Here is a 57,671-nt window from a genome sequence, read left to right on the forward strand (position 1 = left end):
CTGAGCCGAAGAACCCTGCAGGACTACCGAAACAACGGTGTCATCCCGTATATCCAGCTTGGCGGAAAGATACTCTACCGCGAGTCCGACATTCAGAAGATTCTGATGGCTAACTATCGTGAGGCGTACAGAATGAAGGGCTTGTAGGAGAAATACATGTCCTTGATGAGTGGGGTGAAATGAACAAGGCGACAACGTATAACTTACCGAGCGTGGTTGTTATAGGTTGTCGCCTCGTTTTATTGGCTATACCGAGTTGGTCGTGTTTGCCGGGTATCATTTGTGTTATCTGTATAAATCTAATACCATGCTAAAACACACTGCGGTGGTTCGCCCAAGTGGCTGGAGGCGCAAAGCCTCCAAGGAACGTTGCTTTATGGCAGATCTATGCCATTGGATTTTTGTTCCTTTCCCGCTTGGCAATAAGCTTATCCATGTCATTTGAAATCTTCTGCTCCGTCACCTGCGCATAGACCTGTGTGCTTGTGATGTCTGCGTGTCCCATCATCTTGGCTATGCTGCCGATGGGAATGTCCTCGTTGAGCATCAAGACTCCGAATGTATGGCGGCTGGCGTGGAATCCCAACTTATTGCTTATGCCAAGCACCATTCCAAGGGTATGCACATCAAGATAGATGTCTTTCTTCTCACCCAGTGGAAAAACAGGCTTGCTGTCGTCCGTGGTATTGTAGAGCGAAAGAATCTTCTCGGCTATCGGATGGAGTGGCACGAAGAACTCCACGCCTGTCTTCTCTCTTTCCTTGCGGATGAACTTCCTACCCTCGGAGTTCTCACTGATATGGTGAGGGTACAGTTTCTTTACATCTATATAGGATAAGGAGGTGAGCGAGGCAAAAATGAAACATCTGCGTGCAAGCTCCGTTCGCTCGTCAGCCATCGGGGTAGAGAGCATCCTGATGAAGTCTGCCTTGCTGATATGGGTCATCTTCGGGGCTGCCTTCTTCTCATACCCTATCCTGGCTATGGGATTGAAGCGGATAATGCTCCTGTCCACTGCCTTGTACATCAACATGTTCAGCCAGAGAAGGCAATGGTTCACGTAGCTGTCGATACGTCCCTGGTCTCGTTTCAGGAATAGCTTGTATTCCTCCCCGAAATTCTCGTCTATGTCCTCAAAGGCGATGTCGTCCTTATCCAACGAATGGACAAAGGCTCTCAGGTTCTTCTGCCATGTCCGCTTGTGCAGAAAGGTTTGTCTGGCTTTTGAGGTTCGATACCATTCCACGATGGTATCACCAAAGTTCAGCAAGAACCTTCCTGTCGTGTCCTTGTCCTTCAACACAGCCTTCAGCATTTCCACGGTGATGATGCCGTTGGCGACAAGAAGTGCGTTGTACTTGTCCTTGATTTCATCGAGGAAACTTGCCAATCGTCCGTTGTCCCTTGCGTTTCGTATCTCTCCCTTCTTGGCGTTCCACTCCTGTGGGGTACAGGATATGCCTGTGGAAATGGCTGCACTTTTGCCGTCAACGGTGATGCGGCAAAGTATGTTGGCTGTTCCGTCTGCCTTCACCTTCTGTCTGTTGATGTAAGGCAAAATTGAAAATGTACTTCTGCTCATAGTTGTTGTCCTCATAATATAATAATGTAGTTGAAACTGTAAAAAGAAAAGTTGAAAGCCCTGTTCATAATGCGAGAATAAAGTCCTTCCCGGTTGCAGCGATGAACTTGTCCATGTCCTCAAACAGCTTCTTTTGGGTTACTCTCGCATACCGCTGCGTCATCTTCACATCCTTGTGACCGAGCATCTTGCAGATGGTCTCCATCGGCACACCAGCCTCCAGCGTAATGAGGCTGGCGAACGAGTGTCGTCCCGAATGGTAGGAATAGGTCTTGCTCGTTTCCGCCAACTTACAGATGGTGATGAGATCGATACGAACACGATTCGTGCTCAGCAATGGGAAAAGGGTATCTCTTGCCCCGTCCTCGTATTTCGCCATCAGCTCCAACGCCTCGGGCAGGAGTTTCACCCTGGCAAGTGTTCCGGTCTTCTTGCGGTTATAGACGAGCCATTTGTCACCATCCTCCAACACCTTGACATTGGCTTTCGTGATGGAAACGGTGTCTATGAAGGCTGTTCCTGCATAGCAGGCGAAAAGAAACAGGTCACGGCTAACGGATAGTCTCGGCTTGTCTTCGGGCAGTTCCACATCACGGATTTTTATGAAATCAGACATGCTGAGAGCCTTGGGTGTCGTAACCCTTGGAGTGCCAACCCGATAATGGGCGAACAGCAGGTTCTTGCACAAGCCTCGCTCAAAGGCGATGCGGCACATCTTCTTGAAGAGCGACACATAGATGGTGATGGTTCCTGATGAAAAGCCTTTCTCGTCAAGCAAGTAATGGTGAAAGTCACTGATGAAAGGCTCGGTCAGCTGTCCGAAAGCCAAATCAGTCAACCTATACTTCTCCCCGATGAACTCAGCGAGATTCTTGCGAATCTTTCTGTAAGTCCAGACACTGCTCTTCGACATATCGATGCCCTCATGGGTGCTGAGTTCGCTGATATGCTCGTCCACGAAGGAGAGAAGGGTGGTCTGTGTCTTGACGCTGCCCTGCAAAGCCTCCTTGACATCCTTAGCCTCGAAGTCCGTTCTCTTTTCCACAAGCACATCGAAAGCCTTTTGGATGGAAAGCAACAACTGCTCGATGTCCTTGTTGGTCTCCACGGCTTCCTTGCTTTTGCCCTCCAATCGGCTGGCACGAGGATTCCAAAGCGATGGAGTGCAAGACAACTTGCAGGAGAACTGCGCCATAGTCCTGTTCACCGTGATGCGTCCCATGATGGGAGCTTTTCCATTCTTGTCCATTCCGCTCTTTTTTAGGTAGAGCAACACCTTGAATTTTTCGATTTTCATAACGCTTACATTTTGAGTGTGCAAATATAATCATTTTGTAAGCGTTCCGTGATACGCAAAACATTGAGAATCAGCGCAATAAAATCCGTTGATGCACAAAGTTGCCTTTCCGCATTGTTACCTGCTTTGCATAGGTAACTGTGGCTCACGATTTAGTAACTGAACTACTTCAATATTCCTCACTCGCTTGCTTTATGCCGATTTGGCAACTTTGTGCAAATCTACTCATTCCCAACTGTTTACGTTCCAACCTCTCTTATTCTCCTTTGGCTGCTTTAGAGCTTTATGTTAATAAATAAAAAACATTGAGATAGAGAACTTCAAGTTCTTCAAGGATGTCTTTTCCATAAATGTGGATAATAAAAACATTTTACTATATGGTGAAAATGGAGCAGGCAAGAGTTCTATTTATTGGAGTGTCTATACCCATTTTCAGGCATACGCAAAGAATCAACAAGAGGCACAGAAATACTTTACTGCCAATCATGCACAGAATCTTCGCAATAGATATGCAGCAGCAGATGATGATTCTGCTATCAGGATAAGTTTTGATAACGGAAAGGGATCAACCAAAATTGTAGAAGATTCTAATAAATGTTATTATGCTGATGATCCAGTAGTTTTGAGATTCATGAAGTTTACATCGATGTCGAGTGACTTTATGAATTACAAGTTCCTTTCTTCGCTGTTTGATTTTAGAAATAGTCAAGATAATGAAGTGTTTTTCTTGTTCGAAAAAGAAGTTCTTCCATATATAGATTTGGATAATCAACTATGGCTTATAAGTGGAGAAGATGCAGATACTAATAATGCAGGTGAATGGTGGGGATATCTTGTTCGAACATTCAAATCTGATGAGATACCAAGAAGTCAAAGAACCAATAGCTTTGACCAACGGACACCTCTTTATAAAAACTATCAAGATCTTTTGCATCAATTTAATGATTTGCTGCATTCTAAGTTGAAAATGTTGATTGCGAAAGCCAATGTCATTATCAAGAACGAATTTCATTTGGAATCAGAAATAATCTTGCAATATAAGGATGCTTCTTTTAATGACAGATTAGGCAACAGAAGATTTGATGGAGAGCTTCATCGTCCAAAAATATATTTAAAGGCATCGATGATTTCAGATCATCTTGTTGATAAATCCCTTATAGAACATCCTCGTTCTTTCTTTAATGAAGCAAAGATTACATGTATGGCATTAGCTTTACGTTTGGCAATATTGGATAATCATCCTACTACCAATGAAGCTCCATCAGTTTTATTCGTAGACGATCTTCTAATAAGTCTTGATATGTCTTTTAGAAGGAAGATTATTGAGATACTGCTGAAATATGCGGATAAATTCCAAACTTTCATCTTTACACATGATCGGGCATTTTATCATTTGGTATGGAGCGAAATTGGAATAACGAGAAGTCAAAATAAATGGAAGAAATTTGAATTGTATATGCAACATAAAAATGGCATACCAGGGTCTTTCATACTTGAGCCTAAGAAGCCATTAGAAGAGGCAAAAATGCATCTGCATAATTTTGAGATTCCTGCAAGTGTGAATGCTGTAAGACGAGCTGCTGAGCATGAATTGAAAAGACTGTTGCCTGCCAACTTGATGTACGATTTAAAATCAAAAACACTTCTGTGTGACTTGAATGGCCTGATAGATCATTATAGGAAATTTGCTAATAAAATAGGTCTACCAGATGTTATTCCTCATCTCCAAGATGAACGAAAACTTCTGCTTAATCCTTTCTCTCATGATGATATAGATACACCATTCTATCGTACAGAATTGGAGTTGACGATAAATGAAATTGAAAATCTTTCTAAGATAGATAAGAAAATTGTAGTTGATACGGAAGATGTCAACGAAAAAGAATTTGTCTTCAGAATGGAAAAGGATGGAACTGTCTATGAGTTTATAATCATTTTTAAAGAGAGGTTCTGTGAGTATAAATATGAGGGAAACAGATATTGGAATAGTCCCAAAATAGAATTGAAATCTTCGTGTGTCGAAAACATTGATTGCAAAGAATGGGAACTAAATAGGTTCTATGAGAGATTATGTTTGTTTGTGTATCATAGCACGGATGGAACGCCAAAAATAATCGAATGTTTGAGAGATAAGGTTACTGGCGATTTATTGTAATTAAATAAGGTGTCCTCATTAATTTTTCATCCAGCTCTCAGCAAAGCGGTCCCATCCCGCACACCCCTTCTGGCGTAGACCTCTGATGGTCCGCCAACCTTATAGCGAAGCGGTTTGAGCACCGAGTAGGGCGGTTGGTACATCCCCTGTACCCTGAGGGAAAAGGTTGTGCAAATGAGCGCAATGAAAGTTCGCTTTCATATTGCCGAGTGCAGCCAACCTTCTCCATGAGAAAAGGGGCTTGGGGAAAGCGGTGGCCCCTCCCTTAAGGTTAAGGGAGGACTGGTGGGTTTTCGAAAAAAGCCTTCTTTAATGGGAAAAAGCGGTGCCAATGAGCGAAATGAAAGTTCACTTTCAAATTGTCGCGTGCAGCCAGTTTTATAAAAAAAAGGACGGGTTGATTTTAGAAAAAAGAAAAAACACAAGAATCTGATAGAGGCTATCGTAGAAAGCAACCGTACCCGCAAAGACTATATCGCCGATGCCGTATTGCAGAAAGCAGGCTGGTATAGCTATACCGAGAACAACCAGTTTGGTGCCGAAGTCAGTTCATGCGTCATCGGTGTCTATTGCCTGACGATGAAATCCAATTCCGACAACTTCCGCCAGTCTGCCATTCAGGGCATCATGAAGCGTATCAAGGTAAAGGGTGCAGAGGTGATCATTTATGAGCCAACACTCGAAGATGGCAGCATCTTCTTCGGCAGCAAGGTTGTCAATGACTTGGAGACATTTCTTCACATTGCTATCCATGCAGCACTTCAAGAGAGTATCACCATAAACTCCGGTATGCTCAGCAACCAATACAGCATCGCTTGGAAGGGTTTCTAAAAACCTTCCGATACTCTTAAAATTGTTCTTTACAACCTTATGTGAAGGTTGGTTTGATACTTTTTTTGATGTCAAGTCGAAAAAACTTACGTCAAATTTCTCTTTTGCCAAATTTATTCCGTATATTTGCATATTGAATAAAGTTTTTTATAAGAAGGGTGCTCCGTTCTGAGCGGCTACAACTATACTACGAGTCCTGTCTTGTTCTACACAAGCAGGCTAATTTACTCTCAAGCTTCTGCTCAGAAAATATCCAGTTTCCCAAACAGGGCTAAGCCTTTACTATGTTAGAAAGGGCACAGGGTTAACGCTGGATATGGAGTATTCTTCTTTTTTATTGTACTTATCTATTTTCCTGCAAAGTTAACAATAGTTTGCAGATATAAAGATTTTCATCTCTTTATTTTTCCAAGTGCAAATATAATAGTAAGGGCAAAAGCTTTACATATCGCAAAGAATTTTCATTTTTTATTAGGTGTTTTTTAAAGCTTTTGCCCTTACAGGGCGCCAGGCTAACGCCCACAAACCCAGGGCGTTGCCCTGGGCTAAGAGCTTCTTGCCCTTTCAGGGCGTGCTGGTTGTGTAAGCTTCTGCCCCTTCAGGTAGGGTGTTCAAAATCTATTAATTTTCCGACACGTTTTTTGCACCAAAATACAAGTTAATTCACACGAAATCAACGTGTTAAGAATTCAAAAATGTGACATTTTTTAGTTCTGCGCAATATTCGTGTCGATAATTATTGAATATCAGTTAGTTGAACCGATTATTCGACTAAAAAACGTGCCAAATTTTAAACGGATTTTGAACACCCTACCCTTCAGGGCGTGCTGGGTAATTTCAACCGTACAGCTCGCAAGAATTTGAGCAAGAAAGGCTGTTGGCTATAACTTCTAACGGCCGAAGGGAGTGATAACTTCTTTAACTTCTATAACTTCCCTCCCAAAGAAACTTCTATAACTTCTGGACTTGCAAAAGTTTACTCACAATAAAAGGAGAATAAAAAATCCCCCGCAGCGGAGAAAGCTGCGGGGGAAAGTAGATAGAGGTTAGATGTGGAAGTCGATGTCTTCGAGCCAGTCTCGAACATCGAAGCACGGACAGTCCTTTCGGACATTAGGCAGGTCGCGGTGGCCCAGGATCTCGGCATCGGGATAATCCACGCACAGGCTATGCAGCAGTTCCTCCATCGTCACTTTCTGGGCCAGAGTACGGGTGTCGGCGGGATGGCCGTTCGCGTCGAGTCCGCCCTCATAGCAGATACCTATGGAGTGGGCGTTGTAGTGGCGGGCATGAGCCCCTGCGATGCGCTCCGGCCGGCAGGGATAGAGGGTGCCGTCCTTGGTGATGTAATAGTGATAGCCGATGGTGTCGAAGCCGCGTGCCTTATGACAGGCTTCCAGTTGTTCAACAGTGAAGTCTTGGTTCACTCTCGTGGCGCTGCAATGCACCACAATCAGATTGATGTCTCTCATGATATTCGTTTTTTACTCTTTTACCCTTTTACCTTTTTACTCTTTTACCCTTTTACCTTTTTACTTTTTTACCTTTTAAAGGTTCTGACAGGAGCTGACGCAAAAAGCGCTGGTTATCGCTGTGAGTACGGTGATGATGAAGTTGATGACTGCTTTCCAATTTTCTTTTTTCATGGTGATAAATGTTTTAAAATGTTTAATGTTTAATATTTAATATCAGGAAGTTAAAGGAGTTAAGGAAGTTAAGGAGTTAAGACGTATGTCTTGCTGCTTAAAAAACTACGCCAAAAAGACTGTTGTCTTAACTCCCCTCTAATTTAACTTCTGAAAGTCGGGCGATGGTTATTCACCCTCGCCGCCTCCGGGATTGTCGCCTCCAGCAGATGGGGTGTCGCCGCCTTGAGAGGTGCCGCCGCCACCTGATGGAGTGCTACCGCCACCCTGAGAGGTACCGCCGCCCGACGGAGTAGAAGGAGAGACCTTGTCGGTGGTGCCGTCACCAGTGAGCGCAGTAGCCTTCTTCAAGGTAGCATCGAGGTTGAGCTTGTCGCTCATCAACTCGCCAGTGGCACGGGCACGGAGCTTCACGCCCTCGATGTTCTTGGTGATGGAGAAGTCCTTCTCGGTGTCGGCACCCAGCTTGTTCTTGATGCCGATGGAGAAAATCGCCAGGTTGTCGATCTTCACGGCGATGCCTTGCAGGGCAAGTTCCCTGACGCAGATCACCATGTCGGTGAGCATGCCCTTGATGGCACCGGGCGAGAAAGGCGTGTTGTGGCCCGACATGTGGGTGGCAAGACCGTCCATTCCGATGGTTTGAGTTACAACAGGGTATGCGTAGTATTTGCCGTACGCATTCGGCATCTTCTTGTTCTTGTTTTTCTTTAAATTGTAGAGAATCATGGTGTTAAGTTATAAAAGTTAATAATATTTAGCGACAAAGGTCTGCGCGCTCGTCCCGATGTTTCGCTAAGTCACTCTCTCTGAATGACGATGCAAAGATACGACATTTTTGCGAGTCAACTATACGCTAATGGGCATAGGCCGAAAAAAAGTGCAAAAAAATTATGGATCACCTATAAAATCGTAAATAATCTCTCGCTGGACGGGCGAAAAGTACCGTTTCTTGGTGCGATAGCCACAGGCCCGCAGCTTCTCTACGAGGGGAGGGCAGCGGTTGATCCATCGCATCAGGTGGTTGACAGCTACGTGGCGCTCGGCGTCAGGGAAATATTCGTGGGCGAGGTCGTGCTTGCTGATGTAGTCTTTCTTCATGATAGATGTTTAATTTCTTCGTTAGCAATATAATGTTTGTCATGTCTCAGTAAGTCACAGAGAAAGCTCAGTGACTTACCGGGAAATCTCTGTAAGTCATTGGCTGGCGTCCTGTTCCATCTTGTCGCTTGCACAATAGAAGGCTTCGCTGTTGATCTCGGCCCCCTCCTTCTCGACGACAAACCATCCGTTGCCCTTGCGGCGATGAGCCTTGGGGAATCCCAGCCTTGACATGATGCTGCCGATGCTCTGGTATTCAAAGTTCTTCCGCATGACAGGGTTGGTGCAGATGCGCTCCACAATCTCGGCAGTATAGCGGAACTTGATAAACCGCTCAGACGTGTCGGGAGTCGGAACACGATAGAAACGCTTGATTTGCTCCTCAGCATAGTTGGGCACCATGAAGAGCAAGTTGTGCTGTTGCATCTCGGCGATGTCCTCCTGTGTGAGCCAATACACCCATCCTTCCTCGCCACGCATCTTTCGCTCCTTCACCTCCTTGCCAAGAGCCACGCACTGGGAGTAGATGCCCACATAGTCCAACGGCTCGTCTCTCGGGCTCACGATGCTCTCCGCAATCCAGGGCGAGTAGCGTCGGTTCTCCGGGTCGGTGATGATCTGCTGGTTGTTGGTGGTACCCGCCACTGTGGCACGATGGTCCAGGTCGCTGCGGAATCGGTCGTAGGGCCTTCGGATGGAGAAATGCAGTTTGGTCATGTTGCTCTTGAAGGCATTGAGGTTCTTGCCGAAAGCGGTGTCGAACTCGTCGAGGCACATCAGAATCTTGCATGAGAAAGCCTCCATGAAGTCCTTGTCGGTGTATATCGCCGCCGACTCGTTGAGGTAGTAATCGCGGAGCTGCGGCGGCAACAGGTAGTTGAAGAACGTGCTCTTGTAGATGCCGCCCTTTCCCACCAGGATGAGCATCACCTGGTTGACCACCTCCGGAGTGACCCATCCCACCACCATCGCTACGATCCACTTGCAGAAGTATTTCTTGAAGGTGGCCTGGTCGTGGTGGTAGCCCTGATGAGGGATGATGCGTATGCGGTCTGCCAGTTCGCCGATGTAGTCGCGTTTGCCGTCCCATGGTGGCAGCGACCGGAGGTAGTCCTCCACAGGGTCGCACTGCACGGCAAAATCGCTGTGTATGACAGAGATGAGCTTCTGCATGTTGATGTTCATGCCCTCTTCCTCCATCTTCACCCAGAGCGAGTTGAGGATGTTGTCATCCAGGTTCACCCACTTCAGAAACTTAGGATTTCCCGCCATGCGGCTCATTATCTCGTGCCTGCCGGTCACCATGTTGCGCTGTATCTGGTATCTCATCGAGAGCCACTGCTTGATATACTTCACGGAAGTTTGCCCACGATACGACTCGCCCTCTCTGAAATAGTGCCAGGAGCCGAACCGCTCCGTCTTCTTGTAGCACGACTTGATGACGGCAGCCGTGTCGGGATATTCGTGAGAGAAATGAGCTTCTGCATAGTCGAGAGCCTCCCTGAATTCGATGCCATAGCGGTTGCAGATGCTTCCGAAGTACATCACATACTCGTTGTGGCGGTGCGGTTCGAAGACGAGCCCCCAGTTGTGGAGCGTTTCCAGTACATGCATCTTCACCTCCTCCATGGTAGGTTTCTCCGCCGACAGTTTGATGCCATTGGCTTTGCTTCCCCTGACCACTTTGGAGCGCTCAGCAGCCTGCTTCTTGCTCTTCTTCTTGCGCAGCAGCGAGGAGGTGAACTTAGACAGTTCCTTGTCGGTGAGGACTATCGGTTCGGCATCCCAGTTGAAGAAGGCCTGTTCGTCGTGGGCGAGTCCCGACAGCCGTAGAAAGTCCACGCACTGCCGGTCGGCCTTGATGCCCAGCAGGGAGTCGAACAGCGCCATCGCCTTCTGCAGCATCGCCTGGTGCAGTTCCACGAAAGACAGTTCACATCCCTCGGGTCGCTGATAGCCCACGATGATACGCAGCCCATTGCCGCTGATGGTGCGGTAGGCGATGAGGACGTGGGGAGAATGTCTGATGAGTTCGAAGAGAATCCCCATGGTCCCGGAGGACAAATGGTCGTAGTCGAGTCCCAGGCATCCCACTTCGCCCATCACGTTTTCCAGCAGTCTGCCCCTGCCGTCCAACTGTGCGGCGAAACAGATGCCGGTCGACAGAGGTTTTACTTTGCTGTCGGCAAGTTGCTTACTCACGGCCAGGGCCTTTCGATACGACTCAGTGATGGCAGCCAGTTCGTGGTTGCGCAAAATCAGATCCTCCAGCTCCTGACGGCAGCTTAGTGGGCGGCTCATCTTAGAGTCGAGCTGAGAGAAGACAGATGGCATGAAACCATCGCGTGACGTTGTGAACGCCTTTTTAAATATATTCATTCTTTTTTATATGTTTTATGGCATTACCCATATAGTTAAATTTCTTTCTTTATTTAATTTCTTTCGCGTATGCGTGTGAAAGTAAGAAACGAGGGTTCACCCTTCACATCAGCGTCGGAAGTCCGATAAACAGACGGGTTTCGGGGCGTGACCCCACCCTTCACAGGTATTCACGGAGATGTCACAAATAGCGTCAAATGGTGAACCCTTGGTGCAGCAAAAGTCCGAAAGGTGAACGCTCTTTATATAGGGAGTTTTCCAATAGGAAGTATGCTTAGACAGGTAGATTGTAACCGATGACAAAGATAAAATTAAATACATAAATAACCAAAATCTATATGTTCTACATGTAGAGTATAAAATTAACAAAAATTATGGCTTACATCAAGCATTTTACAAATCTTAACGCCTTTTTCGGGCATGTTTTGCACGCAGAAAAGCCCGGATTCGATAGGCGACGTAAGGAAGACCATGTCCGTCCGAAGACAATTAAGCGAGTCTAAGACGGAAAAGTTTTAGAGTTGGCCCAGGCCTATCTGCTCACCCGTCATACCCTCAAGACCGTATCGACGGACCGCCAGAAATTTGAGAAAATCTGCGAAATCCTCGACGCCTTGGAGGCCGACAACCAGGCAGCCAATCCTGGCGACGATCCCCTGTTCGAAGGCGGTTATCTGGCCGCCTTCCGCCGCCTGATGACTCAAGTCTGGGATAGATGATTCCGATTCAGGGATGGTGTTCAGAAGTTATCATTATGGGGAGTTAAAGAAGTTATCCCATAAGCATTCGTTCTGAGCAAATTGATGACAGCAGAGCAAAAGTACCTTTAGCTGGCATTGAGGAAAATAACTTTTTCCCAAAAACATTTGGAAGTATCACAGAAAAAGTATATCTTTGTATGCAAAGTTTAATTATAAGGAGGTTAAATATGAACATAGAAGAAAAAAAAGCAGATTTTATGCGTCGTTTCAAGGCTTCGAGGGAGCGAAAGGCTGAATACATAGCGCAAATGGAGAAGCGTATGCGTGAGGACTATCGTCGCAGAACAGGTAAGGAAGCAGAATCATTTTGTGTGTTGTAATAATGAAGCAATTAGATTTAGTGAAGATTAATAGGTGTGCACCTTATTTTGGTAGATGAATATGGAATAGACAATGTTGCTGCTGTAATCATCAGAAATGACAATCCTAACCTTGGTAAAGTATTGGCAGAATTTGGAGAAACAATAGAAATGTTTAGCCATAAACCAAGTATAGGTTAATAATGCAATATTCTTCATTCGAGTTTTGATAAGTGCAGAGCTATAGGCTTTGAGGAACCAAAATAACTTTTTCCAAAAAACTGATAGGTATCACTGCTTGTATTATAGTGTGGACTGTCAGTCTTGGTGTAATACTGTTGGTGTATCAGCAAGGTGGTTCCATAATCCTCCTTCATCGTATCCCTGCGTTTCCATAAGCGGCTCTTCAGCAAGGCGGGTTCATCCCCGCACAAAAAACCGCAGCTCCGCTGCTGGCGAAGACCTCTGATGGTCCGCCAACCTTATAGCGTAGCGGTTTAGAGCGACGAGAAGGAGCGGTTGGCACATCCTTTCCCTTCTGAGAAGGGAGAGGCTTGGAGAGAGATGTGGAGCCTTCCTTAAGGGTAAGGAAGGACGGGTAGGTTTTCGAAAAAAAAAGCACCGAGTAGGGCGGTTGGCACATCCTTTCCCTTCTGAGAAGGGAGAGGCTTGGAGAGAGATGTGGAGCCTTCCTTAAGGGTAAGGAAGGACGGGTAGGTTTTCGAAAAAAAAGCACCGAGTAGGGCGGTTGGTACATCCCCTGTACCCTGAGGGGAAAGGGGCTTGGGGAAAGCGGTGGACCCTCCCTTAAGGGTAAGGGAGGACTGGTGGGTTTTCGAAAGACTCTTAAGGTTTAAGGAAGGACTGGTGGGTTTTCGAAAAAAAAACTTATAATCCTTTGGCTTTTACGCAGAAAACCCTTATATTTGCACAGAATTTAAAAAACAGGAGGAATTATGGAAACATTGAATAAAGAATTTTGGGAGAAGCGTGATGCTGCAATGAAAAGATTCATGGCATCAAAGGAAAGAAAAAGAAAGCGTATGGCAGAGTTAGAACAGATGCTCCGTCAGGATTATCTTGCTCGTACAGGAGAAGACCCAAAGTTTGTAAATGTTTGGTGAAATGAAAGAGCTTTCTTTGAAAATGATTAATGCCTCTTCACCGTATGATGTTATGATGGTAGATTCAAACACTTATCGTTTCGTAACAGATTATGGCGTAGAGATAGCTATTAGCTTTGATCTTGATGACTTGCTGGAACATTGCGAGGCATACATGTTTAATATTACGAATGTGAACAAGCATCGTTCTCCTCGTGATATGAAGGTAAGAGATACAGTAATTGCTGTAATAGACAATTTCTTTGAGACAAACGAGTTTGCTCTCCTTTATATATGTGAAACGGGTGATAGAAAGCAAGCATTGCGAAATCGCTTATTTGATTCTTGGTTTGCTTATGCTAATGGCAAAGAACAATATGTAATTATGGTTGCTAATATCCAAGACTTAGAAGGAGTAAATAATTATGCAGCAATGATTCTGAGAAAAGATAATCCAAATTTTGTAGATTATGTTTCTGAATTCAACAATACTGTTAATTTATTTATGTTGAAGCCAGAGCATTAGCAAGATGGCCCCAAAGCAGCAAGCCTCTATTCGTGTCCCTGCGTCCCCATAAGCAGCAATCTCAGCAAGTTGCGAGCAATCAGCATCGAGCATTCTTCATCGTATCCATGCGGTTCCATCAGCATCGAGCAAGCATCCTGCATCGTATGTCCTTGCGGTTTATCCCGCACAAAAATCCGCAGCTCCGCTGCTGGCGAAGACCTCTGATGGTCCGCCAACCTTATAGCGAAGCGGTTTGAGCACCGTTTCTGTCCCCTACAAGGGGAACCGAAGGGGTCGTAAAGACTATTGAAAGGGCGGTTGGCACATCCTTTCCCTTCTGAGAAGGGAGAGGCTTGGAGAGAGATGTGGAGCCTTCTTTAATGGTAAAGAAGGACGGGTTGATTTTAGAAAAAAACTTAAGGGTAAGGGAGGACTGGTGGGTTTTCGAAAAAAAGCTAATAATTTCTTTGTAATTACGTAAAACAATCGTACTTTTGTCGCTATATTAGCAATAAAAATGTATGAATATGGCAAACGATAATAATATACAGCCAGTGGCTGACGATTCACAGATAGTGCTTTATCAACCAGATGAAAGCATCTCTCTTCATGTAAAAATAGATGGAGCTTTCAAAACAGTGTGGCTTTCTATAGACCAAATGGCAGAGCTATTTGGACGAGATAGGAGTGTTATAGGTAAGCATGTGCGAACTATATTTAAAGAAGGAGAATTGCAGAAAGATTCAGTTTGGGCAAAATTTGCCTACACTGCCTCAGACGGCAAAACATATCTGGTTGATTATTATAATTTAGATGTTATAATATCTGTTGGTAATGGCGTAACGAGTCTCATGATCGTTGGCTCATTATAGATGATAGTCTCTATCATTGTGGTCATTCATTAAATGCCAATGGTGGTCACAAGATTTCCACCATAGCCCTGATGGGAACCTCTCCAGAGTCGATCCTGTCCAAAGTCGAATAAAAAGTATTTTCATCACCTATCAAGGCTGTCCCTAAGCAGCAAGCAGCCCTTTAGCAAATCCTTGAGTGAAAGCGGGTTCATCCCCGCACAAAAAACTGCAGCTCCGCTGCTGGCGTAGACCTCTGATGGTCCGCCAACCATATAGCGTAGCGGTTTGAGCACCGAGTAGGGCGGTTGGTACATCCCCTGTACCCTGAGGGGAAAGGGGCTTGGGGAAAGCGGTGGACCCTCCCTTAAGGGTAAGGGAGGACTGGTGGGTTTTCGAAGATCTCTTAAGGTTCAAGAATTTACTTTTATTTTTTCGAATGTCAAGAAACTACTTTTAGGCTTTCGAAAAACCTCCTTAGCATTAAGAGAGGTTTTTCGAAAGCTTTTTTTAAGCCCTATTTCCTAAAAAAATAGCATATTTTTAATTTATAAGTAGAAAAAAGATAAAATCTTATACGTAATCCAACATAAATTAGTATTTTTGCAATAAAATCACACTTTTCATAAAAAAAGTGTGACGAAAGTAAAAGTCATGTGCATAGGCTGCGTGCCAAATAAAAACTCAATTATACAATTCAGATGATGCACATTATGAAAAAAGCGACAAAGCTACGACAACCATCATGTATGGTTGCAGCAAAAGACATAAAGTAGAAAGCGAATATGACGCAGGATTGCTTGAATTCTCCTTCTACAGCCGACGTAAGCTACCGCTTACCAAAGGGCATCCACGTTACTGGGGCTGATGACAAATCGGATCCAGCTATAGAAGGAATGTCCTGGAGCCATCTGCTCATTTTTGGTGATATACAGATTTACCTATGGAATAGATACGTTAAAATCCGATGAGTTGAAGGAGTGCGCTTAGTCAATCCTTCACCCTAAAAGATAATGCAAATGAACGCAATGAAAGTTGGCTTTCAAATTGCCGAGTGCAGCTTATCTTCTGCAAAACGATAATAAAATAACTTTTTTCAAAAAACAATACGCGTAACTGCTTGTAAAATAGTGGGGACGCTGTAATGGTGATATACACATGATTGCAGCTGGAAGAAGGGAGTATGCCTTGATGACAAAGGCACTTTTAGTTAAACCTGTTTAAAAATCAGAAAAGTCCAATTACTTAAAATACTCTGTATCCCCAGTAAACACTGGTGATGGAGTTGTATTGCCATAGGGGTTGGATGCTTACTTTATATTCTCTATTTGATATTTATTTAAAACGAAACTGATAGGCGTGGCTGCTTGTAAAATGGTGGGGATGCTATGTTGGTGATATACAAGTACAATTATGGTAGATATTTCTGTTCAGTTAAGTGAACAAAAGCGTAAAGTCGATTTTAAAACCTATGATATATCTGTTAAAGAGCTTATATCAATGGTTAATGATGGGATAGTTAATGTCTCACCAAATTATCAGCGTAAGTTTAGATGGGGTGATCAGCGTCAGTCAAAACTTATCGAATCTATTTTCTTAGGAATTCCTGTACCTTCATTATATATGGCAACTAATTCGGATGCAACGTGGGAGGTTATTGATGGATTACAGAGAATTAGTACAATCATTCGTTTTGCTGCAGATTTGGATTCTGAAGCAAGAAAAATAATAGGAAAACTTGATTATCTGAAACTGACAGAGTTAGATAAATTGAGTATGATGAATGGTATGACCATATCAGATATGGTACCGACATTAAGATTGGATTTTTTGTTGAAGCCATTGAAAATAGTAACGTTAAGCGATAAAAGTGATGCGCAAGTCCGTTTTGATTTGTTTGAACGTCTTAATACTGGTGGAATCAAACTATCTGATCAAGAAATTAGAAATTGTGTTTATCGTGGGAGATTTAATGATTTCATTTGTAGGCTTTCTGAAGATCCTCGATTAAGAAGTTTGACTTCTAAACCAAAATCTGCATTAGAGGATGGAACTTATGAAGAACTTGTCCTTCGTTTCTTTGCTTACCTTTATGGTAGAGATAAGTTTGTTCACGATGTTAAGGACTTTTTGAATGACTTCATGAATGGCCACTTAAATAAATTTGATGAGATTGAATACGAATCAATCTTTAATAAGGTTTTCGAACAACTGTCAAGATTGGAACATGGTATCGTTAAAGCTACAAATCGCAGACAGACTTCGACTGTTTTTTGGGAAGCCATAACGGTCGGAGCCGCTGAGGCAATTAAAAGTGGAAAAACGAATCTTAATCTTGATGATTTTTATATCTGGGTTGCTGATGATGAATTTAATAAATTAGTTACTGGTGCAACAAATTCTTCTCCGATGTTAGAGAAGCGTATAAAATATGCCAAAGATAAATTTTGTAGATAATTACTATGTTTACAGAAGTATCTTTAAGTTCGACGAAAAGGTTGTTGGAAGCAAAAAGATTGATGGAATTATGCTCTAATGATAAATTTGATGAGGAGCAAGCCACAACTGATTCTGTATTAAAAGGCGTTGTCTATGTTCTATTGTATGGAGCATTGGAGTTTACTATAACACATTGTGTTTCTAGAACTATAGAAATTTTAAATGATAAGACATTGAACTTATATGAAGTTTTACCTTCCTTGTGGGGACTTATATATGATTCCGCTTGTAAGAGGATAGAAACAGCTGGTACTAATAAAAAATGGGAAAATAGATATAAACTGTTTAAGGAACTTACTAAAGATAAGGTCATAGAACAGATTGAGTCTACTTTATTTCCTTCTTCAAATGGAAATATCAAAGAGCAACAACTTGATAGAGTTTGGAAAACATTTGGTCTTAAGGCGCCAATGTTTGAACCAGAGCATATGTCGGTTAAGCAATGTTTGTTAGAATTGGCTGAAGGAAGAATGGCTATTGCTCATGGAAGGGAATGTGCTTCACAAGTTGGTTCTTTGAAAACTGCAGGTGATTTAGAAGGATTGTATGATTCTATAAGTAGATATTGTTCTTATTTAATAGAATGTTTCACTCAATATATTAATCAAGAAGAGTATCTTCAAAAATAAGCTCTAGATGATAGAAAATATCAGGCGGTCCCATCCCGCAAAATATTTTAAATTGTCTTTAATAAAGGCGGTTCAGGGGATGTATGGAAATATAGATGGCTAAAACAATATTATTATGAGATTAACAAAATTATATCTACACAATATAGGTCCTTTTCAGAATAGTGAAATGGAACTGTTGGCAGAGGAACAGGTTGAAGCTTTGAAGAAAGATCCATCCTTGCCTTTACCTGTTGTTATAATCACAGGTGAAAATGGAACAGGTAAATCTGTATTCTTGGATGCAATAAGAACGGTCTTGAGTGGAACAACCAAGCTGGAACGTGATATTATAGCTGATCATGACGACTTCAAAATAAGCCTTGATTATCTAGAAAAAACTACCCAAAAGAATGTTTCGTCTGATTCTTTAACTCGATATAAAATTTTGGGCGTTGATACAAATGATAGTCGGTTGAATAAAATTGTTACAGATCAAGAAACTGCAGAGAAGGTTGACTGGATTGTTGATTATTGGAGTCCTGATCTAGATACAGGAAGCTTCAAAATCTCTAATCTCTCAACTATTAATCTGCAGGCCCAGATGAATAGTCCTTTTCAGAAAACTTTTGCAAACTCGAAAGTGAATCAATTTATCTGCAATCTGGATTATCTTCGTGGTAGCGATAAAGAAGAAGAAAGACAAGAGGGGCAATATCTTTATGATTTGCTTGCATCTATGCTTTCTGATTGCTTAGCCGACGGTCATTTTCTCTATGTGGCTAGAAAAACTATGATGCCAATGGTTGAGGTTAGAGGTAAGGAATTGCCATTAGATAAGTTGAGTATGGGTAATTTGTTACTCTTCAATCACTTTGTCAGCACTCTTTATCGTATGTATATTGTCAGTCAAAGATTGCATATACCTATCGAACAGGTGAATCGTCTTCATGGTGTTTTGCTTATAGATGAAATTGAGAACCATTTGCATCCTAAATGGCAACGTAAAATCATAGGTTTAATCCAAAAGTATTTTCCTAATCTTCAGTTAATAGTAACTACTCATTCACCATTTGTGGTTACCGCCGTTGATAATTCGAAGGTGTTTGTTTGTGTTTCAAGGACTGATCATTCTGAAATACTTGATGTGACTGAAAGCTATTCTAATCTTCCTGTAGATGAAGTCTTAAGTGGTGCGGTTTTTGGAGAAGTAGGACCATTTGGTACTCAAATAGCAGACTTGCTAAGAAAGAGAAAGAATGCAGCAGAAGAAGGGAATAAGGAAGAGCAGAATAAGATTGAAAAGAAGCTGTTAGAGTTAAATTCCTCTTATTTCGGCTTTTTGGATTTGTCTAGTATGTTAGCTTAAGCAGATATGAGACATATTGATAGATTGGCAGAGCCTGGAATACTAACTAAGAAGAAAGCCCAATGGTTAGCTGACTTTTTAGCTAGTGGTAAAAATAGACCGGATTCCAGTAAATATGGCCATAAAGATATTTTGGCAGCATTGAATAATATGTCCTACAACAAATGCTTTTACAGTGAGGAACGTTTGGTAGCCAAGTCAAAGAATGTCGATCATTTGATGGAGGTAGCATTAGACAAAACTAAAGCATTTGAATGGAGTAATCTCTATCTCTCATCTCCGGAATGTAATCAAGGTCGTCCTGATAACAATGATATTCCTATAGCTGATGTTTTGGATCCATGTAAGGATAGTGATGCTGAAATCCAGGCTCATATAACTTTTGATAATGAGTTAATCCAAGCCAATAATGGCTCTAAGAAGGGCTTGGATACGATCAGAAAATTTAAACTGGATAATGAGGCTTTGACATATAAAAGATGCAAATGCCTACAAAAAATTGCAGATTTGATTCTTTCTAAGAACAAAACTCGCGAGGCTGAAGGTCGGGTTTCATTTACTGATAGTGAAAAAAAAGAGATAAAAGCCTGGGCTAGCCCTGACCGTGAATTTAGTCTTATGGTAGAAGTGTATCTAAAAAAGTACAATTTTATATAAGAGTATATTCGGATGGACTATGATGGTAAGGTAGTAGTTCAAGGCTTGGATGGTTATGTCGTAGCCAATAAGCATGGTCAGCTTCTTCTCTGCTCATGAAAAAGAACAGAGAATTAAAGAATTTGGAAAATAAAAAATCAGAATTATGGCAAGTTATGATGTATTGCATGTTACGTGTCCTGTCTGTAATACAGACTTGTTGGTGAAAATTTCGTATGGAATTTATCCTGCAAGAAGTATAGAAACAGCGGATTGTCCTGTTTGTGGAAAGGAAGTACTTCGTAAGAATATCAATGGAGATATTGAAACCGAAGTTGAAAGTTTTGCTAATACTAAGAGTCAATATAAAGAATCATTTAAGAATGGAAAAAGACAATGAAAGGAATTGTATTAGCTGGTGGTAGTGGTACAAGACCGTAATACTCCATTCTATATCAATGTTGATTAGTATAAGAATAGGGAGTTGTAAACAGCCTACACCAGGCGGTCCCATCCCGCACAACCCCTCTGACGTAGACCTCTGATGGTCCGCCAACCTTATAGCGAAGCGGTTAAGAGCGACGGGAGGAGCGGTTTCCTCTTCTTCCCTGAGGTTTCTGTCCCCTACAAGGGGAACCGAAGGGGTCGTAAAGACTATTGAAGAAGACCGAGATGAGAGGTGGAGCCTTCCTTAACGGTAAGGAAGGACGGGTAGGTTTTCGAAAACAATACAAAAAATACAAATCAAATCAGAATATAACGACATAACCATAAATTTATGTGTGGAATAGTAGGATATATAGGACAAAACGAAGCATATCCAGTCCTGATAGCAGGACTGAAGAAGCTCGAATATAGAGGATATGACAGTGCCGGAGTAGCACTCGTCAATAGAGAGGACGAACTCAATGTCTATAAGACAAAGGGCAAGGTGGCAAACTTGGAAGAACTCGCAGCAGACAAAGACTGCGGAGGCCATATCGGTATAGCCCACACCCGATGGGCAACACATGGCGAACCTTCAGCCGAAAATGCACATCCCCATGTCAGTATGAGTGGTGACCTGGCTTTGGTACATAATGGCATCATCGAGAACTACCAGGTGCTGAAAGAACAACTCATAGTACGCGGTTATCAGTTCAAGAGCACAACAGATACCGAGGTGCTGGTACAGTTGATAGACTCATACTATCAGCAGAATGGTAAGGATTTGGTGTCAGCCGTTTGCCAGTCACTGAATGATGTCGTGGGCGCCTATGCCATAGCAGTCATCGAATGCAAGAACCCCACTCACATTGTGGCAGCCCGCCAGTCAAGTCCATTGGTGGTAGGCGTAGGAGCCGACAAGCAAGACTTCTATATCGCCAGTGATGCCACTCCTATCGTAGAATATACCGACCAGGTAGTCTATCTCGAAGACGGTCAGATAGCAGAAATCAGAATCGGCAAGGATATAGAGATGATCAATCTCAACCATAAGTTATGCGATTATGACATCAAGACTGTAGACCTCGACATCTCCAAACTCAGCAAGGGAGGCTTCGACCATTTCATGCTGAAAGAGATCTACGACCAGCCCCAGTGCCTGAAAGACTGTATGAGTGGTCGCCTGTTTGCGGATAAGGACAATCCATCCAACAATCACATCGTGTTGTCAGCCCTTACAGACTATAAAGACCGACTCATGTCAGCCAAGCATATCATCATCGTGGCATGCGGAACCAGTTGGCATGCCGGACTTATCGGCAAGCAGCTCATAGAGAAGATGTGTCGCAAGCGAGTAGAAGTAGAATATGCCAGCGAGTTCCGTTATGGCGAACCCGTCATCGAATCCGATGATGTAGTGATAGCCATAAGCCAGAGTGGCGAGACAGCCGACACCTTGGCAGCCATTCAACTTGCCAAGCAGCACGGAGCATTGATCTTCGGCATCGTCAATGGCGTAGGCTCATCCATCGCCCGAGAGACAGATACCGGCATCTATATTCATGTAGGACCCGAGATAGGCGTAGCGAGTACCAAGGCCTTCACCGGTCAGGTCACCGTCCTTACCCTTTTTGCCTTGGCGTTAGGTCATGAGCTTGGTACCCTTTCCGAAAAAGACTATGTAGAGACCATCGCCGAGTTGGCAGAGATACCCGGCAAGATGGAGAAAGTGTTGGAGCAGACGCCATCGATCTCCCGACTGGCTAAAGTATTCACCTATGCACATAATTTCCTCTATCTCGGTCGAGGATTCAACTATCCCGTAGCATTAGAGGGAGCCTTGAAGCTAAAGGAAATCAGCTATATCCATGCCGAGGGCTATCCTGCAGCCGAGATGAAACATGGCCCGATAGCCTTGGTAGATACCGATATGCCGATTGTATTCCTTGCCACACATCACCAGTTGTATGAGAAGATCATCAGCAATATGCAGGAAGTAAAATCCCGCAACGGACGCATCCTGGCTATTGTTACCGAAGGCGACAAACAAGTCAAGGCGATAGCCGATTCTGTGATAGAAGTACCGCAGACCGTCAATACTTTAGTCCCTCTTCTCAGCGTCGTTCCCCTGCAGATACTTGCGTATTATGTGGCCCTTTACAAAGGCTTGAATGTAGATATGCCAAGAAATCTGGCAAAGAGTGTGACGGTAGAATAAAACATTAGAAAAAAATGAATCAGCGTTTATCAAACATAGAATTGTTGAGATGTCTATCTATGTTCATGGTGCTACTATTGCACTCTTCTTTTATGATATATGGTATGCCTGGCAGTTTGGAGATTAATAATGCTCCAGGATTCTGGGGGGGGGCAAAATCTTACAGCAAGGTATAGGAATTGTAGCTGTTGATGTCTTTATTTTGATTTCTGGCTGGTTTTCAATAAAACCACGAATCTTAAGTATTTGCAGCTTTTTATTCCAAATATATTTTTTGAAGTGTTTAAGTCTGATCATCTTTGTTGTCTTAGGTAAAGTAAAATTTTGCAATGAAATATTTGCAGAGTTACTAATGCTAAAACCAGATCAGGGATGGTTTATTAAAGCATATTTGTTGTTGTATATAGTATCTCCAGTTTTAAATAAATTCTCAGAGAATACTCGACCCAAGATATTTTCAAATGTCTTGATAGCTTATTGGGTATTTCTTTTTTTATTTGGTTGGATAACGGAGTCAACAGCTTATATTAATAATGGTTACTCTATTGTTTCATTTATAGGATTGTATTTGTTGGGGAGGTATGCTAAAATATACCACCCAAAATGGTCTGATTATTCTGCAAAAAAATATCTGTCTGTTTATATAATTACAGTCGCATTCTTTTGTTGTATGATATTTATTGCAGGATTATTCAAGTTGAGACATACAGACTTGATAGCATGGAAGTTTTGTAGTTATATAAGTCCATTAACAGTTATTGGTGCAATGAGTTTATTGCTATGCTTTTCGAAGATTAACCTTCCTTACAATAAATGGATAAATATTTGTGGTAAAAGTTGTTTCTCTGTTTATTTGTTGCATGCTATGTGGGGATATTGGTTTGATGTATTAAAAAAAATCGATAGTCTATTTGAGGGATTTAATTATATGATTGTAGTATTTGCATTTTTGCTTGTTGTTTATTTGGGTTGTATATTGTTAGATCAGTTAAGATTACAAGTCTGGAAACCTATAGCAAAATGCTTTTTTGATGAAAATGGAAAATAATAATATTAAAGGTAAAACGATTACAGGTTTCTTTTGGCAATTATCTCAAAAAGTGCTGTGCCAAGTAGTAAGCTTTGGAATTTCTGTGGTTTTAGCTCGTATATTGCTGCCAAGTGATTATGGTGTGGTAGCTATATGTAGCATGTTCTTGATTTTGACTGGTATATTTATTAGCGGCGGTTTAGGAACCGCCTTAATTCAAAAGAAAGATGCCGATGATTTAGATTTCTGTACCGTTTTTTATTCAGGTATGGTCTTATCTTTGGTTGTTTATTTTGCAGTTTTTTTTGCAGCTCCTTTCATCGCAGATTTTTTTAAAAATGACCAAATAACACCTGTTATCAGAGTTTTAGCTTTAGCAATGCCAATTGGCACATTGAGCGGAGTTCAAAATGCATTTGTGTCAAGGCAGATGATATTTAAGAAGTTCTTTTATTCATCTCTGATTGGTACATTTGCTTCAGGAGCTATAGGTTTAGCTATGGCTTTAACTGGTTTTGGTGTTTGGGCTTTGGTAGGACAAAACTTAGTTTCTACTATTACGAATACGTTGGTTTTATTCTGTATCATAGACTGGCATCCCAAATTGAGATTTTCTTATGAGAGGTTTAAAGTACTGTTTTCTTTTGGTTGGAAAATGGCAGTAATTAATATTTTAACAACATTCTTCTACCAATTGAAGGGATATGTTATTGGATATAAATATTCGGCAACTCAACTTGCTTTTTACAATCGAGGAGAGGGGCTTCCCGGAATACTCTATAATAATATAAACGGAACGATTTCAGATGTTTTATTTCCTGCCTTATCGAAGTTACAAGATGACAAGGAAGCATTAAAAAGAGCCTTGAGTAGGGCTATGCGTATAAGCAGTTTCTTTCTAATGCCAGCATTATTTGGTTTGGCTGCTGTATCAAATAATCTTGTGATAATTATATTCTCAGAAAAATGGGCAGCTTCCATTCCTTTTATGCAGGTTATTTGTTTGATTTCATGTTCTGATATATTAGGGATGGCAAACTATCAAGCAATTAAAGCTGTGGGTAGAGCAGACACTTTATTGAAAATGGAATTTATAAAGCGTCCAGCAATGTTCGCTATATTGATTGCAACCATGTTTATTAGTCCTCTTGCTATAGCAGTAGGACAATTAATATATTCTATTCTGGCTTTTGTGGTGAATGCTTATCCAAATAGGAAATATATAGGTTATCCTATTAAGCAGCAGTTGAAAGATGTAGGAATGAACTTTGTTTTATCATTAATAATGGCTATAATAGTTTATTTGGTAGGATATGTTGTCAATAATATGTATATTTGTGTTGCACTTCAAATAATAGTAGGAATTTCCATATACTATTTCTTGTCTCGTGCATTCAACAAAACAGATTATGGCTATGTAATGGAGTTTGTAAAACATAAATTAAAAAGGCAATGATTTCTTCTTTACAAAAGAAACAATATATAGGACACGCTCGCCATGGTGGTCCTTATATGGAAAATAGTTTAGCATTATATCATTATTTAGTCGAAGAATTAAAGTATGATATCATAGAAGCGGATATAGTGTTCACTCTTGATGGAGTTCCTGTTTTGAATCATGGTGTGGATAAAAACTTTATCATTAAGGGGAAAGAAAATAAGATTAATATAGCAAATCATACATTTGAAACACTGAAGACTTTTGTTGGCTCTGCAACCTCCAACTATCTAACAACAGTAGAAGAATATATTAAATATGGTAAGGAGAAAGGGGTTATCATCATGTTTGATTTGACTTTCCAAAAATATACTTATTCACATTATAAGACATTATATGCATTGGTTTCAAAATACGATATGTTAGATAATGTGATATGGGGCGATGCTGATATTTTGAGATTAGCATTATTGAACCGAAACCTAATAGTTCAGGTTGGTGGCTCATGGGGAAGGAAATTATTATTCAAGTCTTTTGTCACTTCATTTTTTTGTAAGACAACTATTATGTCATTCAGTTATTATGGAGGGAACATTGAAAGTTTTCAAAATATTGTAAGATGGGGGCATCGTTTAGGATTTATAATGAAAGTTGCTACCATCAATGATTTGGATACAGCTAACCGTTTTTGGAAAATAGGAGCTGATTTAATTAATACAGATAAATTAATAAACACAAATAAAGCATATGAAAAAGGTTTTGACAGTAGGTGTATATGATCTTTTACATATAGGTCATGTTAATCTATTTAGAAGAGCTCGAGCAGTAGGTGACCAATTAGTCGTAGCCGTACAGGAGTCGGAAGTAGTTTTAAAATATAAGCCAGAAGCAAAACTTGTATATACAACCGAGGAGCGAATGTATATGGTAAAAGCTATCAGATATGTTGACGAGGTAATAACCTATAAGGCTGTAGATGATATTGTTCAGACCGCAGATTTTGACATTTTTGTAACAGGACCAGATCAGAATCATGAAGCATTCCAAAAAGCAATTAAATGGTGTAAGGCTCATGGTAAGGAACATATTGTTTTGCCCCGAACTGAAGGAATATCCTCTTCATGGCTTAAGGAACAAATTAAGACTATGTAAATGATGAAAGAAAATATGAGAATGGAAGATATCCAAAGAGTTTCGTTGGATATCTTAAAGCAGATAACAGCTATTTGCGAGAAAGAGAGGTTCCGTTATACGCTTGCATATGGCACATTAATAGGAGCTATTCGTCATAAGGGATTTATTCCATGGGATGATGATATTGACATTCAGATGCCTCGACCAGATTATGAGCGTTTCTTATCTTACCTGATTGAACATCCGTGCCCACACCTTAAGGTATTTAATCATAAATATGTAAAAGGTTATCCGCTTGGGATCTCTCGTATAGCTGATATGCGTTATAAAATAGAAGAGAAAATCTTAAAGGGGCACTGTGATATGGGTATTTTTGTTGATGTTTATCCTATTGATGGTCTTGCTGATAGCTATGAAGGAGCAAAGAATGCTTATGCCTTAACAGATAGACCACGAGCAAATTTACTTCGCATCATAGATAAGGAACAATATAAAATTAAGTTTAAACAATTGTTTTCAGATCCAAAATATTTTATTTCGAATATAATATTACGTCTGAAAGGATTAGCAAAAATTCAGAAGGAATTAGAGGAAACAGCAAGTTCTATTTCTTTTGAGAATAGTAAATATGTAGGAATTCCTAATTGGAACTGGATACAACTTGTATATAAAAAAGAATGGTATGAGAATTTTATCAAAGTACCATTTGAAGATTCAGAGTTTTTTATTTCAAAATTTTATGATGATATACTACGTGCAGAATATGGGGATTACATGCAACTACCTCCAGTAGAAAAGCGTGTTTATCATCATGGTTACTTAGCATATAAAAGATAATTATGAATAAAGCAAAAGTTAGAGCAATAGCATTTTACCTTCCTCAGTTTTATCCCACACCAGAGAATGATGAGTGGTGGGCTCCAGGATTTACAGAATGGACTAATGTAGGAAAAGCTAAACCATTGTTTCATGGACATTATCAGCCTCGAGTACCAGCTGATTTAGGCTATTATGATCTTCGCGTACCAGAGACTCGTGAAAAACAAGCTCAATTAGCCAAAGAAGCAGGACTTGAAGGATTCTGTTATTGGCATTATTGGTTTAATGGACGTAGACTTTTAGATCGAGTATTTCGAGAAGTTGTAGAATCTGGTAAGCCCGATTTTCCATTCTGTCTTTGTTGGGCTAACCACTCATGGTATGCTAAGACTTGGGATCCCAATTCGCCAGACCGTCTGCTCATCAAGCAGACCTATGGAGGTGTGGAAGATTTCACTGCACATTTTAACGCAATGTTGCCTGCTTTCAAAGACGAAAGATATATAAAGGTTGATGGTAAACCTGTTTTTGGAGTCTTTGATATTCATTTCTCAGATTTTAAACTTTTTAAGGAAACATGGAATCAACTTGCAAAGGCGAATGGATTGGGAGAGTTCTATTTCTTTGGCTTGTGTCAGCAGACGTATGAGATTCCTGCAGCTAAAGAAAATGGTTTTGATCATATTGTTGCTGGAACTTTAGTCGAGGCTCACTATTTTGCAGATTCTAAGATTCGTCGTCGTTGGGGATTCTTTAAACGTAAGCATTTTAAAGTTCCTTATGTTGTGGAATACCGTAAATATGTTGATTTTGCAATAGATTATTATAAAAATCATTACGAACAATCTCCATGGATGATACCTTGCATAGAGCCAGGATTTGATCATTCTCCGAGATCGTCTTATCGAGGTACTGTATTCAACCATTCCACTCCAGAAGAATGGGGGCGTTTATGTCACAACGTCATAAATATAGTCGATTCCAGCAAAAAACATGAAGAGAAGCTTCTGTTTGTCAAGGCATGGAACGAATGGGCTGAGGGCAATTACATGGAACCCGATATCGTTTATGGTAAGGGCTTCATAGAAGCAATGGCTAAAAGTATTTTCTAAAGATAGTTTATGATTTCTATAGTTATACCTTTATATAATAAAGAGGCCTCTATTAAACAATCTCTTAAAAGTGTTTTATCACAATCTTATGACGACTTTGAGGTTGTGATAGTGGACGATGGTTCTGCGGACGGGTCGGTTGCAGTTGTTGAGGCAATAAACGACCTGCGCATCCGACTGATTAAGCAGGAGAATGGCGGACCGAGCAAGGCTCGTAACACTGGTGTGAAGAATGCTAAGGGCGAGTGGATACTGTTCCTTGATGCAGACGACGAGATGTTGCCAGGGGCATTGGATTTCTTTAGCAAAAAGATACAGAAGCATACTAATGTAGATATGTTTTTGGGCGAGGTGATTGTCAACAATGGTAAGGCAGTGCACTTAGCAATTGAATACAAGGAAGGCGTTGTTAGCAATCCGTTCAAATCTCACGTTTTAGGACGTTTGTTTCAATGCTCAGGCACTACAGTATACAGAAAATCCATTGTAGAGGAAAATCCATTTGACGAGCGAGTGCGTCGATATGAGGATCTGCAGCGAATTTTCAAACTGTATCGCAAATACAGACTTTATCTCTGTCACAAACCAGTTGCAAAGATCAACTTGGAGTTCTCCGCTGCCTCTCGTGCCCGTAAAGACATAAAAGAAGATTTCTTGGGTCATCTTGATTTCACAGGCAAATCGTTTTGGGAGAAGATGGCGTTGTATGCGCTTTATCTCGGTGAGCGCAACTATTATCCAGAGCAATGCAGAAAGCTGTATCCTGGGCTGCATCGCAGATACGATTGGTTGTTGCTGTATAAGTTAATTCACTTCTTAAAATAGAATGACAAAATTATTAGCAATAATAAAGAAGTTGCCGGTTTTAAGTCATCTGCTCCTCTATTTATGGCAGAAACGGCATAATGGGGACAAGGTTAAGTTCTGGTACTCTACACATATATCCTATCGTTGTGGTTTTGAGGGAATGAACATGGTCGGTCCACATACCGACTTCTTTGGTTTCTTAGGTTACGGCTCTTACATCGGTGGAGACGGAATGGTTAGTGCTGAGGTAGGGCGCTTTACGTCCATCGGTCCCAACTGCCGATACATCAATGCTACCCATGCTTGTAAGGCGCCGTTCGCTACAACATGTCCTTTGTTCTTCTCTAAAAGCAACGGGAATAATCCACGAGGCAAGACTTTCGCCAATGAGCAGATGATAGAGGAGTTCAAGTTCTATGATAAAGCCAGTGAACTTGTAAACAAAATCGGTAACGACTGCTGGCTTGGTTCCAACGTCACTTTAATTGGTGGGGGAGAGATACACGATGGAGCGGTAGTCCTTGCCAATGCCGTGGTTACAAAAGATGTTCCGCCATACGCAATTGTAGGAGGTGTACCTGCAAAGATTGTTGGTTATCGGTATGATGAGGAAACAATAATATTCTTAAATAAGATAAAATGGTGGAACAATAATCCTGAATGGCTTGAGAAAAATTGGAAATTGCTTTGTGATATTGATAAGCTAAAAGGGTATTATGGTGGAGACAAATATAATAGTTAAGTAATGATTAGAATTTAGATCTTATATTTGTTGATTTGTATATATCAAATTTAATTATCAAGTATCACTAGTGTCCGGATAAAAATCTCAGAAGAGGTTAACCTCTATATATTGAGACTCTGGACTATTAATACTTAATTCTTTAGTTACTTTGAATATGGAATGGATATCATCTTGCTTAAACAGAAGCGGACCAATAGACTTAGATATAGTGTGAAGTGACTGTGGAATATTGAAGTGCTTCTTTGCTATGATAAGTAGCAGATAATCGCAAACAGCAATCCACAACTGAAGATAAACGGCATTCTCTGTAGTGCCATAAAACTTCTTAATATGTAGATGTTGCTTAATCCAGCGAAAAAACAATTCGACACTCCATCTTTCTCTGTAAAGTTCTGCAACAGTCAGAGAATCAATGGTTAAGTTGTTTGTGAGAAATCTATATACATTGCCTGTAACGGTCAACACATTTCTGGAAGTCATAACGAGAAACCAGAGACATAATCTGAGAAAATATGGTCTTTTTGTACGCATCACTGCAAATCAGAGCCATTTGAGGCCCGTCTGCGAAAGTACAAAATTTAATCCAAAAATTCAAAGAACGATATACTTAATTAATTTTCAATAACTTAGGCTATATGTTCCGGATTTTTATCCGGACAGTAGTGATATAAATTATATAGATAACTTTTCATACATAGATTATGGCTATTTTTGTAATAACGAATCAGCCAAGAAAACTCTTGGAAGATTTAAAAAAAGAAATTAATGATAAGAAAATAGATACTTGGCTATATGATAATGATGGCGATTTTTATCATGTGCCAAATCAATGGAAATTTAAAGCTTGGTTGTCACCTTTCGTGGAAGGCAATAGATTAGTCTTTGGTATTATTGGGCAAAAAGAGATAAATTTATCAACATTAGCATACGCTGTTTATCATGGACGTTTTGTCGAGATGTTGTTAAATCATTTTGACCAACAGTTTTCAGAAGTAAATATTAGTTCTCAAAAAACGCAATATGATAGATTCTAAGAAAAATAAAAGACTTATAGCTGCTCTTTTATTATGGGGCATCTTAATCTTAGCTTCTGCAATTTCGTTGTGGAAACTCCAAAAATCAGTGGGAAATTTTGATGTCAGTGAGATGTTTCCTTATGTAGCTGTATTATCTTCAATCACTGGTTGTATTTCTTTTTTATATTTGAGCAGAAGCGATAGAGGAAAAGAAACTAAAATAAATGATGACTTTATGTATTCTGAATCTCTTAGAAAAAGTATGTATTCTCCTCAAAAACAAGACAAGAATCCTAAGGAGGAGGGACGAGTGAATACTTCTGGTAGCATACATGAAAAAGATGTTGATGACGAGAATACAGCAAACGAAATCAAACATTCCTTTTTAGCTTCCGAGGAACGTATAAATAATGAGATTAAAAATTTAAAGAGAAGAGCTACAGTAAATTTGTCTTGGGGGGTAGTGCTATCAAGTGCGGCTTTGCTTTTCTTTTTCTTTTTGATTTATAATGAAGAAATTGGCAAGAATTTAGAGCAGGTATTTCTACATTTTGTTCCAAGATTGGGGTTGGTTGTTTTTGTAGAGTTGTTGGCTTATTTCTTTTTGAGACTTTATAAAACGAGTCTTGTATCAATTCAGTACTATCATAATGAATTGACTAATATTGAAACCAAAAAAATAGCTGCGATAGTTGCGGTAAAACATTGTGATGAGGCTAAAATATGGCAAACAGTAGAGTGCTTGTTGAAAGTTGAGCGAAATGTCTTATTAAAAGGAAAGGAAACAACGATTCAAATGGAAATGCTTAAAATGCAAAATGAGTATGATAACAATATGATAAATTCGATGAAATCGATGTTAGAAAAACTTATAGATAAAGTGTCTGTTTAAGATAGATATGAAAAAATCAAAGTCACCTAACGAGTGGATTGTTGTTAATCAAAAGTGTAATAATCTTGTTAAAGAACTGCGAAGAGAAGTTCTTGAAAAGAAATCCACAATGGCGAGTAAAAAGGAACGCCTTCTTCTAGGCATTTTAATGAGGCAATGTTCAAATTTGTCTGCTATCGCAGTATTGACGAAAGTATCTGTGGGCATAGGTAATTCTATATTATTCAAGTTACCGATAGGACTTCTTTTACGCAATTGTTATATGGATTGCTTACTCGGTCTCTATCTTGCTAGTGTAACGGAGGCTGATGTGTTAGAAATTTCAGAAGTTTTGCATATTGATTATGCAAAGGCTCTTTTTGATGAGTTTGAGGTATATCGAGATAAGGTAGGTGGTATTTTGCCATTTAATGATGAAATGTTGGAAAGTATTTATACCATGAATTTGGAAGATAATTTTCTTTGGGCTTATGAACCGAATAAGGATTATGATCAGATAGAATCATGTGGAGAAAGGTATTTATGGAAGGCAAGAAACAAAAAAGAGGTGAGGAGTCTGATTCCCCAAAATGAAGTTAAAAATGAGTTGAATATTAAAGTGATATTTGAAACCTTAAAAAGAATACCCCAATATTCAGAATGTGCAAAATATATATATGCTTACTATAAATTCTTTTCTCAATATGAGCATTTTTCAGAAAGTGGTTTTGGAGATGCTATAGCTGATTTTTCTAATGACAATGTGAATTTCGAAATGGCACTTGTTAGATTGGAAGAATCTATTACTGTGATTCAAGAAAAACTTAAAAATGATGAATAATACAATAAAGATTTTAGCTTACGCCTCCCAATTTCAGGAGATGTTCCTCTCCAAGGATATCTTCTTGATACCTTATTATATATGTAAGGAGCTGGGAGGCAAGTGCAAATATTTATATACCCAAAACTTGGGTAATACGGAAATCCCGAAATTGCATCGAGGTGTGACTATTGAGCGGACGAAGAACAAGAATGTATGGAAGGTGTTCTTGACGGAAATCTTGACACATGCCAAAGACATCGACGTTCTCTTCCTTACAGGTAGCAGTGCAGTTCATATGTTGGCGACTTTCCTCTATCGGAAATTGAACCCGAAAGGAAAGGTGGTGGTCTTTGGTGATATGGAGGAGCCGCAGGCACTTGAACTTAATCAAAATGGCTTCCATTATTCTGGAGGTTTGGCAGGATGGCTGAAGGATAAATTGACGGACTATTTCTTTCGTCATGTTACATATCTTGTTGCCAACACCGCAGCTTATCATCTGATGGATGACTTGTGCCAGCGTAAGCATTGGACAGGGTTGCTTCACTTTTATCCTTGTTTGGATGATGAAAAATTCCTTTCATATGGTCTTAGTCGCAAGCCTTTTGTGGAAAAGGAGAACATCATGGTTTGTGTAGGGCGTATCGGTTGCTATCAGAAAAACACCGAAATGCTTTTGAATGCTCTGCGCAATGTGGATTTGAAAGACTGGAAGATATATATGCTTGGTCCTATCACAAGTAGTTTCAATCTAAATGAAGGCGATAATTTTCAGAAAACGATAGACACTTTTTTTGAAGAATATCCGCAACATAAGGGTAAGCTTGTTTTTACGGGTATGATTTATGATCAGAAGAAAGTGTTTGAATATTACAATCGGGCGAAGGTGTTGCTTGCAACTGCAAGACATGAAGGTTTTGCTAATGTTTACAGTCAGGCTGCAGCATTAGGATGCTATGTGATAAGTACGGATGTCGGTGGTGCTGATGTGTGTTCTAATGATTGGAAGTATGGAATCAAGTTGAGGCAAAATGATAGTGTCGGCTTGGCAAATGTACTTGCTGACTTGGTTTGCGGTAAGCTTGAAGTGCCTGAAGAGTATGCTATACCTTTTGCTGAAATGAGTTATAGCTACCGAGTAAAGCGTGTGTTGTTGCCGAAGATGGGTTTAAAACCTGATATGTATAAATTGTAAGTATGGTAGCAAAGAGAGATATAACATATGATTTAATGAAGGGTCTTGCTATTTTGGCGATGCTATGCGGGCATTGTATAATTCCTAATGTTTTGCACAGCTTTATTTATATTTGGCATATGCCTTTGTTTTTCGTAGTCTCGGGTTATTTTTATCATCCAAGATCAAGAACGAAATGTTTGAAATCTTCATTTTTCGGCTTACTTGTGCCTTACTTTATTACATGTGGAGTCGCATTGGGAGTTTCGTTGGTGTTGTCTATGGAAAATTCACAAAAGATATTCTTTGGAACATTGGGCGTGTCCTCTGAATGGTTTGGAAGTAATGCCATGGTCGGATATGGAGGTAATGGTCCTCTTTGGTTTTTGATGGCTCTATTCTGGTGTCGTATTATATATGATGCATTAAGGAGGATAATTACAAATAAATGGCTATTCGGGGGGGCGATTCTATTTCTATCGGTGCTGAGTGTAGTTGTTGGAAATAAATATTATGTACCTTTTTATATAGCTCATGGAATGGCTGCACTTGTTTTTTATTATGTCGGTAATTTGGTACATTTGATGAATGTTGACAAGCGTAAATGCAAATCTATGTTCTTAATACAGATGCTTTGTGTAATGGCTTTAGGAATGATGGTTGGAGAACCATATTTCTATGCATTATATTTTCCCAATTGGATAGTAAATGTTTTGGCAGCTCTGTCAGCTTGTGCTGTCATATATTATTTGTGTAGTCAAATTAAAAACAACAAGTTTGCTCATATGTTGGCCTATATAGGAAGATTGAGCTTATTGTTATTGTCAGTACATAGTTTAGATTATATGTTTTCTTTTTCGAAAGCTATAGTATATACTAGGCTTTCGCTTGAAGGAAAAGGGGCAAGCTTATTATTTGATTCCATGCTTTTTATAATTCCACTGTTTGGAATTGTATTTTTGCCTAAAATGAGTTTAATTAGAAAAATTTTCAAAATAGCATAAAATAGATGAATAATACATCTGATATTAAAAAATGTTATGGCTGTGGAGTGTGTGCAGTTGCCTGCCATCGCAATATCATCCGAGTCAGTTTGAACAAGAAGGGGTTTTATGAGCCTATAATTGTTGATACAGACAAATGTACTCAGTGTGGTTTGTGTCGTGAAGTATGTGCATATAGTCATAATGACTTGGCTTTGAAATCACAGAAAATTCATTCTTGGGCATCTTGGAGTAATGATGAACAGGTGAGGAAAAAATGTTCAAGTGGTGGTATTGGTTTTGAAATAGGTAAGCAACTTCTTCAAGAGGGTTATAAGGTAGTTGGATGTCGCTATGATGCTACACTCCAGCGTGCGGAGCATTATATTGCAACAACAGTAGAAGAACTGATTCCGTCTATAGGTAGTAAATATATACAAAGTTACACAGAAGAAGCTTTCAAGAAAATAGATAGAAAACAAAAATATCTTGTTACGGGAACTCCTTGTCAAATAGATTCTTTTAGGAGATTTATTCGTAAATTCAGATGTGAGGATAATTTCATCTTGATGGATTTCTATTGTCATTGTGTTCCTTCTATGCATGCTTGGAAAAATTATTTAAAAATATTAAAGCCTATAGTTGGTGAAGTAACTTATGCGAGTTGGCGAAATAAATTTGAATATGGGTGGCATGATAGTTGGCTTATGGGTATAGATGGAGATAAAACATCCAAGGCCATAAACTGGCATGATTCTTATAATTTGTTAATAAAGAAAAAAAAACCTTCGTACAAAATCGAATGTCCCAAGGAGATTGGTTTTATAAGATGTTTTTAGGACATTATTGTTTAGGCGAACAATGTGTAAAGGCATGTAAGTACAAATATGACAAATCTTCTGCCGATATAAGAATAGGTGATTTATGGGGAAACACCTATAAGGATGACGAAAAAGGGGTAAGTGCTTTGGTTACATTTACAGAGAAAGGCAAGTTGTTAGTTGAGAGTTTGAATAACGCAACTCTTATAACTCAACCCCTGGATGTTGTTGCAGAAGGGCAAATGAAAGGCAATGCTCTTCCTGTCCCAATCAGTTCCCTCGTCATGTTCTTATTTGAGCACAATATTTATTTGAGTCTTAAACAATGGAATATTTTATTGGCATTATTTAATAAGCCTTTTCGAGCATACGCAAAATTAAAAAAAATATTTAAAGTATAGGAATATGAAGATAGGAATTATAACAATGCATAGAGTTCCAAACTTTGGTTCTGCTCTGCAGGCTTATGCTTTACAGCATAAATTGTTTCAACATGGAATAGATAATAAAATCATAGATTATATTTATTCTTATGCAGGATATGAGCCAAGTTTTATTCGCTATATATATGATAAGTTAAAGTATTATGCAAAGGTGATATTAAGGAGACCTGCATCTATGACTCGTTTTTTCTTTTTTCATAAGAAATATCTGAGGACAACTTTCCGGGAATATACAAGAAATGACTTGATGTATAAAAAAGCCCCAAATTTTGATGTATATATGACTGGCAGTGATCAAGTGTGGAATTGTAAGTTTACAAAAGGGGACACCAATTTCTTGTTAAAGTTTGCTCCTGCTGGTTCGGTACGTTTATCTTATGGTTCTTCTTTTGCAAGTTCGTCCATACCGAAAGAATATCAACAGGTATTTAAGGAGGAATTGGAAAAGTATGAAACAATCTTGGTGAGAGAAAAATCGGGTGTAGATATTGTGTGTGATCTGATTGGTAAAAAGGCTGAGGTTGTCTGTGATCCAACTCTTTTGCTTTCAGACAAAGAATATCATGCTTTGGCATTAAAAGGTAAACTGCATCTAAAAGATTGATATATTTTAGTTTACGTCTTGGATTATATGTACAATCCTTATCCGCATATTTATGATATTGTGAGAAAAGTAAAGGACGAATTGGGTTATAAGGTGGTTTATATTGGAACAAATGCAGTCGATCCTTCTGATGTTGATGCCATCTATATGGGGAATCATATTGGGCCATTAGAATTCCTACAACTCATGGAAAATGCCTCTTTTGTAATAACAACATCTTTCCATGGAACTGCATTTGCGACTATATTTCACAAACCTTTGTTTTCTGTGGTCCAGGATACGGAGTCTGAAGATGGTAGAATGCAGACTTTGCTTAATGCATTGAGCCAAAAGGACTCGTTGGTATATTATAAATCTGAAGTTTCTGCATCTTTGATTCATTCTGATACTATTATATCAAAAGAAGAAAAATTGAATGCGATCAGGCAAAAATCAGAGCATCTGCTAATAGACTCTATAAATACTATTAATAAAAAATGTCATGGGAAAAATAATTAAGGCAGTAAAGCCATTCATATATCAAAACAACAGCAACTTCAAGTTGGCTGTATATCAAAAATGGGAAGAATGTGGAGGTATAGTTGTCTCTTTAAGATCATTGGAAAAATATTATGAGCGTTTGTCCTATCATTTGGACTTGCCATCATTGTGGCAAAGTTCCAAAGAGGCTCGTTTGAGATTTGTTGAGGGAGCAAGTCTTAGATTTGACACATTCCCTGATTACTTAGGTTATGAAGTGATACCTATGGTTTGGGATTGCTGGCCAAGATATGTAAATAATATGGCAAGATGGTTTGAAAAGCATCATGTGCGCACTGCTTTTTTCACATCTTCACAGACTGCGGATAAAATGAGTGAGCTATGTCCTAAGGTTCATATCTATCATTTGCCGGAAGCCATAGAGACGGAACTTTATCATGCAGGGAAAAACTTGGCAGAGCGTTCCATTGATTACTTGGAATTTGGTAGATGTAGCCGAATCTTGGATTCATCGAACTTTGATAAGTCGATAAAGGTGTTGAGTAGTCGAAATGAGGCTATGGGACTGCATACTCGTGCCCAGTTGGCAGATGCGCTTGCAGATTCAAAAATAACCTTGGTGCTTACTCGCTTGGACAATCAACCAGAGTTGGCAGAAGGTATTGACACTTTGACTCAGAGATACTGGGAATGTATGTTGTCAGGAGTAGTCATTCTTGGTAGAGCGCCAAAAGAGTTGATGGATATCATAGGTTATGATCCTGTCGTTCATTTGGACAAGGAACATGCTAATGAGCAAATATTGGATATCTTAGCTCATATTGAGGATTATCAAGAGTTGGTGGATAGAAACCGAAAATCAGCTTTGGAAAAGGGGGACTGGAAACTACGAATCCGACAGATGATGGAGGTGTTGGAAGGGTTAGGTTATGAATGTAAATAGACAATGAAGAACATAGAAGATATTAAATCATCATTGAAGCGTTCTAGCTCTATTGTTTCAGGTTTGGTATTATTGACAGGTTTGGATAGAGTTTACGAGAAAATTCATGATAGTGAACTTTTAGAATATGTACCGATTAAAATTGTATCCATCATGGAGGAACATTTTCGGCAAATATATAAGGATATAATCGATAATAAAGAATATCGAGGCAACTTAAAGAAGGTGAAGTTTCTAAAGGGATTAACTTTTGATTTTGACGTAATTGAGGCATTTCAAAGCAATGAAATTTCATTGGGAGAATACTTATCATATCATTTCCCATGTACTTCTGTCAATCAAATCTTTGAACATTTAGGACAATTGCTGGGTGTTGATTTTAGACATAAATTGATTGATAAGATAATGCAGTATGAAGGTAAAGTAGATTTGCCAGATGAAGAGGCTCGAAAGAATATCTCGTATTTTTTCAAATCTGTAGAGATAATTTTTGAAATTAGACATATACTCTGTCATGAAGGTGGATTAACTAAGCCTTTAGATAATAAATTTATTATGCAGATGATTTCTGATTCACAGTTGTTTGTCCAATATGCTGACTTTTTAATTGATGATATTATGTATCCTGACTTTGATTTTACACAAGCAGCTATGAATGAAGATGCAAGTCAATCGTTTGACCAAGCAGAGAAACAACTTGAGGACATAATAGAACATCTAAAAAGCAAAGATAAAAATGGCATTTGGGATTTCTCATATCTGGAAGAATGGAAAATATATCGAGAAGCGAAAGCGAAATGTGAATCAAAGTGTTGTGAGGGCGGTTCTATGTATCCCACAGTGTATATGACGAGTAAGGCCGGTACAACAGCGAATATGATTAGCCAATTGAAGAAAGATTTTCGCTTGTATGATTGGGATGATAGAGGCATAAGTGACATTTAATCTATAAAAATGGCAAATTTTATGAATCATAGAATAGATTTATCTGACTGGATAATACATTTTGTGCATGACAGAAAGTCTGCTGACGATATGTATGCAATGGCGAATCTTTTTAAAGAAGAAAGTGATGAGGATATATCTTTGGTTTCTTATTTTGACAAGAACAGACAGCCTGTTGATTTGTCTGATAAATATTTAAATGACGAATATCCAATAGCTGAAGATGAGCCAGCGTTTGGTGTTTTAGAAAAAATACTTCATGATGGATTCATTCGAAGTGGTTGGTCGTATAGGAATTTAACCCCAACTATTTATGGGCCATATTCTGCTGTCTGCTTTACGGAAATGCCACTTTATGCTTTGATAGAATATGCTAAGGATAGAGGGGCGTGGTCTGGTTATGTGGGTAACTATGGCATAGCGTTTAGAAAGTCTGAGCTGTTTCAAGCGGGTGCTCGTCAAGTTATATATGGATTATCCTCTTTACATAAGGAGACAGATGAAAATGACTCTTATTGCGGATATGGTTTAAGAACATTAGATTCATCATGTGGAATTGGATTGGAAGAGCAGTATCGTTACGTTTATACTCGTTTAGGTGGAAGCAAGCCTATAGACTGGACTCATGAGCGTGAATGGAGGTGGGTTTTAAAAGGAGGTAATGCTGGTATTGATGGTATGCCATTTTTGCTTAGTGAAGATTATGGTTTTCAATTTAGTGAAATTGTAGTGATTGTCACATCTGATGAGGAACAAAAAGATATACTGGAACAGTTGAAGATGATGTATGATTCTGGGACAAGAGAGTGTGGCATACCCTATAACAAATCATTATTGCAATCCATAAAAGTTCTGTCTTTAGAATCTTTATCAAAGGCTAACATAAATCGAAGTAGTGTCAGAATTGAAGATATTCCATATTTGCAGATACCTGTAAAAACTGATATTGAAGTTTCTGAAGAGGTTCGTTTGAAAGTTGTTAATGCTATAAATAAAGCATATCAAGTTTCAAATGAAGCTGTTGCCAATTACTTAAAAAATAATCCTGCCTACAGAACGCCAGAATTCAATTATGGCACTGCATATGTTTATACAACAGAAGTATCAGAGATTACTCAAGCTTTGTTAAATGAAAAACTTGCTACTATTTCTGGCAATGGAAAATATTGGCTGCATATAGGAAATTATATATATGATGACATTGATTTGGAAGAAATTGGAGCAAAAGCTGCTGCTGATTTTTTAAGTCAAGATTTAGGTCAGTCATTTTCTTATTATCGTCAGTGGGATTAATTCTGTTCATAAGTTGAATTCTTTACGAAAAATACATAAAATGATACCAAAGATTATTCATTATTGCTGGTTTGGGCGAAATCCATTGCCTGAACTAGCACAGAAGTGCATTGCTTCTTGGAAGAAGTATTTGCCTGATTATGAGATTAAGGAGTGGAATGAGGACAACTTCGATGTCAATAGCATTCCTTATACGGCAGAGGCGTATGCTGCAAAGAAATATGCCTTTGTGAGTGATTATGCAAGATTCTGGATTCTATATAAGTATGGTGGAATCTACTTTGATACCGATGTGGAAGTGATTCGACCGATAGATGACATCATTGCCAAAGGTAACTTCATGGGATGTGAGATGGACGCTAGCGGGAGCGACGCTGCAAGCGTCGCTCCCGGCCTAGGGCTGGGGGTGAACCCCGGCCTAGGGCTGGGGGTGAACCCCGGCCTAGGGCTGGTGAAAAAAATGCTAGATTATTATGAAGGACAGCATTTTGTACATGAGGCTGTAATGCGCAATCAAATTACCGTGGTTCATATTGCTACAAAGGTGCTGCTCGACAATGGTATGAGAAATGTGCCTGGTATTCAACAAGTGGATGAAGTCTGGATTTATCCTTCCGAATACTTCTGCCCAATCAACGTGAAGACTGGGCGAATCCATGTCGAGAAGAATACTAGAACGATTCATCATTATGCAGGAACATGGGTGGATAAGAAGTTCTCTTTTAAGGAGTTCGTCAAAAAGATATTGCCTGAGAAACTTATTGTTGCTATCATTGAGCGTAAGGCTCGTGGAAAGCAAGGATGATGTTCTAGATAGTATAATCGTCTAATATTTATTACAGATACTTTAAACGCAAAGAAAGTGAAAAATATATCTCGATTTTTTACCCTTTATTGGATTATTTATTTTCCTACATGTATTGCATACAATGATCTTCCGGGTTTCTCAAGTATTGATGAAATCATGATGGGAATCTTGTTTGTCTATACTTTTATGAAGTATAGTAATCGCAGTATCAACAGGCGCCCATGGAGGGAATTTATGGTGTGCTTGAGTGTTATCGCATTTTATACACTTTATTCATTAATGTTTGGAGTGAATGTAGCTGGCGGTGTATGGTTAGATCTGTTGCAAGAGATTCGACCCTATTTCATTATTTTCTGTACATGGATTTTGAATCCGAGGTTTACAAAGAGGCAGAAGAAATGGATGTTGGGAACGATGGTTTTAACATTGTTCTCTTGGATAGCTTATCATCCGCAGACTTTAGATACTCAGGTAGAAGCTGAATTTCCTGTTCTCGGTCAGTTGGCTATATGTACAGGTATGTCATGGTATCTCTTTACTAAAGAAACAAAATGCAACCGAAATATCGCTCTTTTGCTGGTATTGACAGGAATGATGGCACCTAAGTTTAAATTCATGGGCGAGGTGGTTTGTTTTATAGGTTTCGTCTATTTTGTTAAAAACAGATTGAATTTTAAGTCCCCAAAAACTATTATATACGTAGTTTTGTTGGTAACTGTCATCTTGATGGTAACGTGGACAAGATTTGATGCTTATTATGTATCTGGATTAAGCAACGATAATTTAGCACGACCTATGACTTATAAGACTTCGTTAGTGATTCTTGGAGATTATTTGCCTTTCGGTTCCGGTATGGGCAGCTTTGCATGTAATGGTGCTTGGAAGTTTTATTCTCCTTTATATTATAAATATAATTTAAATGGTATCTGGGGATTGGATGAAGGAGGTGGTTTTGTCTGTGATGCTTATTATCCAACTTTAGCACAGTTTGGTATTGTTGGTGTATTTTTCTTTTGCTGGTTCTGGAAGCGTAGGTTAGTAGCTTTCAATCAGATAGTAGATATGCGATATTATCGTGTAGCGATGCTTACTTTCTGTTGTCTTGCTATTGAGCAAACGGCAGACTCATCTTGGCTTTCTGGTAAGGGTATGGGATATTGTATGTTGATAGCCCTCTGTCTCAATGCCAATCGTAACCAGATGATGGAGATAAAAAAACAGCAAATATTGAAGCGAAAGAAGGAGTTGCTTTTGGAAGAGAAGAGAAAGCAGATGGAAAGTAACAGTTGAGACATAAAATCAAAAAACTGGAACTTCATGGAATCGCGATTTATGCATAGGTGACAACGCTTAAATTTTATGGGGTTTTAACTTTTTGATATAAAAAATGCTAAATTACAAGGAATAAAAATCGTTGTTTAAGATTATTTCTTAATTTTGTAGCATTAAAGATAGTTGTATGACGAGCAAACAAAAAAGAAAGCGTTTCGAAAATAAACGCAAGCGAAAAGAGCATAGAAAACGACAGAAACAATCTGCCATGAAGTTAGCTTATAGTGAATATTTGACCCCATTTGAAGAGGTTATTTATAAACAATATAAGCCAGATGATATTTCACTTTATCGTTGGGTACATAATCCTATGGTAGAGGATGACTTCAAACCGCAGATTTTTCAGTCTGTGTCCTCCAAATCTGTAGATGAGTTAGAGGTTCCAGATGTTTCTGTTCCAGATGGTGTGATTTTGGAGTATACATCTTGGTTCACTTTGTCGCATTTTAGCACATTGGAACAGGCCATAAATATGTGGCAAAGTAGCTTGAGAAAGATTTTAAAGAAATACAACAATCCAGATAAAAAACAAAAAGAACTTCAAAAATGGATAAATAAGAAAGGGCAATTTGTTGTGAAGATTGATTATACAAGCGAATCTGGTTTGATAGGTCCACAATCTGATGGAATTCATAAGGAATTGTTCCCATTTGAAGGAGTTGATGTTGAGGCATTAGTAGATAAAACGTTTGAACCTGTAAAGATTGAGATAATATGATGCAATTAAAACTTTTAGGAGTACTTCAGGATTATGATAGTCCTTATGCTTCCTTATATAGAGACGATAATAGCCAAAAATTATATTTGGCTGTGGAGCAAGACTCGGACAAACCAAAAGAGTTTTGCACATTGTTGCTTCATGTGTCTAAAATATTAGTCGAATATTATTTGCAGAATAAAATTGGCCTTCGAGAAATCTATAAGGATGTGAAAAATAAATATCTTTGGTTTCGCAAAAAAGGTCAGAATGGTACATTGGTAGATGTAGGTAATGAAGATGTGTCTAAATACATAGATATTGATGATGATATGTTTGATTCTGATTTTTGCAATCATGAAGCTAGCATAAAGTATTATTTAAACAAGTAAAATTATGGACAAGATAAAATTTTTAAATGCTCTAGAGAGTGACTTGAAATATGATCGAACACTTGATTTCAAGAAAGCCTTAAAAAATAAAGAGCTAGAACTTGGCGTTGGTGCAACTTTGTTACAACCTAAGGAGAAGGACATTGTGGGTATGCTTTTCACCATGGATATGAAATATAAAGGTGAGGATGCTCTTCGCTACTCTGTAATTGTTACATATTTTGTTGAAGGCTGGACTGCCGATATGCATAAAGCTAGTGAAGACTCTATTAAAGACAAGGAAGAAGTAAGAAAAATGTTAGACGTAACTGTTGGCTTTTTGCGTGGAAGTATGTTTGTGCATACGAAGGATTCACCATTAGACGGTTTAACAGTTCCTATTATTTCGATGGACGAATTGCAAAAGAAGTTGAAAATAGAGAATGTCAAACCGTAGATTATAGAACATTCTTGCCATTGGGCAGGTATTGAAAACCTGCCCTCCCAGTTACATTCTATACAATGAATTATACACACTAAAAAAATAAAAATATTTCTGTTTATTCTTCCTTTGTAAAGAATTCTGGCAATATTACTTTTTAAATTTATTAGTGAACAATTAAAGCAATAAAAGGTTTAAGCTTTGATTAAAATTAAATGCAAGACTCACGATTATACTCTTTGGATTTCTTGAAGTTTGTAGCAGCTCTGATGATTACAAACTCTCATTTCCAACCGCTTTATGAAGACGTTTCGCCTTCTCTTGCTACATATGGAGTGCATGGTAATGCCTTATTCTTCTTTGTCTCAGGCTTCTTGTTAATGATGGGATTTGAGAGGAAGAAGGCTCATGGATTCTTGAATTGGTACAAGGGGCGTATGAGAAGACTTTGGCCTGCCGTGTTCATTTGGGTGGTTGTCAGTGCTGTAGTTTGGAAACAGACTCTCACGATTGGTAATCTGCTTCTTTTTGATGGCTATTGATTCTTGCAAGCTATTGCCGTGGCATACATTGTTTTTTATGCCTTGACAAGACCTATTAAAGTTATTCTGGGGGGCAAGATTAGACAGATGTAATGTCTTTTCGTTTTGTCTTTAACCGTCTCTGTGTATATTTCTTTATGATGCCGATAGCTAGTGGCTCGCCTTTTCATACTAGTTTTCATTACGTTTGTCATTTTAGTGTGATGGTAATGGGCGTGTTGTGTTACTCGCTTAGGGATAAGATTAAATGCATGTCAATTACGAGAGATATGCTTTGGATGATTGTTTCTTTCATTGCTTATTTTGTCATTTTAAAGATAGGAAAGGGTACAATGGGTATTCGATATGATATTCAAATCACGGCTTTGATTCCGTTGCATATCTTTGTGTATTATCTCTATAAGGTCGCCTCTTACTCCTGGTGTAAGAAGGCTTTTTGTTCAATGATAGTAGGAAAAATCATGTCGTGGATTGCCGCCTTGACCTTGGAAATCTATATTGTGCAATTCTCATTCGTTACCAATCAATTTAATTCTCTTTTCCCTCTCAACGTTCTTCTCGTTTTTGCCATTATCGTCTTGGCTGCTTATTTATTGAAAGTTATGACTTCGCTGTTCTTGGCAGTGTTGTCTAAGGAAGACTTGGAATGGAAAGAGATAGTGAGATTATAAAGTTAATATGTCAACTAGAAAACAAAAAATACCTTTATGAAAATGATTAAACAAACCTTTGTAAGATGTTTCGCTGCTTTGCTTATCATGGTAGCGTTGTTCACTTTGTCAATCATCGCTGTGCATTGTATTCCAAAAAGTGTTGTGGCGGAGAATTTGTATTCTTCCACAAAAGTGATAGAACAAGAGGGACTTTACAGGGAGTTCTTCCATTTCAAGTTGTTCCAAATGGATAACTTCACCGATTGTTATATGTTCAACCTGATGGCATCCGCAGATGCTGATGAGCCTGTTCGCTCAGCCATGCTGAATGATGATTATAAGTCGAATGACTACATGAGTCTGGCTTATGATACGGAGAATGTTATCAAGGGCGATTTCAAGGGTCTCAGCAAGGAGAGCTATGGAAGATATTGGCATGGATACCAAGTGACATTGAAGCCATTGATGACTATCATGGATTATTCTGCCATCAGAATCCTCAACTATATTCTGTTCTCATTGTTGATTGTCGTATGCTCTTGGCTGATATATCGAAAGATAGGTAAAGCTGCATGCGGGTTGTTTGTCTTGTCTTTGGCATTGATCAACTTCCCGATTGTTCCTCTCTCTCTTCAATTCTCCACATGCTTCTATCTCTCCTTTTTGTCAATGATAGCAGTGATGGTCTTTCCACGTCTCGTAGAAAAAGATGATAACTTGTATTGCACGTTTTTTATAATAGGTGGAATTACCAGTTTTATGGACTTCTTGACAACACCGCAACTCACTTTGGGATTGCCAATGATAGTATGCTTGTTGATGAGCAATCGTAAGGACAAATGGAAGTATGTTATTTATATCTCCATCGCATGGGCTTTGGGTTATGGCTTGATCTGGGCTTCTAAATGGCTGGTTGGCTATTTGCTGACAGGAACGAATATTTTGGCGGATGCCATGGAGAGTGCCAAGCTCAGAACTTCTGATGTCTATAAAGGTATGCACATGACGATAGGTGGCATCTTGGCTTTTATCTGGCAGGCTGTGGAAAGGAAACATTTAGTCTTGCCTTTCTTTGGAGCCATTGTCGTTGTTGTGGCTTTGATTTTATTATATATCAAACTGATAAAGAGCAAAAAGGTTTTTAGTGAGAATGTTTTCTTGCTGTTGGTTGTCATGATTGTACCAATATGGTTTTTGGTCATGAGAAATCATTCCATTCAGCATGGATGGTTCACTTGGCGAGCTGGACTTCTCTCACTTTATTCTCTTCTCTTATTGGTCTATTATACCGTGGATTGGAATCGTTTCATTAAAAAATAATCAAAATCATGAATAAAATAGCTGTATTGATACCTTGCTATAATGAGAGCAAGACCATTGCAAAAGTGGTGAAGGACTACAAAGAGGCTCTGCCTGAGGCTGACATCTATGTCTATGACAATAATTCTGTGGATGGAACTGACAAGATAGCCAAGGAGGCAGGTGCTATTGTGAGATATGAGCGTCGTCAGGGAAAAGGCAATGTCATCAGAAGTATGTTCCATCAAATTGATGCGGATTGTTATCTGATGATAGATGGCGATGATACTTATCCTGCGGAAAACGCTCGACAGATGTGTGACGAGGTTTTAGATGGGGGGGCAGATATGGTTATAGGTGACCGCTTGTCTTCCACTTATTTTGAGGAGAATAAGCGTCCTTTCCATAATATAGGTAATGTGACTGTGAGATATTTGATCAACAAGTTATTCCATAGCAACGTGAGGGACATTATGACTGGTTATCGTGCCTTTAGCCGTGACTTTGTGAAGATGTTCCCTGTTTTGTCAAAGGGATTTGAGATTGAGACGGAAATGACTATTCATGCTTTGGACAAAAATATGTTGCTCAAGGAAATCCCTGTGACATATAGAGATCGACCTGCTGGAAGTGTTTCAAAACTGAATACTTACAGTGATGGCATGAAGGTGATTTTTACCATTTTCCGTCTGTTTCGTGACTACAAGCCGTTGCTGTTTTTCTCTTGCATCTCATTGGTGCTGTTGGCGGTGGCTGCCATCTTGTTTGTGCCAGTCTTTTATGAATACCTACAAACAGGGCTTGTGCCTCGTTATCCAACATTGATAGTTTCTGGCTTCATCGTTTTGTTGGCTATGCTGTTATGGGCTTGCGGCTTGATATTGGAAGTGCTTGTAAAAAAGCATCGACAGATGTTTGAGATATTGAGGAACAAGTAGAACTGAAGGATTGAAAATGAATAGTTTTTCTTTGGAGAAGAATGGCAAGGGCATCTTGCTTATGATATGCTCTTCCGTCTTGGCTTGTTTCGGGCAACTATTGTGGAAATTGGCAGTGGATGGAAATCTCTTGTTGCTGTTGATGGGATTCATCCTGTATGGCATAGGAGCCATTGTCATGATTGTTGCCTACAAATTTGGTAGCCTGTCTGTTTTGCAGCCCATTTTGAGTGTCAACTACATTTTGAGTGTATTGCTCGGCTATTTTGTGTTGGATGAACAACTCACGATGGTGAATATAGCAGGGGTGATAGCTGTTTTTATCGGTGTAGTCTTAATAGCTAGAGGAGAATAGAAATGGCTTATTTGCTTTTGTTGGTGATGACTTATCTTGGTGCGCAAGCATCCGTGTTTTTTAAGAGGTTGGCAGGTGAGAGCAATATTCTTGGCATATTGTCTTCACCTTATTTATATTTAGGTGGTGGCTTATACCTTATAGCCGCTCTCCTTAATATCTATGTCTTGTCTTTGATGGAGTATTCCAAAGTTCTTCCTTTGACTTCTTTGACGTATGGTTGGACTATGCTTTTGTCATATTTGGTTTTCAAGGAGAAGATAAACATTCAAAAAATAGTGGGATTGCTCTTTGTAATAGCTGGAGCAATCATGATTGTTTCTAAATAAATAATGACTAAAGTATTAATGGTCGGCTCTGCCGAACAGAGTGGTGGAGGTGTGGCGAGTGTGCTGCGCCTGATGAAGACGATGCCTTTCTGGGAGAAGTATCATTGCGGATGGCTTGGTACGCAAATCCAGAGAGGATATGGTGTGAAGTTGTGGTATGCGGCGAAGGCTTACTTCAAGGCGCTGTTTACGATATGGCAGTATGATATTGTACATTTCCATACGGTGCCTGACAAGATTTGCCTGATTATTCAAATGCCTGTGCTCCTGTTGGCATTGCTCGGCAGGAAGAAGATAGTCATGCATATCCACATGGGTAATCAGTTGGAGGATCATACGCATAATCGGTTGTTTATATGGTGTTTGAACCGAGCTGATTGTGTGGTGCTGTTAGCAAAGAAATGGCAGAAGTGTTTTGCTGAGTGGTTTCCTTCTGTGAAAGCCAAGGCTGCTGTTATCTATAATGCCTGTGCTCCGACTCCTGCCGTGGATTATTCTGTCAAGGAGAAGAGTATCATCATGGCTGCCTTTCTGAATGACAATAAGCATCCTGATTTGCTCCTGAAGGCATGGAAGAATTTGAAAGCGGATTTTCCAGACTGGCATGTTACCATCATGGGAAATGGTGAAGTGGAGCGCTTTCAGGCTATGGCTCAAACTATGGGATTGAATGACAGCGTCACCTTTACTGGTTATATCACTGGCAAGCAAAAGGAGGACGTTTGGAATAAAGCAAGTGTCTATTGTATGTGCTCCCGCCATGAGGGCTTCCCTATGGTAGTGTTGGAAGCCTGGGCAAGAGGTGTTGCTGTAGTGACTACTCCTGTGGGTGGTCTTCCTGATGTGATAGAAGAGGGGAAGAACTGCCTTACTTTCCCATTTGATGATGCTGATGCTCTTACCATGCAGCTTCGTAAGCTGATGGAATCTCCTGAACTTTGCAGGGATATGGCTGAATATTCCAAGAGTTTCGGAGAGAGGGTATTTGCTCCTGTTATGGTAAATGAGAGCATAGAGAAGTTGTATGAGGAGATATTAAATGATTAATATTGTTTTTTAAGTATCAGATTAGAGAAAAAGGTTATAGTTATGTCCGTTGCATCAACAGTATATGGTTATCATGTTCAATATCTCTATACGTTGTATAGAATGTTAGAGTCTGCTGATTCTAAAGAAGTATTCGTGCCTGAAGGAAGAGAAGATTTAGACATATATTTGAATGACCAAATTGTAGAAACCATACAGGTGAAGTGTTATTCTGGGACAATCGTGTATTCCGATATGTTTTCCAAGGGCAAATCTACTTCTTTGTTTTCTCGTGGTAAAGATAGTTTAGATGAAAATTCAAATGTAAAGATATCATTCGTGGCGGTTGGACATGGCAATGATAAAGGAGTGATTTCTGATAGATTGACAAAGGTGCCCTCTCTTGTAAAGTCGCTCAAAAAAGAGGAAACTCTTCATTTGGATTATGCTTCTTCCAAGGAACTTGCGGCAAAAATATTATGGCAGTCTAAATCGCAAGCAGAGTTGGAAAATTATGTAGAATCTGTTTTAAAGAATCGATTTCCGTCTATTGATCCTTTAATAGTAAAGGATTACTTGGTACAGTGGATTTGTTATCTTGTGATAAATGAAAAGTCTGCTACTTACGATGATTTATGTTGCCAGGTAGGGCTGATTATAGAGTTTTCTGTGCGCCAAAAGGCATTCTTTACTCAATTTGGACTAACAGTAATTCCACTTTTTCAGTCCGTTTGTCAGGAAGATGTTAATTCTGAAATATCTTATTATCAAGGTATATCTGCTAAGGAAATACATATTGCAAGAAATTTTGATGTAGTAAGAGAAGAAAAGTTGCATCAACTCTATGAGAAGCAGAAAGACAATAATCTCGTTTTCATAACGGGTGTCTCTGGTTCAGGGAAAAGTAGTTTGGCATATCGGTTTTTGAAGATTTGTGGTATTCCTTTACGATATGAGATTAAATATGTAAATCAGAATAATATATCGCAGATTATTGCAACCATCAAAGATATTTCGAAAGGCTTGAAGAGTGAAGCTTTTGTATATTTAGATGTGCTGCCATATGATACTTCATGGATTCAAGTGGTAAATGAAATAGAGGATACTCCTTTTGTTAAATGCTTAGTAACAATCCGGCAGGATGATTGGAATAGGTGTAAAAACAAAGTTAATGAAAAACTTCATTACTCTACTCTTGCTTTAGATTTAACCGAGTCTGAGGCAAAGGATATCTTCGATCATCTAAGCGAAAGAGGATTGTGCCATATTGATATCTTTGAAGAGGCTTGGAATAATTCTGGACATCCTCAAACATTGCTTGAATATGTGTATTTCCTGACACAAGGTGTTCCTCTAAGGGCAAGAATCTCAGAACAGATAGGAAGACTTGATCATGTAAATGCCTCCTTTCTTCAGTATATATCTGTCTCGAATGTCTTGCAGGGAAATATCTCTGTGAATGCCATTCGGAACTTGTGTCATCTTTCTCCAATGGACCTGTCTCGATGTATAGACCAAATGAAAGGTGAATTCTTTGAGTATAATGGTGAAGGATTTTCTGATGTTCACCCCATTAGAACTCATATCATAGTTGAAGAGATATTTAGGAATTATAGAAATGGATTAGGAGAAATCGGTATGGAATTATTCGAGCATATTAATGAAAACACAAGTCCTCTGTTTCTTATGGCCCTTATAGATGAAGGAAAATATACGCCTGATTCTCTTTTGCGTGAATTGGAGGGTAAGAAGATAAACTCTATGCAAGCGTATATTGTGGCAAGAACATTGGTATGGTGTGGTGTTAAGCATTATATAGATAATAATCAAGCAGCGTTTGACTGGTTAAGGCAAACTGCGCCTCTTTGTTGGCAAGCGTTAGTGCCAGTTAACTTTACGGAAATCGAACTAGATGAGTCTATTGATAAATTGTTTGGTAGCCAAATAGGTATTACGATGGATGATGTAAGAAAAAGATTTTCTTCGCAGACTGAGGTCTATTTCTATTTATGTAGATGGCTCGATTGTTCCATTTCTTTGGAAAAGCCTAAAGAGTGGCGTGACTATTTTTGGTTGGCAAAATTCTTAACGATATGTAATTTACAGCTTTCTTATAAGCCTGAGTTCTCTGAATTTAGGATAGAGGCTAATTTTCCTGATGATTTGGATGAGATGGCGGATGTGCTTCTTGGACTGAAACTGGCTGGTTATGATTCTGCCACATTTAATCAACTGGAAGAAAACTTCGTTAAACAATTTCGCATCCAGAATAACATCTTGGAGTTTGATATTTGTGAAAATGAGGTTAAATGTCTTACCTTCTTAGACTATTTTACTGCAGGGAAACAATTTGAAAATGGAGATGGGGATATAATGCATCGCATTAATATGCATCATATTGATTTGCTGAGAAAAGCATTTCCAAATGCAGATGTATATCATTCAGAGATAATAAAAGATGAGATTTTTGAAGATATAGATTTGACTTTTGAAAAGCATATTAGTAGAGAAAAGTTACCGCTTGATGATATGCAAGAACCGCGCACAATGATGGTGCATTTGTATGAAAAAAGCTATGTTCTTCCTTCCAGAAAGGCTTATTGTAATCAATTGATAACTTTGCGTAAGCTATTTGTTGATGTAATAAAAGAATATTGGCAAGGCATTGATGACATTCATCGAGTAGGAAAGGTGCACAATGCCAAAATGGACCAAGTTTCTAATGAGGTGTGTGATAAGATTATAAATACTCACATAGAGTTGCCTGCAACTGAAATAAATAGATTCGGATTAGGTTATGTAATTAACAAAGAGGAGAATGAAGGCCAAAGTGCAAAAGATAATTTGAAGGAATTAAACTCCTTTTATTCTCATTATTCTACTGATTTGACTATCTTCTTCAGACAGTGTTATCAGCCTTCAAGTGGCTTCATCAATGATGTTCAAAGAATGACGATGATATTGCTGGATGCACAGGATAAGTTGAAAAAAATGCAAAGCTTATTTCATCAGGTTTTTGATGGTTATGTTGATATCGTTGAGATTAAGCAACTTGATGAGAGAGAAAACCAGCAGATGATGTGCCTTATTGCAGTTTATAATTCGTTGGCTCAAAATCAGCCTTATATGTCTTGCAGGCAGTTGTTAAGGCAGATAAAACCTAAGAAACTGACGGTCACTCAAAGATTTGAAGTCAACGATGAGGTTGTTGATAATCCGTCTCAAGCTTTAGTTGACACTATTGAAGATTTGGAAAACCTTCGGAATATGCAATTGAAAGATATTTATAATAGATGCTCTCATCTTGATGACTTATCTAAACAAATCGTTGATAAGTATATAAAACGCTATGATGATACTATAGAGAATATGAGAAATTGTAGTTTATAGTTCACTGTATATCTTTCTTTGCTATTCCAAAAAGATTTTTTTTGGCGGTTTAATGAAAATACGGATGTATGAAGATATTAATCAATGTATATGCTTGCTTTCCCAGTATGGGGAGTGAGCCGGGAATGACATGGAACTGGGTGAGCAATCTCGCCAATAATTTTGAGTTGTATATATAATATTGACTTTTTTTAGAAATCATGAACATTTTTCAGATATTACAAAAGATAAGTCTTGTGCCTTCATATTTGTGGGACAAGATGTGGGCTCCTGTATGGAAGCGGTGCATGAAGCATTGTGGCAAGGGGGTATATATCCGTCCGATGTCTTCGGATTTCAAGGGTTTGTGGAACCTCTCGGTAGGGGATGGTACTTCGATTCCTAAGGGGAGTACTATCTATTGTACGGATGCACCATGTACTATTGGCAAGAAGGTGCTCTTCGGTCCAAAACCAACAATTATCTCTGGTGATCATCGTATTGACATTTTGGGTAAGTATATGGCGGATGTTACTGTAGAGGAGAAATTTGCGGATGGGGTGAATGTATATGACCAGCCTGTCGTCATCGAGGATGATGTGTGGTGTGGTGCGAATGTTACTATCCTCAAAGGAGTCACTATCGGGCATGGTTCGGTAGTGGCTGCCGGTGCTGTGGTCACTAAATCCTTTCCTCCTTATAGTATTATCGGCGGTATTCCTGCCAAACTAATCAAAATGAGATTTACGGAAGAGGAGATAATGGAGCATGAAAGAATGTTGGCAGACAAAATGCGATACTATGACTAAGGATCGTTTATATTCATTGGACATGATGAAGTTTGTGGCTGCTATCTTCATCACCAATTCTCATTTCCAACCGCTGTATGAGGGTGTGAATACTGCCTTTGCTACTTTTGGGTACAAATAGGCAGCGTATAAATGGACAGACAGGTGTGTAGGCAAAAAAGCCTTGGATAAGAGAATATCTTTTGTAGCCACTTTTACGTTGGAGATTTAATTTGTAGATACTTTAACTCAACTTTGAGTTATAAAATTGTTTCACTAGTGTCCCGTTTAAACGAGACACTAGTGATAATATATAGTCTTTTGAGAATATTTAAACAATAGTAATATGATGACTAAATTTATAGAACTTCATAGTGTCGAAAATGAACCTATGCTTGTGAATCCTTCCTCTGTGGCTTTTATAGAAAAAGCAGAAAATGAAGACGGGTGTTTGGTAAAATTTGCCGTTTCAAACATGGATGGTTATTTTGTGATTGTGCATGTAAGAGAAAGTTATGAGACTTTAAAGAGTTTGCTATGCTTATGAATAATGATGATATAATTCCAGTTGATGATGCTATAGAGCGGTTTCAAAATCACTTGTTATCGCATGATAGAGTTATACTGTCTGCCAAATTTGGTGATGGAAAGTCTTTCTTTTTAAATGAATTCAAAAAGAAATGCGAAGATAGTAAAGATTCTCCTTTTAAGTTTATCACTCTTTATCCTGTGAATTATCAGGTATTGGAGAATAAAGATATCTTTGAAATTATTAAGCATGATGTTCTGTTACAGATGTTAATGCTTAGAATGATTGACGTGAATTATGAGATTACGAATGAGATGGCTCTTGCCTTCTATCTTCAAACTCATTTTTCAACTGTTGCAGATTCCTTCTTTTCAATGCTACATCTGATTGGAAATGCAGACCCTCAAATAAAAGGACTCTTTGGTATTTTTAAGTCAATTAGTTGGGTTAAGTCTTTAAAAGATAAGGTAAATGCTGTTAAAAAGGAAATTGATCAATCAGATTATTTGGACTCATATTTAGCTACGTTTGACGAGAAATCTGTATATGAGAATGATGTTGTTACAAAAATTATTCGAGATAATATAGATACTTATCAAAAGTCTAATAATAAAAAAGTCGTCTTGATTATCGAGGATATGGATAGGCTTGATCCTGCTCATCTCTTCCGAATCATGAATGTGTTTTCGGCCCATATGGATTATGGATATCGTAGTCTGCAGCCTATTGACGACTCGCTTGTTGACAATAAGTTTGGGGTTAGTAATGTGGTCTTTGTTATGCATGAGCAGAATACTAAAGCCTTGTTCCATCATTTTTATGGAGATTATGCTGACTATGAGGGATATATGTCGAAGTTTTACAATAAGGACATCTTCAATTTCTCGTTGAATGAGGAAAAGGAAAAATATGCTTTATACTTGATTGTGAAAGAAACAGGGTTGTCAGAAGATAGGGTAACAGAAATATTTCCTAAAAGTTTCCTTGCAAATAAGACTATGCGCCAGATAGTATGTGCTATGGACAAAGTGAACGAACAATTTGAATCTATAGAGGTAAAGCCTGGTGTGAAGGCTAATCCTCTGTTATTGAAACTAATTGTTATTGCAAAAAGATTAGGTGTGTCTAACGAACATATTAGTTCCGTGATAATAAGACGTTTAAAACTTCTTGATCAATTATATATTAAATATCTACTTCCTGTAATAGCTTTAAACCCCAAAACACGTATTTTAGAAATTGTCAACGTTGATGTTGATAGGACAAAAACGTATATAATAGGCTGTCAGAAAATAAATGATGACGGAAGTTGTTCTTTTGGTATTGGACAAAATTTTGGGGATAATGAGGATAATAAAGTATTGCAAAGTAATATAGAGCGTATGTTGTCCTTATTGGGTTACTAAATGTTCTTCTAATTAGTTTTCCCAGTCATTTAAGGATGGGGAATTTGATTGGAAGAAAATGGTGAAGTTGTAATCGTTTAAAGAAATGTCTGTGCCTCTACTTTGGTATAACTTAATGAGTTGAAAATATTGTTATTAGTAAAAACGTATTTAAATAGTCGAAACAATGAAAATAGAAAAAGCTATTTTTGTAAATCGTGCTCCTTTTGAAAAAGTCGAATTTGATTTTCTGGAAAGTGGAGTAAATGTACTGTCTGGTATTAACGGTAGAGGAAAAACTATGGTTATCTCTCATATCGTAGATTCCTTTTATGAAATGGCAAGATCAAGTTTCTCGAATTCTTTCGAAGGAAAGGAAAATAAGTTCTACCGTTATTCTTCTGACTTGTTTAATAATGCTGGTTCTTCATATTCTTTATTTTATGCTCGTTTCAAAGATGAGGATAAATGTATCGATTATTTAGATTGTCGAGGAACAATGACTGAGGAGGAATATAATGAGAATGTCCTTCTTGAAAATAAAATTCCATATGAAAATTTTTCTAATTTGTTAGAACGTAATAACTATATTAAAAGTTTTCATACAGTAAAAGATGATGAAGTGGTTAAAATATTTGGCCATAATATCTTAACCTATTTCCCTTCTTATAGATATGAACAACCTGGTTATTTGAATGATCCGTATAAAGTTAATATTAGTTTTAATATAAATCCTCTTTTTTCTGGAGAATTGCCCAATTCTATAGAAGTTGTTTCCGACTTGAATGGTTTGGCGATGTGGTTTATGGATGTTATATTGGACAGTGAATTGTATAGTAATCGTCAAGCTTCACAGCTTCTAATCATTAATTTAAATAGGATAGTTTCTGCTTCTTTGAAAAGTAAAACTGGAATTGAAACTAGGTTAGGTATTGGACGGAGAGAAAATACAGCCTCTCGAATAGCTATTACAAAACAAAATGGAGATATATTATATCCTACAATCTTCAATATTTCTTCAGGCGAGAGCGCGCTTATCTGTATGTTTGGCGAAATCTTGAAGCAAGCTGATAAACTTGGAATGGTTATGGATGTTCCTGGTATTGTTCTTATTGACGAAGTTGATAAACATCTGCACATAAAACTGCAAAAAGAAATATTGCCTCAATTGTTTGAACTTTTCCCTAATATACAATTTATAGTAAGTAGTCATTCGCCATTCTTGAATATGGGGCTTGCTGATAATTCTATCAACAGAACCAGATGTTTTGATCTGGATAATAATGCTTTGGAGTGTATGCCTGTAAATAACCAATTGTATTCTGAGGTATATGACATGTTTGTTAATGAAAACAACCGCTATGCTGAAAAGCTTAAGTTGATGGAGGCTAAAGTTGCAGCTTTGTGTAAACCTCTTGTTATCACAGAGGGGAAAACTGATATCAAGCATATATTAAAGGCAAAGGAAGTATTAAACGTAAATCTGGATTTTGATATAATAGATTCAGCTTCTCAACCAGATGGTGATGATAACCTTAAAAAGTTATTGAACCATTTAGCAAAGATAAAACAACCACATAAAATTATTGGTATCTTTGATTGTGATATTTCTAAAACTGTGTTGGAAATGCATCCTAATGGAGATAAATATAAGGATTATGGCAATGGTGTTTATGGTTTCACTATTCCTGTTCCCGAGGATAGAGTGAAGGAAGGTCAGACAGGGATATCTATAGAGTTTTTATACTCTGATGATGAGATAAAGAGCCCTGTGAATGAATCGGGATGTCGTCTTTTCTTGGGAACTGAATTTACGAGAAATTCTATGCGGCATAATGAAGACAATAGATTAACTTTAAGTAAACCAAATGGTAAAGGTGAGGATAAGATATTGGAAAATAATGGAGGTCAAGCGGTTTATGATGATAATGATAATAATTGCTTGGCAAAGAAGGATGAATTTGCTGAGGCTATCAAAAATGGCTCCATTCACATAAGTGAAGAAAGCTGGAATCATTTTAAGCCAATTTTTGAGCTGATGAGTGAAATTATGCAGAAGTAGATTATAGGGGAAATAAAGACAGAAGCATTATAGTTATTAATGCTAGATATTAATGTTTTTTTCTGTGAGTATTGTGGATTTGAAAAAACTAATGTATGAAGATACTAATCAATGCATACGCTTGTTCTCCTGGTATGGGAAGTGAGCCGGGAATGGCATGGAACTGGGTGAGTAATCTCGCCAAGTTCTGTGAACTGTATATTATTACCGAAGGGGAGTTTCGGGAGAAGATAGAGGAGGTGGTGCCTACCTTGGAACAGGGGAAGAATATGCACTTTTATTATAATCCGGTATCGGAGGAGATTCGGAAGATGTGCTGGAACCAGGGGGACTGGCGCTTCTATAAGTATTATCGGGAGTGGCAGTGGAAGACGTATCTCTTGGCTAAGGAAATCTGTAAGGTGGAGAAAATTGATGTGCTGCATCAGCTCAACATGATTGGATTCCGTGAGCCGGGCTATCTCTGGAAACTGTCGCAAGAGAACGGTGTGCCGTTTGTATGGGGACCTGTGGATGCCAAGGATAAGTTTCCTGTGGCTTATCTGGATGGTGCTGGACTGAAGACCCAGTTGTTTATGCGTCTGAAGAACTTCCTGACGGGTATCCAGCTGAGGTGTTCTGGTCGTGTGAGAAAGGCTGCGCGACAGGCTTCGGTGGTTTTCTCTGCTTCATCTAACTCGCAACGCTCGTTCAAGAAGTATATGGGTATTGACTCTCCTCTGCTCAATGAGACGGGGTGCTATGTGCAGGAGCATCCTTTGCTGGATAAATCGGGTAAAGATACATTTGATGTGCTCTGGGTTGGCAAAATGGATTTCCGTAAACAGTTGGGCTTGGCTTTAAAATCCGTAGCTAAGAGTGGAAACGATAAGCTCCGTCTTCATATTGTTGGCGGCGGTGATGCTGAATCCTATCAGTCATTAGCAGAGAGTTATGGCATTGCTGATAAGTGTATCTGGCATGGTGCTGTTAGCCATGATGAGGTGCAGGACATCA

57 protein-coding genes and 5 pseudogenes (1 of these 62 running past the window's edge) are annotated in these 57,671 nt (G+C 39.0%); 54 read left to right on the forward strand and 8 right to left on the reverse strand.

Annotated elements, in window-relative coordinates:
* Nucleotides 1-147, forward strand: a 147-nt coding sequence (locus P3T48_RS08430) for a helix-turn-helix domain-containing protein (protein WP_276506487.1), incomplete at its 5' end; no start/stop codon positions are given.
* 238 nt (nucleotides 148-385) lie between these two features.
* Here the strand turns inward: P3T48_RS08430 and P3T48_RS08435 are convergent.
* Both P3T48_RS08435 and P3T48_RS08440 read right to left on the reverse strand, forming a co-directional pair.
* A complete protein-coding gene (locus P3T48_RS08435; RefSeq protein ID WP_276506392.1) occupies nucleotides 386-1,582 on the reverse strand; it encodes a site-specific integrase in 1,197 nt (398 codons plus the stop codon).
* A gap of 64 nt (nucleotides 1,583-1,646) precedes the next feature.
* On the reverse strand, nucleotides 1,647-2,879 hold the full coding sequence (locus P3T48_RS08440) for a site-specific integrase (protein ID WP_276506393.1): 1,233 nt from the start codon (nucleotides 2,877-2,879) through the stop codon (nucleotides 1,647-1,649).
* A gap of 310 nt (nucleotides 2,880-3,189) precedes the next feature.
* Here P3T48_RS08440 and P3T48_RS08445 point away from each other — a divergent pair, with 310 nt between their 5' ends.
* Both P3T48_RS08445 and P3T48_RS08450 read left to right on the forward strand, forming a co-directional pair.
* Entirely contained in the window at nucleotides 3,190-5,034 is a 1,845-nt protein-coding gene (locus P3T48_RS08445; RefSeq protein WP_276506488.1) for an AAA family ATPase, read from the forward strand.
* 423 nt (nucleotides 5,035-5,457) lie between these two features.
* Nucleotides 5,458-5,769: pseudogene (locus tag P3T48_RS08450) on the forward strand (UDP binding domain-containing protein); the annotation flags it as partial.
* A gap of 1,142 nt (nucleotides 5,770-6,911) precedes the next feature.
* Here the strand turns inward: P3T48_RS08450 and P3T48_RS08455 are convergent.
* The 5 genes from P3T48_RS08455 to P3T48_RS08475 form a co-directional block, all read right to left on the reverse strand.
* Nucleotides 6,912-7,337 carry an N-acetylmuramoyl-L-alanine amidase gene (locus P3T48_RS08455; RefSeq protein WP_022251685.1) on the reverse strand — a complete coding sequence of 142 codons (426 nt, stop codon included), beginning with the start codon at nucleotides 7,335-7,337 and terminating at the stop codon, nucleotides 6,912-6,914.
* 75 nt (nucleotides 7,338-7,412) lie between these two features.
* Nucleotides 7,413-7,511, reverse strand: coding sequence for a smalltalk protein (locus tag P3T48_RS08460; protein WP_022251684.1), 99 nt, complete (start codon nucleotides 7,509-7,511; stop codon nucleotides 7,413-7,415).
* 168 nt (nucleotides 7,512-7,679) lie between these two features.
* Complete coding sequence (locus P3T48_RS08465) at nucleotides 7,680-8,240, reverse strand: HU family DNA-binding protein (protein ID WP_158464264.1); 561 nt, start codon at nucleotides 8,238-8,240, stop codon at nucleotides 7,680-7,682.
* Nucleotides 8,241-8,402: 162 nt separating this feature from the next.
* Complete coding sequence (locus P3T48_RS08470) at nucleotides 8,403-8,612, reverse strand: DUF4248 domain-containing protein (RefSeq protein ID WP_217759059.1); 210 nt, start codon at nucleotides 8,610-8,612, stop codon at nucleotides 8,403-8,405.
* A gap of 96 nt (nucleotides 8,613-8,708) precedes the next feature.
* A complete protein-coding gene (locus tag P3T48_RS08475; protein ID WP_276506394.1) occupies nucleotides 8,709-10,991 on the reverse strand; it encodes a VapE domain-containing protein in 2,283 nt (760 codons plus the stop codon).
* A gap of 521 nt (nucleotides 10,992-11,512) precedes the next feature.
* Here P3T48_RS08475 and P3T48_RS08480 point away from each other — a divergent pair.
* From P3T48_RS08480 to P3T48_RS08575, 21 genes and pseudogenes are all read left to right on the forward strand, one after another.
* Nucleotides 11,513-11,710: a hypothetical protein gene (locus P3T48_RS08480; RefSeq protein WP_158464261.1), complete on the forward strand. Its 198-nt coding sequence runs from the start codon at nucleotides 11,513-11,515 to the stop codon at nucleotides 11,708-11,710.
* 209 nt (nucleotides 11,711-11,919) lie between these two features.
* Nucleotides 11,920-12,072 carry an ABC transporter ATP-binding protein gene (locus tag P3T48_RS08485; protein ID WP_144152593.1) on the forward strand — a complete coding sequence of 51 codons (153 nt, stop codon included), beginning with the start codon at nucleotides 11,920-11,922 and terminating at the stop codon, nucleotides 12,070-12,072.
* Nucleotides 12,073-13,007: 935 nt separating this feature from the next.
* A complete protein-coding gene (locus P3T48_RS08490; RefSeq protein ID WP_217759062.1) occupies nucleotides 13,008-13,175 on the forward strand; it encodes a hypothetical protein in 168 nt (55 codons plus the stop codon).
* Nucleotides 13,165-13,680: a DUF6169 family protein gene (locus tag P3T48_RS08495; RefSeq protein ID WP_276506395.1), complete on the forward strand. Its 516-nt coding sequence runs from the start codon at nucleotides 13,165-13,167 to the stop codon at nucleotides 13,678-13,680. Before P3T48_RS08490 ends, P3T48_RS08495 begins: the two co-directional genes overlap by 11 nt.
* Before the next feature lie 509 nt (nucleotides 13,681-14,189).
* Nucleotides 14,190-14,534: a virulence RhuM family protein gene (locus P3T48_RS08500; RefSeq protein WP_276506396.1), complete on the forward strand. Its 345-nt coding sequence runs from the start codon at nucleotides 14,190-14,192 to the stop codon at nucleotides 14,532-14,534.
* 764 nt (nucleotides 14,535-15,298) lie between these two features.
* Complete coding sequence (locus P3T48_RS08505) at nucleotides 15,299-15,484, forward strand: hypothetical protein (protein ID WP_276506397.1); 186 nt, start codon at nucleotides 15,299-15,301, stop codon at nucleotides 15,482-15,484.
* A gap of 442 nt (nucleotides 15,485-15,926) precedes the next feature.
* The gene (locus tag P3T48_RS08510; protein WP_276506398.1) at nucleotides 15,927-16,970 is read left to right on the forward strand and encodes a DUF262 domain-containing protein; all 1,044 of its coding nucleotides are present in this window, start codon (nucleotides 15,927-15,929) and stop codon (nucleotides 16,968-16,970) included.
* Between the two features lie 5 nt (nucleotides 16,971-16,975).
* The gene (locus tag P3T48_RS08515) at nucleotides 16,976-17,641 is read left to right on the forward strand and encodes an MAE_28990/MAE_18760 family HEPN-like nuclease (RefSeq protein ID WP_276506399.1); all 666 of its coding nucleotides are present in this window, start codon (nucleotides 16,976-16,978) and stop codon (nucleotides 17,639-17,641) included.
* 115 nt (nucleotides 17,642-17,756) lie between these two features.
* Nucleotides 17,757-18,989 carry an AAA family ATPase gene (locus P3T48_RS08520; protein WP_276506400.1) on the forward strand — a complete coding sequence of 411 codons (1,233 nt, stop codon included), beginning with the start codon at nucleotides 17,757-17,759 and terminating at the stop codon, nucleotides 18,987-18,989.
* Nucleotides 18,990-18,995: 6 nt separating this feature from the next.
* Nucleotides 18,996-19,646 carry an HNH endonuclease family protein gene (locus tag P3T48_RS08525; RefSeq protein ID WP_276506401.1) on the forward strand — a complete coding sequence of 217 codons (651 nt, stop codon included), beginning with the start codon at nucleotides 18,996-18,998 and terminating at the stop codon, nucleotides 19,644-19,646.
* A gap of 27 nt (nucleotides 19,647-19,673) precedes the next feature.
* A pseudogene (locus P3T48_RS14405) lies at nucleotides 19,674-19,779 on the forward strand (mannose-1-phosphate guanylyltransferase); the annotation flags it as partial.
* Nucleotides 19,780-19,791: 12 nt separating this feature from the next.
* Entirely contained in the window at nucleotides 19,792-20,025 is a 234-nt protein-coding gene (locus P3T48_RS08530; protein WP_276506402.1) for a hypothetical protein, read from the forward strand.
* A 378-nt stretch (nucleotides 20,026-20,403) separates the two neighbouring features.
* Nucleotides 20,404-22,269 (forward strand): glutamine--fructose-6-phosphate transaminase (isomerizing), encoded by a 1,866-nt coding sequence (gene glmS, locus P3T48_RS08535; RefSeq protein WP_276506403.1) that lies wholly within the window; start codon nucleotides 20,404-20,406, stop codon nucleotides 22,267-22,269.
* 178 nt (nucleotides 22,270-22,447) lie between these two features.
* Nucleotides 22,448-23,317 (forward strand): acyltransferase family protein, encoded by an 870-nt coding sequence (locus P3T48_RS08540; protein WP_276506489.1) that lies wholly within the window; start codon nucleotides 22,448-22,450, stop codon nucleotides 23,315-23,317.
* Nucleotides 23,301-24,755: a lipopolysaccharide biosynthesis protein gene (locus P3T48_RS08545; protein ID WP_276506404.1), complete on the forward strand. Its 1,455-nt coding sequence runs from the start codon at nucleotides 23,301-23,303 to the stop codon at nucleotides 24,753-24,755. The genes P3T48_RS08540 and P3T48_RS08545 overlap by 17 nt, the downstream gene beginning before the upstream one ends.
* A complete protein-coding gene (locus P3T48_RS08550) occupies nucleotides 24,752-25,516 on the forward strand; it encodes a glycerophosphodiester phosphodiesterase (protein ID WP_276506405.1) in 765 nt (254 codons plus the stop codon). Before P3T48_RS08545 ends, P3T48_RS08550 begins: the two co-directional genes overlap by 4 nt.
* Complete coding sequence (locus P3T48_RS08555; protein ID WP_276506406.1) at nucleotides 25,497-25,889, forward strand: FAD synthase family protein; 393 nt, start codon at nucleotides 25,497-25,499, stop codon at nucleotides 25,887-25,889. The genes P3T48_RS08550 and P3T48_RS08555 overlap by 20 nt, the downstream gene beginning before the upstream one ends.
* A complete protein-coding gene (locus P3T48_RS08560) occupies nucleotides 25,890-26,708 on the forward strand; it encodes a LicD family protein (protein WP_276506407.1) in 819 nt (272 codons plus the stop codon).
* A 2-nt stretch (nucleotides 26,709-26,710) separates the two neighbouring features.
* Nucleotides 26,711-27,802, forward strand: a complete 1,092-nt coding sequence (locus P3T48_RS08565) for a glycosyltransferase WbsX family protein (protein WP_276506408.1) — start codon at nucleotides 26,711-26,713, stop codon at nucleotides 27,800-27,802.
* Between the two features lie 9 nt (nucleotides 27,803-27,811).
* A complete protein-coding gene (locus tag P3T48_RS08570) occupies nucleotides 27,812-28,627 on the forward strand; it encodes a glycosyltransferase family 2 protein (protein WP_276506409.1) in 816 nt (271 codons plus the stop codon).
* A gap of 31 nt (nucleotides 28,628-28,658) precedes the next feature.
* Nucleotides 28,659-29,351 (forward strand): CatB-related O-acetyltransferase, encoded by a 693-nt coding sequence (locus tag P3T48_RS08575; protein WP_276506410.1) that lies wholly within the window; start codon nucleotides 28,659-28,661, stop codon nucleotides 29,349-29,351.
* A gap of 87 nt (nucleotides 29,352-29,438) precedes the next feature.
* Here the strand turns inward: P3T48_RS08575 and P3T48_RS14410 are convergent.
* Nucleotides 29,439-29,807 (reverse strand): annotated as a pseudogene (locus P3T48_RS14410) (transposase); the annotation flags it as partial.
* A gap of 248 nt (nucleotides 29,808-30,055) precedes the next feature.
* On the opposite strand from P3T48_RS14410, the gene P3T48_RS08585 reads away from it, so the two are divergent.
* From P3T48_RS08585 to P3T48_RS08730, 30 genes and pseudogenes are all read left to right on the forward strand, one after another.
* On the forward strand, nucleotides 30,056-30,388 hold the full coding sequence (locus P3T48_RS08585; RefSeq protein WP_276506411.1) for a hypothetical protein: 333 nt from the start codon (nucleotides 30,056-30,058) through the stop codon (nucleotides 30,386-30,388).
* Nucleotides 30,375-31,262, forward strand: a complete 888-nt coding sequence (locus tag P3T48_RS08590) for a hypothetical protein (RefSeq protein WP_276506412.1) — start codon at nucleotides 30,375-30,377, stop codon at nucleotides 31,260-31,262. Before P3T48_RS08585 ends, P3T48_RS08590 begins: the two co-directional genes overlap by 14 nt.
* A 7-nt stretch (nucleotides 31,263-31,269) precedes the next feature.
* Entirely contained in the window at nucleotides 31,270-32,082 is an 813-nt protein-coding gene (locus P3T48_RS08595; RefSeq protein ID WP_276506413.1) for a hypothetical protein, read from the forward strand.
* On the forward strand, nucleotides 32,075-33,259 hold the full coding sequence (locus tag P3T48_RS08600) for a glycosyltransferase (RefSeq protein WP_276506414.1): 1,185 nt from the start codon (nucleotides 32,075-32,077) through the stop codon (nucleotides 33,257-33,259). Before P3T48_RS08595 ends, P3T48_RS08600 begins: the two co-directional genes overlap by 8 nt.
* Nucleotides 33,260-33,261: 2 nt before the next feature.
* Nucleotides 33,262-34,242, forward strand: a complete 981-nt coding sequence (locus P3T48_RS08605) for an acyltransferase family protein (protein WP_276506415.1) — start codon at nucleotides 33,262-33,264, stop codon at nucleotides 34,240-34,242.
* A gap of 5 nt (nucleotides 34,243-34,247) precedes the next feature.
* On the forward strand, nucleotides 34,248-35,060 hold the full coding sequence (locus P3T48_RS08610) for a 4Fe-4S dicluster domain-containing protein (protein ID WP_276506416.1): 813 nt from the start codon (nucleotides 34,248-34,250) through the stop codon (nucleotides 35,058-35,060).
* Nucleotides 35,051-35,443, forward strand: a complete 393-nt coding sequence (locus P3T48_RS08615; protein ID WP_276506417.1) for a Coenzyme F420 hydrogenase/dehydrogenase, beta subunit C-terminal domain — start codon at nucleotides 35,051-35,053, stop codon at nucleotides 35,441-35,443. The genes P3T48_RS08610 and P3T48_RS08615 overlap by 10 nt, the downstream gene beginning before the upstream one ends.
* A 25-nt stretch (nucleotides 35,444-35,468) precedes the next feature.
* Nucleotides 35,469-36,587, forward strand: a pseudogene (locus P3T48_RS08620) (polysaccharide pyruvyl transferase family protein).
* Nucleotides 36,571-37,512 (forward strand): glycosyltransferase family protein, encoded by a 942-nt coding sequence (locus P3T48_RS08625; RefSeq protein ID WP_276506418.1) that lies wholly within the window; start codon nucleotides 36,571-36,573, stop codon nucleotides 37,510-37,512. Before P3T48_RS08620 ends, P3T48_RS08625 begins: the two are co-directional and overlap by 17 nt.
* 3 nt (nucleotides 37,513-37,515) lie before the next feature.
* Nucleotides 37,516-38,457 (forward strand): lysozyme inhibitor LprI family protein, encoded by a 942-nt coding sequence (locus P3T48_RS08630; RefSeq protein ID WP_276506419.1) that lies wholly within the window; start codon nucleotides 37,516-37,518, stop codon nucleotides 38,455-38,457.
* 21 nt (nucleotides 38,458-38,478) lie between these two features.
* Entirely contained in the window at nucleotides 38,479-39,750 is a 1,272-nt protein-coding gene (locus P3T48_RS08635; protein ID WP_276506420.1) for a hypothetical protein, read from the forward strand.
* Between the two features lie 13 nt (nucleotides 39,751-39,763).
* Nucleotides 39,764-40,555 (forward strand): glycosyltransferase family 32 protein, encoded by a 792-nt coding sequence (locus P3T48_RS08640; protein ID WP_276506421.1) that lies wholly within the window; start codon nucleotides 39,764-39,766, stop codon nucleotides 40,553-40,555.
* A gap of 57 nt (nucleotides 40,556-40,612) precedes the next feature.
* Nucleotides 40,613-41,848: a hypothetical protein gene (locus P3T48_RS08645; protein ID WP_276506422.1), complete on the forward strand. Its 1,236-nt coding sequence runs from the start codon at nucleotides 40,613-40,615 to the stop codon at nucleotides 41,846-41,848.
* A 169-nt stretch (nucleotides 41,849-42,017) separates the two neighbouring features.
* The gene (locus tag P3T48_RS08650) at nucleotides 42,018-42,608 is read left to right on the forward strand and encodes a hypothetical protein (protein ID WP_276506423.1); all 591 of its coding nucleotides are present in this window, start codon (nucleotides 42,018-42,020) and stop codon (nucleotides 42,606-42,608) included.
* Nucleotides 42,605-42,979, forward strand: a complete 375-nt coding sequence (locus tag P3T48_RS08655; RefSeq protein WP_276506424.1) for a hypothetical protein — start codon at nucleotides 42,605-42,607, stop codon at nucleotides 42,977-42,979. Before P3T48_RS08650 ends, P3T48_RS08655 begins: the two co-directional genes overlap by 4 nt.
* Before the next feature lie 4 nt (nucleotides 42,980-42,983).
* A complete protein-coding gene (locus P3T48_RS08660) occupies nucleotides 42,984-43,415 on the forward strand; it encodes a hypothetical protein (protein ID WP_276506425.1) in 432 nt (143 codons plus the stop codon).
* Between the two features lie 254 nt (nucleotides 43,416-43,669).
* A pseudogene (locus P3T48_RS08665) lies at nucleotides 43,670-43,834 on the forward strand (acyltransferase family protein); the annotation flags it as partial.
* 551 nt (nucleotides 43,835-44,385) lie between these two features.
* Entirely contained in the window at nucleotides 44,386-44,613 is a 228-nt protein-coding gene (locus P3T48_RS08670; RefSeq protein WP_276506426.1) for a hypothetical protein, read from the forward strand.
* 36 nt (nucleotides 44,614-44,649) lie between these two features.
* Nucleotides 44,650-45,915: a hypothetical protein gene (locus P3T48_RS08675; RefSeq protein ID WP_276506427.1), complete on the forward strand. Its 1,266-nt coding sequence runs from the start codon at nucleotides 44,650-44,652 to the stop codon at nucleotides 45,913-45,915.
* Nucleotides 45,916-45,923: 8 nt separating this feature from the next.
* Nucleotides 45,924-46,832: a glycosyltransferase family 2 protein gene (locus P3T48_RS08680; protein ID WP_218457045.1), complete on the forward strand. Its 909-nt coding sequence runs from the start codon at nucleotides 45,924-45,926 to the stop codon at nucleotides 46,830-46,832.
* A gap of 16 nt (nucleotides 46,833-46,848) precedes the next feature.
* Complete coding sequence (locus P3T48_RS08685) at nucleotides 46,849-47,187, forward strand: EamA family transporter (RefSeq protein ID WP_276506428.1); 339 nt, start codon at nucleotides 46,849-46,851, stop codon at nucleotides 47,185-47,187.
* 2 nt (nucleotides 47,188-47,189) lie between these two features.
* Nucleotides 47,190-47,516: an EamA family transporter gene (locus tag P3T48_RS08690; RefSeq protein WP_276506429.1), complete on the forward strand. Its 327-nt coding sequence runs from the start codon at nucleotides 47,190-47,192 to the stop codon at nucleotides 47,514-47,516.
* A gap of 3 nt (nucleotides 47,517-47,519) precedes the next feature.
* On the forward strand, nucleotides 47,520-48,563 hold the full coding sequence (locus P3T48_RS08695; protein ID WP_276506430.1) for a glycosyltransferase family 4 protein: 1,044 nt from the start codon (nucleotides 47,520-47,522) through the stop codon (nucleotides 48,561-48,563).
* Nucleotides 48,564-48,665: 102 nt separating this feature from the next.
* On the forward strand, nucleotides 48,666-51,932 hold the full coding sequence (locus P3T48_RS08700) for a hypothetical protein (protein WP_276506431.1): 3,267 nt from the start codon (nucleotides 48,666-48,668) through the stop codon (nucleotides 51,930-51,932).
* A gap of 200 nt (nucleotides 51,933-52,132) precedes the next feature.
* Nucleotides 52,133-52,720, forward strand: coding sequence for an acyltransferase (locus tag P3T48_RS08705; protein WP_276506432.1), 588 nt, complete (start codon nucleotides 52,133-52,135; stop codon nucleotides 52,718-52,720).
* Complete coding sequence (locus P3T48_RS08710; protein ID WP_276506433.1) at nucleotides 52,713-52,841, forward strand: hypothetical protein; 129 nt, start codon at nucleotides 52,713-52,715, stop codon at nucleotides 52,839-52,841. Before P3T48_RS08705 ends, P3T48_RS08710 begins: the two co-directional genes overlap by 8 nt.
* Nucleotides 52,842-53,045: 204 nt before the next feature.
* A complete protein-coding gene (locus tag P3T48_RS08715) occupies nucleotides 53,046-53,246 on the forward strand; it encodes a hypothetical protein (protein ID WP_276506434.1) in 201 nt (66 codons plus the stop codon).
* Nucleotides 53,243-54,634, forward strand: a complete 1,392-nt coding sequence (locus tag P3T48_RS08720) for a P-loop NTPase fold protein (RefSeq protein ID WP_276506435.1) — start codon at nucleotides 53,243-53,245, stop codon at nucleotides 54,632-54,634. Before P3T48_RS08715 ends, P3T48_RS08720 begins: the two co-directional genes overlap by 4 nt.
* Before the next feature lie 166 nt (nucleotides 54,635-54,800).
* Nucleotides 54,801-56,675: an AAA family ATPase gene (locus P3T48_RS08725; RefSeq protein WP_276506436.1), complete on the forward strand. Its 1,875-nt coding sequence runs from the start codon at nucleotides 54,801-54,803 to the stop codon at nucleotides 56,673-56,675.
* Nucleotides 56,676-56,770: 95 nt separating this feature from the next.
* Nucleotides 56,771-57,671, forward strand: partial view of a glycosyltransferase gene (locus P3T48_RS08730; protein WP_276506437.1) — the 5' portion only. Its footprint extends 323 nt past the window's final position; 901 of the gene's 1,224 nt are visible here — the first part of the coding sequence; the start codon lies at nucleotides 56,771-56,773; the stop codon falls past the right edge of the window.

The organism is Segatella intestinalis (assembly GCF_029348455.1).
Taxonomy (GTDB): domain Bacteria; phylum Bacteroidota; class Bacteroidia; order Bacteroidales; family Bacteroidaceae; genus Prevotella.

Excerpts from the sequence above, each read along its gene's own strand:
- P3T48_RS08700 (WP_276506431.1), top strand. The coding sequence starts at position 48,666 with ATGTTAGAGTCTGCTGATTCTAAAGAAGTATTCGTGCCTGAAGGAAGA.
- P3T48_RS08655 (WP_276506424.1), top strand. The coding sequence starts at position 42,605 with ATGATGCAATTAAAACTTTTAGGAGTACTTCAGGATTATGATAGTCCT.
- P3T48_RS08515 (WP_276506399.1), top strand. The coding sequence starts at position 16,976 with ATGTTTACAGAAGTATCTTTAAGTTCGACGAAAAGGTTGTTGGAAGCA.
- P3T48_RS08695 (WP_276506430.1), top strand. The coding sequence starts at position 47,520 with ATGACTAAAGTATTAATGGTCGGCTCTGCCGAACAGAGTGGTGGAGGT.
- P3T48_RS08475 (WP_276506394.1), bottom strand. The coding sequence starts at position 10,991 with ATGAATATATTTAAAAAGGCGTTCACAACGTCACGCGATGGTTTCATG.
- P3T48_RS08545 (WP_276506404.1), top strand. The coding sequence starts at position 23,301 with ATGAAAATGGAAAATAATAATATTAAAGGTAAAACGATTACAGGTTTC.
- P3T48_RS08590 (WP_276506412.1), top strand. The coding sequence starts at position 30,375 with ATGATAGATTCTAAGAAAAATAAAAGACTTATAGCTGCTCTTTTATTA.
- P3T48_RS08455 (WP_022251685.1), bottom strand. The coding sequence starts at position 7,337 with ATGAGAGACATCAATCTGATTGTGGTGCATTGCAGCGCCACGAGAGTG.
- P3T48_RS08460 (WP_022251684.1), bottom strand. The coding sequence starts at position 7,511 with ATGAAAAAAGAAAATTGGAAAGCAGTCATCAACTTCATCATCACCGTA.
- glmS (WP_276506403.1), top strand. The coding sequence starts at position 20,404 with ATGTGTGGAATAGTAGGATATATAGGACAAAACGAAGCATATCCAGTC.
- P3T48_RS08605 (WP_276506415.1), top strand. The coding sequence starts at position 33,262 with ATGGTAGCAAAGAGAGATATAACATATGATTTAATGAAGGGTCTTGCT.
- P3T48_RS08625 (WP_276506418.1), top strand. The coding sequence starts at position 36,571 with ATGGGAAAAATAATTAAGGCAGTAAAGCCATTCATATATCAAAACAAC.
- P3T48_RS08585 (WP_276506411.1), top strand. The coding sequence starts at position 30,056 with ATGGCTATTTTTGTAATAACGAATCAGCCAAGAAAACTCTTGGAAGAT.
- P3T48_RS08615 (WP_276506417.1), top strand. The coding sequence starts at position 35,051 with ATGTTTTTAGGACATTATTGTTTAGGCGAACAATGTGTAAAGGCATGT.
- P3T48_RS08490 (WP_217759062.1), top strand. The coding sequence starts at position 13,008 with ATGGAAACATTGAATAAAGAATTTTGGGAGAAGCGTGATGCTGCAATG.
- P3T48_RS08500 (WP_276506396.1), top strand. The coding sequence starts at position 14,190 with ATGGCAAACGATAATAATATACAGCCAGTGGCTGACGATTCACAGATA.
- P3T48_RS08495 (WP_276506395.1), top strand. The coding sequence starts at position 13,165 with ATGTTTGGTGAAATGAAAGAGCTTTCTTTGAAAATGATTAATGCCTCT.
- P3T48_RS08685 (WP_276506428.1), top strand. The coding sequence starts at position 46,849 with ATGAATAGTTTTTCTTTGGAGAAGAATGGCAAGGGCATCTTGCTTATG.
- P3T48_RS08505 (WP_276506397.1), top strand. The coding sequence starts at position 15,299 with ATGACGCAGGATTGCTTGAATTCTCCTTCTACAGCCGACGTAAGCTAC.
- P3T48_RS08610 (WP_276506416.1), top strand. The coding sequence starts at position 34,248 with ATGAATAATACATCTGATATTAAAAAATGTTATGGCTGTGGAGTGTGT.
- P3T48_RS08710 (WP_276506433.1), top strand. The coding sequence starts at position 52,713 with ATGACTAAGGATCGTTTATATTCATTGGACATGATGAAGTTTGTGGCT.
- P3T48_RS08725 (WP_276506436.1), top strand. The coding sequence starts at position 54,801 with ATGAAAATAGAAAAAGCTATTTTTGTAAATCGTGCTCCTTTTGAAAAA.
- P3T48_RS08600 (WP_276506414.1), top strand. The coding sequence starts at position 32,075 with ATGAATAATACAATAAAGATTTTAGCTTACGCCTCCCAATTTCAGGAG.
- P3T48_RS08715 (WP_276506434.1), top strand. The coding sequence starts at position 53,046 with ATGATGACTAAATTTATAGAACTTCATAGTGTCGAAAATGAACCTATG.
- P3T48_RS08465 (WP_158464264.1), bottom strand. The coding sequence starts at position 8,240 with ATGATTCTCTACAATTTAAAGAAAAACAAGAACAAGAAGATGCCGAAT.
- P3T48_RS08510 (WP_276506398.1), top strand. The coding sequence starts at position 15,927 with ATGGTAGATATTTCTGTTCAGTTAAGTGAACAAAAGCGTAAAGTCGAT.
- P3T48_RS08670 (WP_276506426.1), top strand. The coding sequence starts at position 44,386 with ATGATAGTAGGAAAAATCATGTCGTGGATTGCCGCCTTGACCTTGGAA.
- P3T48_RS08435 (WP_276506392.1), bottom strand. The coding sequence starts at position 1,582 with ATGAGCAGAAGTACATTTTCAATTTTGCCTTACATCAACAGACAGAAG.
- P3T48_RS08550 (WP_276506405.1), top strand. The coding sequence starts at position 24,752 with ATGATTTCTTCTTTACAAAAGAAACAATATATAGGACACGCTCGCCAT.
- P3T48_RS08565 (WP_276506408.1), top strand. The coding sequence starts at position 26,711 with ATGAATAAAGCAAAAGTTAGAGCAATAGCATTTTACCTTCCTCAGTTT.
- P3T48_RS08525 (WP_276506401.1), top strand. The coding sequence starts at position 18,996 with ATGAGACATATTGATAGATTGGCAGAGCCTGGAATACTAACTAAGAAG.
- P3T48_RS08485 (WP_144152593.1), top strand. The coding sequence starts at position 11,920 with ATGAACATAGAAGAAAAAAAAGCAGATTTTATGCGTCGTTTCAAGGCT.
- P3T48_RS08635 (WP_276506420.1), top strand. The coding sequence starts at position 38,479 with ATGAATCATAGAATAGATTTATCTGACTGGATAATACATTTTGTGCAT.
- P3T48_RS08595 (WP_276506413.1), top strand. The coding sequence starts at position 31,270 with ATGAAAAAATCAAAGTCACCTAACGAGTGGATTGTTGTTAATCAAAAG.
- P3T48_RS08705 (WP_276506432.1), top strand. The coding sequence starts at position 52,133 with ATGAACATTTTTCAGATATTACAAAAGATAAGTCTTGTGCCTTCATAT.
- P3T48_RS08660 (WP_276506425.1), top strand. The coding sequence starts at position 42,984 with ATGGACAAGATAAAATTTTTAAATGCTCTAGAGAGTGACTTGAAATAT.
- P3T48_RS08470 (WP_217759059.1), bottom strand. The coding sequence starts at position 8,612 with ATGAAGAAAGACTACATCAGCAAGCACGACCTCGCCCACGAATATTTC.
- P3T48_RS08440 (WP_276506393.1), bottom strand. The coding sequence starts at position 2,879 with ATGAAAATCGAAAAATTCAAGGTGTTGCTCTACCTAAAAAAGAGCGGA.
- P3T48_RS08520 (WP_276506400.1), top strand. The coding sequence starts at position 17,757 with ATGAGATTAACAAAATTATATCTACACAATATAGGTCCTTTTCAGAAT.
- P3T48_RS08630 (WP_276506419.1), top strand. The coding sequence starts at position 37,516 with ATGAAGAACATAGAAGATATTAAATCATCATTGAAGCGTTCTAGCTCT.
- P3T48_RS08570 (WP_276506409.1), top strand. The coding sequence starts at position 27,812 with ATGATTTCTATAGTTATACCTTTATATAATAAAGAGGCCTCTATTAAA.
- P3T48_RS08720 (WP_276506435.1), top strand. The coding sequence starts at position 53,243 with ATGAATAATGATGATATAATTCCAGTTGATGATGCTATAGAGCGGTTT.
- P3T48_RS08560 (WP_276506407.1), top strand. The coding sequence starts at position 25,890 with ATGATGAAAGAAAATATGAGAATGGAAGATATCCAAAGAGTTTCGTTG.
- P3T48_RS08680 (WP_218457045.1), top strand. The coding sequence starts at position 45,924 with ATGAATAAAATAGCTGTATTGATACCTTGCTATAATGAGAGCAAGACC.
- P3T48_RS08530 (WP_276506402.1), top strand. The coding sequence starts at position 19,792 with ATGGCAAGTTATGATGTATTGCATGTTACGTGTCCTGTCTGTAATACA.
- P3T48_RS08690 (WP_276506429.1), top strand. The coding sequence starts at position 47,190 with ATGGCTTATTTGCTTTTGTTGGTGATGACTTATCTTGGTGCGCAAGCA.
- P3T48_RS08650 (WP_276506423.1), top strand. The coding sequence starts at position 42,018 with ATGACGAGCAAACAAAAAAGAAAGCGTTTCGAAAATAAACGCAAGCGA.
- P3T48_RS08675 (WP_276506427.1), top strand. The coding sequence starts at position 44,650 with ATGAAAATGATTAAACAAACCTTTGTAAGATGTTTCGCTGCTTTGCTT.